Source organism: Mesobacillus subterraneus, from assembly GCF_023715485.1.
GTDB lineage: Bacteria > Bacillota > Bacilli > Bacillales > Cytobacillaceae > Mesobacillus > Mesobacillus subterraneus_B.
In genome coordinates, this window is the sequence record NZ_JAMBOF010000022.1 from 1 (window position 1) to 57,671 (window position 57,671).

Consider the following 57,671-nt stretch of genomic DNA (forward strand, 5'->3'; position numbering starts at 1 on the left):
GGTCCGTAGAAGAGAACAAGTAATTAGGATCTTTCCTAACACACAATCAGCTTTCAGATTGATCGGAGCTGTCCTGATGGATTACGCAGAGGAAGTTGGAAAACGAATCATCAAAGAAAAGGAAGAAAACTAAAGGTAAGAAGAAGTAGGTTCCGCGAAGCGAAATTTTTGATGTACTGGAAGGGGGGTACCCCCCTTCCAGTACATCAAAAATATATCAGCTGTATAACTTGATTTTCCTAAGGAATGATTTTACACATAATAGTGGGCTTGACTAAAAAGCGAGAGGACGGTCACACATATGGTGAATATGGGCCCGTCAAGCGAGGGAAATCAAGTAGACGGTCACAAAGCAAGGCTAAATTCTGCGCCAAATGCACAAGAAAAGACCTGACGGACAATGTCAGGCCTTTTTTCCGTACATAAAAGAGTCATACCATTCATCCCAATCAAATCCGAGCGAGTAGGAAACGGACTTTGACTCGAGCTTTGAACAATCATGAACGCAGCTGCCGCCAACAATGAATTTAAGAGATGGATTCGTTTCGAGACATGACTGAATCCAGCTTTCCACCTTTTTAACAGGGGCAGGATTAGTCATGGAAATCGCGACAACAGAAATGTTTTTCATTTTAATTAAGTCCGATAATCCTTCAAGAGGAGTATTCGGGCCTAGATAGATGACTTCGTTTCCTTTTTTCTTTAAAAATAAGCTGAAAATCATCAACCCGATTTGGTGATGCTCTCCTTCGGGACAGAATGCCATTACTTTCGGGAGTGCTGGGTTCACGGAGAGAATCCTCAAGAACTGGGTGCAGCGGTTAATGATGAATTGGGAAGAAAAATGTTCCTGGGCCACGCTGATAGAGCCATTCTCCCATTCATCCCCGACCTTATACAAAACCTTAACCAATATGTTGTGAAACACCTCTTCATAATCATACAAGGAAAAAGCGAGGTCAGCGATCCGGTTCGCTTCATAGGTATCAAGGTTAATTAGTGCAAGATAAAGCTGTTCCGTCAACTCTTCGTATTTATTAGTCTCAGGGGGAGGTGCGGCAGGAGCAGGAGCAACTTCCTGTAAAAGTCGGACTGCGTCACTGATTTTCATATTCTTTTCATGGACTTGTGTCTTGATCCACTTAAGAGTCTCTACATCTTTCTCGCTATATAAACGATGTCCGCCCTCGGTTCGGGTAGGGGTTACGACGTTGTATCGATTTTCCCAGGCCCTGATTGTAACCGCAGGGATATCCAATAGTTCAGAAACTTGCTTGATGCTATACAAAATGATCACCTCCACTCCTCATTATAGATAAGTTATACAAAAATTACACACGTAAAATCCTGTGAAATAGGGATTTTAATTTAATTATAAAAAGATTTGCTTATTTTGTATAGGTTTTGTATAATAAAACTCGAAAGGTTATACAAAAATTATACAATGGGTGGTGTCATAATGAAAACTTTGAATCTGGTATCATTAGTATTGCTTATTGTCGGCGGTTTAAATTGGCTTTTGGTCGGCTTGTTTGAGTGGGATCTAGTCGGTGGACTCTTCGGAGGCATGGACAGCCCGATCGCAAAAGTGGTCTATATCCTTGTAGGTCTTGCAGCGATCTACAGCATTACACTTTTATCGAAGGTAAATAAATAACCAAGAGAAAAGGCGTACAGATTTTTGAATCTGTGCGCCTTTTTATTATGAAAATGATCTGTTGAATTCATACCACAATATGTCTATTCTAAAGGAAGAAATCCTTTAAAGAGGAGCGGAAGAATATGAATAAGAATGAGATTGAATACAAGATCATGGAATTAAAGGACGAATACCTGCAGCTCCAGCATAACCTTGAAAAATTGGAGTCTGTGAAAGGCAACCTGCATCCGCTGGAAAAACGCCTGGCTGCGATCGAAGAGGAATTAAGTTCACTTAACCAGGTGCTGCGTGACTTGTAAGTTCAAAAGCCTATTCTTTTAAGAATATGGCTTTTTATTTTTGTCTCACCTGGAAGGTTTAACGCTCTTTATGTTTCTTGTCGACTAAACTCCTCTTTTCACAAGTTCAAACTTAATGCACCTGTTTTTGGGGCATTTGTTTGAATATTTTTGGGATTTGTATAGGCTGGCAGAACAGATAGGGTTTTCCCTCCTGTGGGAAAGGGTTCTTTATTTTAAAATGGAATTGTACTATTATTGGATAAAGATAGGTGATCGAGTTCACCTTTACCTGCCAAAAGGCTAATGACTCCTGTCAGTAATTTTAGCTGGCAGGAGTTTCTTTATTTCAGGTTTTAATCGGAGGCATAATCATGGCTTACCTTTGGATTGGTTTTGCAGGTTTTTTGGGGGCAATTTTAAGATACAGTATTAGCTTGTTTTTATTTCATGAAAGTGCAGTCTTCCCGTTTGCTACGCTAAGCGTCAATCTCATAGGCAGTTTTCTGCTAGCGTGGTTCATTACAGCTATTGTAAAAAGATTTTCGATTCCTGATCACTTAAAGGCTGCAATCGGAACAGGGTTTATTGGTTCCTTTACCACGTTTTCAACGTTAAGTGTAGAAACGGTCACACTGATTCAGAATCAGGATCTATTTTTAGCGTTTGTGTATGTATTCATTAGTATTGTCGGCGGCCTTATGATGAGCAGGCTGGGATACCGATTAGTAGAGGAGAAGCAAACCGATGAGCATGCTTAATGTATTATTAGTTGGGATTGGCGGATTTTTCGGGGCAATCTCCCGTTTTTCTGTCAGCCAATTCATTAATAGGCGTTTTTCTTACCGAATTCCAGTCGCGACACTTTTCATTAATTTACTCGGGTCTTTCCTTTTGGGCTTGTTGATTGGAATCGGAATTGGGGGTTCTGCTTTATTATTATTGGGTACTGGCTATATGGGGGCATTTACAACATTTTCAACCTTCAAACTGGAGGGAATTCAACTCCACATCGAAAAAAGAAAAAAGGATTTTTTCATTTACAACGCAGCCAGTTACGGTGGCGGAATCGCATTAGCATATATAGGGATTGAACTGGGGCACTTGTTTTTTTAGGCAAATTTGATTGGAGACTATGGCGCGAATCGCTAAATGATGAAAACTATTACATAGGTGACGAGCAAGGCTTTATCAGTATCGGTAATGAATGGCTGGTTATTTGGTTTGATGAGAAAGATAGAGTAACAGATTATGAGATAAAAGTGGATTAAGATTGGATTCAAGAACAATAGGGGGTTGCTTGTACTACAGGATATTATTGAAAGCGGGTGGCAGTTTGAAATCGTCTAAAATTGTTGAAGGAACAACCCAAGAAGGGATGAGTATAAGAAAACTTTTAAATATCATCGGCCTATTCATCTTCGGCGGGTCCGCTTTAACAAGTGTAACCACTCCAATCCCTTCGGATAAAATAAAAGGTTTTATTCTGTTTACGGTTGGAAGTGCTTCTAGCTATTACTTGTTAGTGAATATCTATTTCACTGGACGTAGAGGCAGGTTGATTTTTTTTACAATACTTATCCTTTTAGGTGCTTTTAGTTTATTGATGGCATATTATCTTGCAACCCATTCAGTAGCGCACTAGGTCGTATTCTGAAGCGGTGGAGGATATAATGAAGAAAAATTCGCCAATCTGCAGGTCACATATAATCTTTGTCATTCCTGCCGTCATGCCTTGAGAATTGCAAAACGTGGCCGGTTAACTCAATGTGAATAATTATAATTTGCTTTATACCATACTGTTTTAGGAAGTGATTGGAATCCTTTATGCAATTGTTTTGTTTATATTTGCAGGATTAGCTGAAATTGGTGGAGGTTATTTGATTTGGCTATGGCTTAGAGAAGGTAAGCCATATTATTGGGGAATAGCTGGAGGTGTAGCCTTAGCTCTGTACGGTGTTATTGCGACATTCCAAACTTTCCCATCATTCGGAAGAGTTTATGCGGCTTACGGAGGAGTGTTCATAGTCCTATCTGTTTTATGGGGCTGGGGAATTGATAAAAAAACACCTGATTTTTACGATTGGGTAGGTGCAGGAATATGTTTAATAGGTGTTTCGGTGATGTTATTTGCACCACGTCAATGAAAAGAGGATCCTAAATGGTGTCTCCAGGAGCAAACAAACACGCTAAATACTATGACGCTGAACCTTACTGTAAAAAAGTAAAGGGTACGTCCCTCTGCATCCTAACGGGCAAGTTAGTTAAGGAAATCATGAATAATATAAGCAAAGATAAAATATATAAAGAATAAAAGTATAAGGATAACTTTTGTTATTTTCTAATATGGAACTATAAGGTGCTGATCTTTTGTATAGAAATAAAAATTTGAATTTAATCATTTTTTTGCTTTTCTGTTTGCTTATAGTTCTTATTGTTCATGTTATTCTTCATATAAAGATTTATTTAGTATACAGTGCAAGCCTTGGTTCTGTATTCATGATAGGACTAATCATTTTTCTAATTGTATTACTCTATTTAAAAGGATAAAAACTAAGTTCCGAAACAATTGTCTGTTCAGTTAAGTGTGAAGTCTTAGTCGTCAGGAAACATGCAGAAAAATAATATAATTCAATGTCCAACTAAATGAAAAACCCCTGAATTCAGGGGTTTTTGCTATGTATTAGTTATTCCTCAGCACCGTAATGAACCCATCAAGAATCTGGTGGCTGACTTTAAAGCCTTTCCTCTGGTAAAAATTCAACGCGGCATCGTTCCCGTTGGATACATAGATGAACCGGTCATCAATGTCCTTAAAAGAGTCCAGCCATTCCATTGATTTTTCATAAAGTACAGAGCCAATGCCGAGGTTGCGGTATCCATCCTTTATGTAAAACTGTGATAAGCAGCCAACGTCATCGCCTTTTACCGAATTGAGGTCGAAAAAAGTAGCGAATTCATTGGAATAGACTTCTTTCGGTGAGACATTGCTGTACACATAGCCAACAATTTCATCGCCATCCATAGCAGCCACGATAAAATTCGCCCTAGCATTTTTAACAGAAGGAATCATCCTTGTTTCAAAACTCATACTGTCGAAACGCTCAGGGGCAATAGTGGCTAAGGACTTTTGATAAGCCATCAGTTCGTTACAAAGATCTTTCACCATGCTGATATTTTCCTCTGATACGATTTCATAATGGATTTTCGTCATTGAAAGCCTCCTTTCTAAAAGGGAAATATAGTTGATTATACCGCAAAAATAAAAAACTGAATATTGACAATATAATTACTTCGGTAAATTTTGAAAACGCCTTCATTCCTTTCAGATTGGTCACGACGCGGATTTTGCCAACTCGTTATATCATGTAACATCCTTGAAACAATGTGGAATGTTTGTTAGGTTAAGTAACCGTAAGCCCCATGAGGGCAGGAAAAACTTGGACGGCATAATTAACATATGAATTTCTGCGTGGTTCGGCCGAATTTTAGTCGCCTGTGTACAAAGACCACTATGTTAATTATTTCGTTTAGGGAAAACGAAAAGGAGAGATTTGGTGACTTTTGAAGTATTTATTTCTTTAGGTATTTATTTTATCGCGATGATCCTGATTGGATTGTATGCATACCGTAAAACATCTGATCTATCAGATTATATGCTTGGCGGACGTGGTCTTGGTCCATCGGTAACAGCCCTGTCTGCAGGTGCATCTGACATGAGTGGCTGGATGCTGATGGGATTGCCGGGTGCGATGTACACAACTGGACTTTCGAGTGCTTGGCTGGCAATTGGATTATCGATTGGTGCTTATTTGAACTACCTCATTATAGCGCCAAGACTTCGGACGTATACGGAGCTGGCGAATGATTCAATCACAATCCCCGATTTTCTTGAAAATCGCTTTTCAGATGGAACAAAAATTCTTCGTTCCGTTTCAGCAATCGTTATTATTGTGTTCTTTACGCTATACACATCAGCGGGTCTAGTTTCTGGCGGAACGTTATTTGAATCAGCATTTGGGCTCGATTATCGCTGGGGCTTGTTCCTTACAGCCGGTGTAGTCATTGTCTATACATTATTCGGCGGGTTCCTTGCCGTAAGTTTGACTGACTTTGTCCAGGGTGTAATCATGTTCATTGCCCTTGTTTTAGTTCCGGTCGTTGCTTTTACGAATCTTGGCGGACCAGCAAACGTAATGGACACGGTAAGTGCAATCGATCCGACGATGATGGATCTGTTTAAAGGAACGACGTTCATCGGCATCATGTCCTTATTGGCATGGGGACTTGGCTATTTCGGGCAGCCGCACATCATCGTCCGCTTTATGGCGATTAAATCCGTCGAAGAGCTTAAGCCTGCACGTCGAATCGCGATGGGCTGGATGATCGTTTCGATTATTGGCGCTCTGGCAGTCGGACTTGTCGGTATTGCCTTTGTTTCAGTGAACAATGTAACACTTGAAAATCCAGAAACAGTGTTCATCATGTTCGCGAATATTCTCTTTAATCCTTATATTACTGGATTCTTGCTCGCTGCCATTTTAGCTGCGATCATGAGTACAATTTCTTCACAATTGCTCGTCACATCCAGTGCGTTGACGGAGGATTTTTACAAAGCATTCTTCCGCCGCGAAGCATCGGATAAAGAGTTAGTATTCGTTGGCCGCGCAGCCGTATTGCTTGTTGCGCTAGTCGGAATCGCGCTTTCGTACACACCAAATGATACAATTCTTTCATTGGTAGGTAACGCATGGGCAGGATTCGGTGCCGCATTCGGACCAGTCATGATTCTGAGCCTGTACTGGAAGCAGATGAACCGCTGGGGTGCACTTGCCGGTATCATCGTCGGTGCGCTCACTGTCATCATTTGGATCAGCATCCCAGGATTATCAAAATTCATGTACGAGATGATCCCAGGATTCTTCTTGAGCCTGATTGCAGTCCTTGTTGTAAGTAAAATCACAACCGGACCAGGTAAAGCAGTAAAAGAAGAATTTAAGGAAATGGAAGACATCATGGCTGAATAAATAGAATGCAAACAGGCTGCTGGATTACCAAGCAGCCTGTTTTTTTACCAGGAAGTATGTGGACGGTTCTCATGCTTCTAAACCATCAAATATTCAATTGTATCGAAAAAATTACCATTGTTTACCAAATAAAAGATAGCTATATTGCTTAAAATACTAGTAAAATGGAAGTAATGCAGGAAAGAAGGGGTGATCACTTGAAAAATAAAATGAACGAGTTATTTGAACTTGAAAGAAGTGTTCATGTTCTATATTCCTATGAAGGAATGCAGAATTACATTGAACAGGCGGTCAGTTTTATCCATGATGGTATTCTCGCTGGGGATTACGTTATTTTTATTGAAAATGATCGTATATATATGAGCATTCACGCTGAACTGAGCAAACGGTTAACAGAAAGCCAAATGAAATTTGTTCACAGAGTAAACAACTTCGATTTTTATTACTCAAGTGGCAGTTATCATCCACCTGCCATCACTGAATACTTTGAGAAAACGGTGCAGCCATACGTGGGAAATAAAAGGTCTTTCAGATCATGGGCACATGTGGAGTGGGCCTCTATGAAAGATCCGCTGCATATCATTAAAGATTTTGAGAAGGTAGTAGACAAAGCTGTCAATCAATTATCGTTTCCGTTAATTTGTGCATACGAAGGAGCCAAAATGCCAGATCACCTCAAAACGATTTTGATGGAAACACATCCTTATGTTCTTACGCAAGATGGTTTCATCGTCTCTGAACAATATCAGGAAGCATAAGGACGGTTCTATACTATAAAAAAGGAAGGCCTTCTGTGTATTTATACAGAACAGCCTTCCTTTTCTCATACAGCTTTGATTTTACAGCTTTGATACATAGTTGCTTTTCGTATTCGATTCCTTCTCCAGTTCTTCCAATTGCATCTGCGGAAAACAATTGGTGATCTGATATTCTGAATCAGGCTGGGTAAGACCTTTCACTGCCGGATCGACATCCGCATCGACACTTTCCATCTGGTCAGTTTTCTTGCTGTTCCTCATATCCGTATCCTCAAGAAACTTAACAGCTGCTTTCTGGCTCTTCCGATAAACAGCGGTGAGCAAAGCGGCACCTCCTGAAAGCAATGAGACATAGAGCAATTTCTTTTGAGACTTTTTCATCGTTTTCCTCCTTTCCAAATTTAACTTCTCTTACCTCTGTAATTCCCGTTTATTAGGGTTTTAAAAGTCACAGTTATTTTCTGTGCGTTTTTTATGAGAACCAACAAACAACCAATATACCTATATAGGTATTAAATTACATAAAAGGGAAACCTTTGCCATAATTCGTTCATATCATTTCGACGGATTTGTGAATTGATCTTGAGAATCCACTATTTTCACGGTGGATTTGATATTTTATAAGTGTAGTAATAATAATTCATTTTTGGAGAGTGAAGATGATGATGGCGAAATGGTTAAGGGAAAACAATATTGCTGCTGGCCTGTTGACTGTGATTAGGGTTTGGCTTGGATACAACTGGATGACTGCTGGATGGGGCAAGCTGACTGGTGAAGGATTCGACGCCTCTGGGTATTTGAAAAATGCCGTTGCGAATCCGGTTAAGGGTCCAGACGGAAACATGGTGTATGGGTGGTACGTGAGCTTCCTTGAAAACTTTGCAATCCCGAACGTCGATCTCTTCAACTTCATTGTTCCGCTTGGTGAATTCCTGGTAGGTCTTGGTTTGATCCTAGGCACACTGACAACTGCTGCAATGTTCTTCGGCCTAGTGATGAACTTCAGTTTCTTCTTAGCTGGAACTGTATCTCATAACCCAACTGACATCTTCTTCGGCTTCATCATCCTGTTCGCTGGCTACAACGCAGGCAAATATGGCTTGGACCGCTGGATCGTACCATTCCTTCGCAAAAATGTTTTCAAGCGCGGAGAAGAATCTGCACATAAAGCTGCTTAACCTTAGTTAAATCCCCCTTTAATATAAATTGGCTGCCGAGTTTTCTCGGCAGCCATTTTTTCGATGATTGAGGTACGATACTGTCCTCGTGCTTCAACGATTTTCGATCATCTTCTGGTCAAGATAATTCAGAATCATTTCCCATGCCGAGTCATGCCGGCTTTTGGATTCTTCATCGGGAAATCCTTTGTGCGTGAGGCTTAAAAGGGTTCCATTCTGTTTGGGTTCAAGCTCGATTGTCACGACTGTTTCAGCGCCTTTTGTTCCGGAAGCTCCGGTTAACCATGTGAATTCAATCAAGCGTTCTGGCATTAACCGAAGGAACCTTCCGTAATGAGGGTGACGCTGCTCCACGCTGTCTTCAGCGGCTTTGAAGACGGTCTCAAAGAAAAAGACTGAATTGACCTCTGCCTTCATCATCAGTGTTCCGGGTGCCGCAAACCACTCGTCGAATTTCTCGGTCCATGCTTTATAAAGGACATCCGGTGCTGACTCCATTAAACGTTCAACCGTGAAGCCAAGCGGTCTTGTTGAAAGGTCAGGTATTGTTATAGGTTCCATCGCAGGTTCTCCTATTCTACTTGTTAGGATAAAGTTCCTGTAAAAATTTCACGGATTGGTTGATTAATGCTTTTAGGACATCAACATCTATATCCGCCACTTTATTTATGTACACACAGGCTTTTCCCGATGTATGTTTGCCAAACTCCTGTAACAATGTTTCTCTTTCCGTGTCCCCAGTAGCAAAATACAAACTGATCTTCGCTTTCCGAGGGGAGAAGCCAACGAGTGGCGCATCGCCTTCGTGACCGGTGTCATACTTATAATGATAGGAACCAAATCCGATAATGCTCGGTCCCCACATCTTCGCTGGATAACCAGTTGTTTCTGTAAAAATATCCAATAACCGGTACGCATCCTCGCGCTTTTTCGGGCTGTCGACAGCTTCGATGAACTCAATGACACTATTATCATTTTCTTTTGTTTTCAGTTCGTACATATCTAGGATTCTCCATTCGTTTTTTTATCTATGTTGGTCAAATAGGATCTGATTGCCGTCGGGGTCTTCAATCGTAAAATGGGCTGGTCCTTCACCTGATTCATCTGCTTCAGTCAGGAACTTTATTCCGTCAGCTTTAAGCTGTTTTTGAAGTTCCCGAACATCCGTGAAGCTTTCCAGATTTTCGGCATTTTGGTTCCATCCTGGATTGAAGGTGAGTATATTCTTTTCAAACATCCCCTGGAACAGTCCGATAATGCAATTTTCATTCTTCATGATCAGCCAATTTTGAGTAATGTCTCCACCCAGGGCTTGAAATCCCAGATTTTCGTAAAAAGATTTTGAAGCTGCAATGTCTTTAACCGTTAGGCTTACTGAAAATGCACCAAGTTTCATATTTTCTACCACCTTTTATAGATTGAAGATTCTGATATTTACTTTATACCTAGTATAGACAAGCGTTTTGAAATTTACAATGGACGCAGTGTTTTAGTAAAAGAACCCCTTGCCATAATTCGTTCAAAACATTTCAACAGAATTGTGAATTCATTCACAAAAAACCCTATTATCAAGATATATTTGTTATCTTATAAGTGTACTAATACTAATTAACTTAATGGAGTGAGGAAAATGTTTGCAAAGTGGTTAAGAGAAAACAATATTGCTGCTGGCCTGTTGACTGTCATTAGGGTTTGGCTAGGATATAATTGGATGACTGCTGGATGGGGTAAATTGACTGGCCCTGGCTTTGACGCTTCTGGCTATTTGAAAAATGCCGTTGCCAATCCGGTTAAGGGTCCGGACGGAAACATGGTGTACGGATGGTACGTGAGCTTCCTTGAAAACATCGCGATTCCGAACGTCGACCTTTTCAACTTTATCGTTCCACTTGGTGAGTTCTTGATCGGTCTTGGTTTGATCCTTGGTGCACTGACAACTGCTGCGATGTTCTTCGGCTTAGTGATGAACTTCAGTTTCTTCCTTGCCGGAACTGTATCTCATAACCCTACTGACATCTTCTTCGGCTTTATTATCCTGTTCGCTGGCTACAACGCAGGTAAATACGGATTAGACCGCTGGGTAGTGCCATTCCTTCGCAAAAATGTTTTGAAACGCGGAGAAGAAGCCGCACGCAACGCTGCATAACCTTAGTTAAATCCCCCTTTAATATAAAATGGCTGCCGGGAAATCCCGACAGCCTTTTTTCTGTTTTAATTATTAAGATCGAAGAGACCGGGAGCATGCTCATTAGGCATATCAGGCATTTCCGGAACCGGATAACCTTTAGGCGGCTCAATGACAGATAAGTCGCCGCCATTCCTGCTTGGAGTGGTCCCCTGAAAGACCTCACCGATTCTAGTATCATCCAGCCGGAAATTAAATTGGGCATTATGGAAGCCCATTTCTACATATTTGCGGCACTCTGGGTATTTGTTCAAATCATAATTGGGAATAGGGAATATTTTTCCCCAATCAACACCTAATGTTTCTAAAGCCTTAGCAAATGCATTTTGGTGGGCATTATCACGAACGATCAGGAAAGCGATTGTTTCCCTTAACGTTTTATTGGAACTCATCTCGTAAATCCTTGACTTCTGAAGAACACCGGTGGACTCCAGTACCACGTTATTGAGCAGGTTAGCAACCAGGTTTCCATGGTCGTAGACCCAGGATCCATTCCATGGGTTGCCGCCTGCATCGACCGGAAGGGATGCCTTTGCTCCGATAATATAATGGTGAGGATTTGCACCAGATGCAATGACGTCATCCAATGGAGCGCCATCAGAAGCCTGATTGCCAGGCATGTCTCCACCTGAATCATTTAAAAGCTGGTTAATTGTCGATTGTACGAGTTCCACATGGCTCAGTTCTTCCAAAAATATGCCTCTGATCAGGTCGCGATATTGTTTCGCCTTTCCTCTGAAATTGGCACTTTGAAACGAGAATTGCATCAGGGTCCTCATTTCTCCAAATTGGCCGCCAAGCGCTTCCTGGAGGACTTTTGCAGCATGGGGGTCTGGTTTATCAGGGACAATCATATTGATTAAGTCTTCTTTATAAAAATACATTTCATCATCCGCCTTTTTAAAAATTCTTATATATGTTGCCAATCAAAAAGAGCAATTATTCAATGGGATATAGATGAATCAAAGAGTCAGATTCCTTTTTAAAAAAATAGGGAAGACAAAGTACATATAACAAAAAGAAATCGTATGCCATAATTCGTTCAAAACATTTCAACAGAATTGTGAATTCATTCACAAAAAACCCTATTATCAAGATATATTTGTTATCTTATAAGTGTACTAATACTAATTAACTTATTGGAGTGAGGAAAATGTTTGCAAAGTGGTTAAGAGAAAACAATATTGCTGCTGGCCTATTGACTGTCATTAGGGTATGGCTTGGATACAACTGGATGACTGCTGGATGGGGTAAATTGACTGGCCCTGGCTTTGACGCTTCTGGCTATCTGAAAAATGCCGTTGCCAATCCGGTTAAGGGTCCGGACGGAAACATGGTGTACGGATGGTACGTGAGTTTCCTTGAAAACATCGCGATTCCGAACGTCGACCTTTTCAACTTTATCGTTCCACTTGGTGAATTCTTGATCGGTCTTGGTTTGATCCTTGGTGCACTGACAACTGCTGCGATGTTCTTCGGCCTAGTGATGAACTTCAGTTTCTTCCTTGCCGGAACTGTATCTCATAACCCAACTGACATCTTCTTCGGCTTCATCATCCTGTTCGCTGGCTACAACGCAGGTAAATACGGCTTAGACCGCTGGGTCGTGCCATTCCTTCGTAAAAATATCTTGAAACGCGGAGAAGAAACCGCACGCAACGCTGCTTAACCTTAGTTAAATCCCCCTTTAATATATATTGGCTGCTGAGTAATCCTCAGCAGCTTATTTTTTTCGGGGAACATCCATTTCAGAAAATTAAACTAACAAATATAAGCAATGGAATTACCGATTATCCCACTGTCAAACCGGGTAACTATTAACATAACCAATAAGGAGGTGGCATCCATGAAGATTGAAGTAAAGTGCAATGTAGAAAACTGCAAGTACTGGGCGGAAGGCGATGAATGTGTTGCTGACTCCATATTTGTCATTGGTGAACACGGCAGAACGGCTGATAATGAAAAAGAAACAGCATGTAAAACATTTGAAAAACGAGAATAGAAAAAATAAGGGCGGCGTGAAGCCGTTCTCATACATAAGCCTAAAGTCTTTTCCTCGGGGAAAGGCTTTTTATTTTGGCAAAATCTATATTTCACTAGTTCTCTAGCTTCTTAATCAAACGTTTGATTAAGAAACTTGTGATCGGTTCACTTTGGATAACTGAAAAAATCTATCCATTTATTTTCTATTCATCATGGATTCTATCGAATATAATCGAACTAATAAGATTTTTCAAAAATGGAGGTGGATTCAATGAAAACCATACAGAATCCATGGATTAAGCTTAAAGAATATATTGTTGCCGAGGACTATGATTTAATCAATCAACTCCAGGAGCGATGTATCGAAGTTGATGGGACTGCGCTAAAACTGGAGCTTGATTATAAAATCGGTGTCAGACCGGAAAAGAATGCCGGTGTTCAAAACATCAATGAATTTATGTATTTTGACGGGGAGCAGCTGATTGGCTATGTAGGGATTTGCAGTTTTGGCGGACCGTGGGAAGTGAATGGCATTGTCGATCCAGATTACAGGCGCCAAGGTGTGTTCACAAAATTATTTGAACAAGTCCTTGCAGAATGGAAACGCAGAGATTCAGGCAGTATGCTGCTGCTTAGTGACCGCAAATCGGAATCTGGTCAGAAATTCATAGCTGGAACAGGGGCGCAGTACAAGCATTCAGAGTATGAAATGTATTTGAAAGCAGATGCGCCAATCGCAACTCAGGACCAATTTTCAGGCATCACTTACAGAAAAGCAACGAATGCAGACGCAAAGGAAATCTCTCGGCAAAATGCAATTTATTTTGACGACGAATACAATGAAAATGACTTTGAAGAAACCGAGCAAGATAACCAAGAAGTTATCGATCACACGGAGGAAATGATTCTTCCTGAAGAAGAAGAAAAGCGCGGGATGACGAGTTACCTCGTTGAAAAAGACGGGCAAATCATCGGAAAAGTTAACCTCCAGCTAACCTCCAAGCTAGGTGCGATCTTTGGACTTGGCGTATTGCCCGAGCACCGCCGCAAAGGGTATGGAAGAGCGCTTCTCCTGATGGCAATCGAAAAGCTGAAAGAAGCGAATGCACAGGAAATCATGCTGCAAGTAGCGGCTGAAAACTCTAACGCACTCAACCTTTATAAGTCATGCGGCTTTGTGGAGACATCCACGATGGATTACTTTGAATTGAAATAGGAGAATGGCAGATCCACCTCGACTTACTGAGGTGGATTTTTCTATTGCTCTGGATTAGAACCATACGTTAATTTGCCATCTCAATCCCTACCAGATATTTTGATTTTGGGAGATAATGGATCTTATATTCTTCACCGATCACTAGTTCGACCTCAAAAATGGTCTGGGTGGTAAAGGTTTCTCCTTCGTCCGATGTATAGAGATACTCGGTTGGCGCGCTGTACCTCCCTATATCCCTATCAACCTCATAACTCTCCAGCACAATGACTTCTTCTTCTGCACCTTGGCCAACATAGGTAATCGCGTCCGATACATAGTTCACCCAATAGGGTCCACCTAAAAAACCATAGGCCAGGCTAAGGGAGAGAACGGTGAGGAGAGTAACAGGGAGAATCGCTCCTTTAGGGTCAAATGCTTTTTTAGATAAAATCATGTAGGTACTGCCAATCGCAACAAATAAGCCAAAAAGCAAACAAACAATACCCCAAATGCCTATAAGAAAGACTTCTCTAAAGAAAATGAGGATGAACGGACCGTTCCCCTGATCCCAATAAGAAAAAAAATCTAACTTCATGACAATAGGAGAGATCATAAAAGCCAACAGGATGATCATCGATACCCAAAAAGCAGGAGGTAATCCGCTTCTTTTCTTCTTGGCTGTTTCTTTCGGTTTTACACGATTCTTTTTTCCCATAGTTCGCTCCTTAAATGTGTTAGCTTTTATACGGGGAACGAACCCCTAAAGTTTCATCGTCATAAATACACTATTTGGGTCTTCCACATAATCATCAAATGGCGGGCAGTAATGGAAGCCGTATTTTTCATATAGCTTCCTCGCGGGGAGGAACCCATCCATGGAACCTGTTTCCAGGCTTAGTCTTTTATAGCCACGAAGCTGTGCTTCTTTAATGATATGTTCAAGCATGGCTTGAGCGACCCCTTTTCGAAGGTGCGCAGACGCAGTTCTCATCGATTTGAGTTCGCCGTGCTGGGAATCAAGCTCCTTCAGTGCACCGCAGCCCATCAACTGATCGCCATCCCAGGCCGTCCAGAAGGTAATCTCCGGTTTTTTCAACGCCTCCAGACCGAGCGCATGAATGCTCTCCGGCGGGGAGTGAAGCGTCATTCCCTGCAAATGTTCCCCAATTAACGAAATCACTTCTGAACCTGTTAAATCATCCACTTTAATATCCATAAAAAACCTCCAACGTATTTTCAAAAATACTCAAAAAGTAGAAATTGGTAAATTACGAATATCATAACCTGCCGATAAAAAGAAAGACAACTAGTTTCTTGAAGTATGGGGACGGTTCTTTCTATAAGTGATGAAAAATGGTAAGACAGCTTTTATTGTATGTTTTTGTAAATTTATTTAAATAATTATTGATAATGTATTGACACTTATATTGATTTCGTGATAAATTTATCTCGAATTAAAAATAACTTGTTTCGAGATAAATTATTGTATTATATTTTTTTATTGTTTTATCTCGGATTCGAGATAAAAAACATTAACCAATTGGGGGAATTTAAAATGGCTAAATTTACAGTAGACCAGGCGCACTCAGCAGTAGGATTCGAAGTGAAACACATGATGGTATCAAAGGTGAAAGGTCAATTTGATGCTTATACAGCAGACGTTGAAGCGACAGATTTAACAGATCTGACAACAGCTTCTATCGCATTCAAAATTGATGTAGCAAGCATTAATACACGTAATGAAGACCGCGATAATCACTTGAAATCAGCTGACTTCTTTGATGCAGAAAATAATTCATCCATTGATTTTAAATCAACGAGCATTACAAGAGACGGCGATGACTATAAAGTAACTGGTGATTTAACGATCAAGGGAGTAACAAAGCCAGTAACATTCGATGTTGAATTCGGCGGCAAAGGCACGAACCCATGGGGTGTAGAAGTGTACGGTTTCGAAGCAGAAGCAAAAATCAACCGCGAAGAATTTGGCCTGACATGGAATGCAGCACTTGAAACTGGCGGCGTTCTAGTAGGAAAAGACATCAAAATCAAAGTTGAATTAGAAGTGAATCCAGCAGCATAAATAATTTTTGGGAAACCGCTCAGAGGTTTTAATACTCTGAGCGGTTTTTTTGCGGCTTACATTAAGTTCATTCAACTGTGCTTTCTTCTTATCATTAAGATGGTTCTTCTGTTAAAAATGCAATTTAAAAACGTTCCTTTGTTTGTGGATTCTTGTCTATACCGAATTTTCAATGGTGAATAGAATATGGTAAGTGTCTTCAAGTAAGGAGGTTAGATAAAATGAAACAAGAAAAAACGAACCAAACCTATTCAAACCGGGTGGTAAGAGCTGAGTTTGATGATTACTGGAAGACCACCATTACCAAATCAGGCTATGTAAAATATACGGCACTGAGAAATAAAGCAAGAGTAGATCTTATCCTTTCGGATGGTTCAACTAGAATTGTGTTGTTTCCCAAAAACGGTTACGTGCTGGTAGGCAGCGGGGGAACAAGCCACTTCAGCAAGCCGCATTTGACGATTACTCCTTAAGATTTTGAAACTAGAGTCCTGTTTTAGTGGGATAGAAGCATAGGGTACGTCCCTGTGCTTACTGTCATCAAGTAACGTACCCAGCCAGCTGGTCATAGAATGAACATGGGGTAATTGTGGCTGCTTGGAGGGGGAAGGAACGGTATGTATCGTAATGGAATGTATTCACAGGGAACGCAAAGTGGACCAATGAACGTTATTGTAGGTGAGCCTTATGTATATTCAGCTCTTTATAACCTAATGGGAAAAAGAGTGGTGATTGATACAACACGTGGTTCGGTTAGCGGAATCGTTAAGGATGCAAAGCCTGACCATGTGGTGGTACAGGAGTATGATTCTACATTCTTTGTTCGGATCCGCGAAATTGTCTGGTTCATGCCAGAGTCTTAAATGGACAAAGAGACGATTCCAGTGTCACATGAAAATATGAAGTATAGCGGGACGGGAGAACCATCCCTCTGTCTCTTGGGGATGAACGGTTCGATTTGAGAATAATCGAACCGTGCATCCTTCTTCCTTTTTTCGGAAATTTTTATGTATAATATTCATATTGTTTCCTATCATTCTATTAAATGAATGAACACTTCCCAAAAGGAGTTGTATTCGTGCTAAAAAAAATTGTCATTCTCTTTGTTTTTTTATTATCACTTGCCCCGCCTGCATTTGCACGATCCTATTCCATTGATAAGATTCAAATAAGGGCTTGGATTCAGCCTGATGGTGATTTGCTTGTTAATGAGATCTTCACCTATAACTTCGATGGCGAATATGATCGCGTCAGCAGGACTATACATAAAAAAAATCATAAGGGAATAAAGCTTTTCGAAGCTTATGAATTGGTGAACCCAAAGGCGGAGCTTGGCTATGTGAAAATGGAAGACATACGTCCCCTTAAGGTTTCACAGGAGGACAACACCTATCATGCGGTACTCCCCGCAAGCGATGAAAAGAAATCCGTTTTCTTTATATATGAATTAAAAGAAGCTGTGAAGACATATGATTCCTACAGTGATCTTACAGTCCCTTTCTTTGGAACAGACACTAACCATGATGAAGATTTGCAAAAGGTGACGATTGACTTTGTTTTTCCTGAGGAACTCAAGCCGAATAGCTATTTTGCCTATTTTCATGATCGGCAGGGCAAGGTGACGGAAAAAGGACCCTGGGTGGTGCGTTTTACCACACCAGTGTCAGAAATGTACTCCATGACAGAAACCCGCTTGCTGTTCCCTTCTTCCTTGATGTCGGAACAAACCAAGTCCAAGGCACCGATGTCCTTAAAGCAAGCTATTGCAGAGGAAGAACAATTGGCTGAAAAAAATGCCGCCATGAAGAAACAGCTAAACATTCTGGAAAAAGTACTGGGTGGCCTTGCTGCTCTCCTGGCATTCGCATTGATGTCCGTGCTTTTCACACGTTTCCTTAAGAAACTGCGGACTACTGATCGTCCTGATGAACTACTGCGTACAGATCCTCTTATTCTGTATATGATCCACCGGCGAGGTAAAATGGACCATTACGCCTTTCTAGCCGGGCTGTTTTCACTTGTTGAAAAAGGAAAAGCCACGGTCAGGACGGAACAGAATGCGGTAAGATTCCTGCAAGATGATGCATCCGCTAACCAAACGCTATATTTTACTTTAACAGCACCGGAAACGAGCTTATCGAAATGTGAGCATAAATTGGTATCCTGGTTGTTCAAGAGGAGATCCAAAGCCGGAAGTCCGGTTTTCTTCATGAGTGACATTGCAGGAGCATCCAGTCAGCTGAGAAATAATCCACAGCACCTGCATAATTTCCATTCAAAATATAAACTGTTCAAGGACAACGAGAAGCAGTGGTTTACATGTGTTTTAGATGATTTGAAGGAAGCAGGCATGATGAGCAATAGAATGCTTTTGATCGTTGGAAGGGGCCTTATGCTGATTACCTTTTTGGCCGTCGTCTTTGCCTATTATCTGGACTTCCATTCAACAACATCTATCCTAATCTATTCAATTGTTGCCGGGTTTCTATTCATCAGAGGATGGATCAACCCCGCCAGAAGATTGTTCATTCTGCTCTTTTATCTCGTTTCACTAATCGCATCTCTCATGCTTTATGATGCAGAAGCACTCTTCTTGCTGCTCATCACGATTGTCCTTTCAGGCTTCCTGTACATACTGACGCCCTTGATGACCCTGTCAGGAGAAGCGATCGCTGTGCAGCCAGAAATACAGGCTTTTATCAAACAGCTTAAATTAGAGAGATTCCCAGATAAGTTGAATAGCCAATCTGATCAATGGACTATTCGCTCTCTCCTTTTAAGGCCAAAACGCCAATCCAAGGCACCAAACCAAGAACTCTTTAGCAATGAAGCAGCCGCAGCCCCCTTGACCTATTTGGTGGGATCCGGACAGGACCCTGTTGTATTCCTTTCAAATACTTGGAAGTGGAGCATCCCTCCAGGGAGCAGCTCCTCGTCATCTTCTTCGGGCGACAGCGGCTATTCAGGAGGAGGAGATAGTGGAGGAGGCGGCGACGGAGGAGGAGCTGGTGCGGATTAATAGCCTAAATCTTTCACGAATATATAGAAAACACCACCCGAAAAAATGGGTGGTGTTTTCCTTTGCCTGGAAGCTGATGCTACAAGGGGACGGTTGCAGTGCAGCATAAGCAGTGAAAAAAGGTAATTTCGTGGGACGGGAGAAGCGTCCCTTCGTCTCAAGAACGCCTCCATGGCTTATTTCCCCGGAGGCATCTTTCTTTTTGCAATAAGCGGCCTGTCTTGTAAATATAGCTCCAGGTCCGGGCTTTTTCCGTTTACAATATCCTCGGCAATGATCTTCGCCAGCATCTGGCTGTATACCGTTCCGTTGTCGCCGAATGCCAGAAGGAAATAGCTGTTTGGATATTCTTCATATATTCCGATAATCGGAAGTCCGTCCGCTGTCCCTCCGTAAAAAGCGGCTAAAGAATACTCCGGTTCAATCTTGATCGAAGGGAACACCTTGTGAAACTCATCGACCAGCTTGTCTCTCTTATGAATCAATTTACTGTCGCGGTCTTCGGGATAATTGGTATTGTCATCAAGTCCGCCAATGATGATCCGGTTATCTGCTGTTGTCCGCATAAACAAATAGGGTCTGGCTGTTTCCCATAAAAGCGTGCGGTTGTACCAGGAGGACAGGTCATTCACTGGCTTGGATGTGACCGTATACGTGCTGACGAAAGAGACAAGCTTTTCCTTTCTCACGTCAATTCCCTCATAGCCCGCGGCAAAAATTACACGTGCTGCGGAGATGGAGTGTCCCGCTTTAGTAGAAATGACCATCCGGTTCGTATTGGGATCATAGTGATGCCCATTCATCTCGGTGTTTTCGAATACTTGGATTCCCTTGCCGGCAGCATAGTCGATCAACGCATGAGTGAACTTGAAAGGGTTCAGCTCGCCATCATTATAGGAATAGATGGCCGCCTCCCTGCTGAAAGGATATTTCGCTTCAATCTCTTCCTTCAAAAGGAAATCCACTTTCAAACCTTGCTGCTTTAAAAAGTCATATTCCTTTTTCAGCTTTTCGACATCCTCACTGCAGCTCGCAGAATAAAGGGAATCTCTGCGGTAGAATTCACAGTCAATGTCCACCGCCCTGGATGCGGCTTCAATTTCATTGATGGCATCCTGCAGCAGCTCTAAGTGTCTGGTGATATACTCTTTCCCAAAGGAATTCACCAGGTTCGTGAACATTTTTTCACCGGAATACTGAATGAGTGCCGTATTCGAACTAGTGCTGCCGCTTCCAATCTTCCCTTTCTCAATGACAGCCACCTTCAAGCCAGAATCCGCAAGATAATACGCACATTGCGCAGCCGAACTGCCTCCTCCAACGATCAAAACATCACATTCCAGATCGCGCTCTAACTGGGGATAGGAGGGAGGAGAAGGAAAAGTCGCAGGCCAATAATATGTACCAGACATGATATTCATGTGTTTCCCCCTAATTATCCAAAAGATATTGATATTATTTCCTATCTTCAGAATGGCATTCAGCAGCTTTGTGAACCAAATTTACATAAATATTAAACAGTTGAGGATAAAAATGTTATTTGTACGAATACTACCATTTGTAAAAACAAGGTTGTAACACTTACAGAGTGATACGCCTTTAAAAAAGGAGAGATCGTAAATGGCAAAGAAAAGATTTACAGCGGTTCTTCTCATGGTCTTGATGGTCATGTCAATCGCTACTACTGGGTTTGCAGCGGACAACCAGGGAACAAAAAAGGACATTGTCGATACGGCGGTCGAGGCTGGCAATTTCAAAATTTTAGCGGCAGCTCTGCAAAAGGCCGGCTTAGTAGAAACTCTTAAAGGCGAAGGACCATTCACAGTTTTCGCCCCTACAGATGAGGCATTCAACAAGCTTCTAAAGGATTTGGGCATCACAGCTGACGAATTGTTAGCAAGAAATGACCTTAAGGATATCCTGCTCTATCACGTACTTCCAGGCAAGGTGATGTCAACGGACCTGAAAGAAGGCATGCAGGCAGAAACATTAGCGAAGAAAAATGTCACCATTTCACTCGATCCAGTTCAAGTGAATGATGCGACAGTAGTAACACCTGACATAGCCGCATCAAACGGCGTCATCCATGTCATTGATAAAGTATTGCTGCCGAAATAAGAAGCAAAGGAAGCGAGGGGGAAGCGAGGGGACGTACCCTTTGCTTCCTTTTTTGTTGCTAAGAATACGTTCAACAGCTTGTCATTATTAGATGTCATGGTTCATAGACTCTATCAAATGAGGGTGTAGAGTTGAATCACGTTTCTAACAGAATAGAATATTACCTCAAAGACAAATGTCTCTTAAGTGTCCATGTAAAATATTGGGAGAATTATATTGCAGCTTTGAGGGCCAGTAATACTGTAACGATCTACAAGAAAGAATATATCGTAGACAAAATCAATATGGTTCATGATTCTGCAACCATAGTATTAAAAGGTAATATTGAACCACTTAGAATATATGATTAAGTATCCTTCGGGGTACTTTTTATTTTGCTGACTAACTATTTCGTCTGCCGAATGGGACAGAACCGTCCCTCTGCCTCAGGCTTGCCTATTCAATAGAATATGTGTTAGTATGACGGACATGTTGGTTGAAAGGGGAGTTTATTTATGATGAAGCGTATATTTACAGGGATTCTTTTATTGAGCATAGCTGTGCTTGTCCTTGGTGCATGCAGCAAAGATAGTTCGAAAGGGAATACTGAGAAAGAAAATAAAGAAGATTTGGTTGCAACAGTAGATGGAAAAGGCATTTCAAAACAAGAATATAACAAAGAGCTGGAGTCCATGAAAGCTTCTTACGAACAGCAGGGCATGCCGGCGGATCAGATGGATAGCAAGATGAAGGAACAACTCGAAAAGTCCGTTCTTGATCAAATGATCAATGCAGAGCTGCTTCTCCAGACAGCTGAGAAAGACGGCATCTCCATTGAGCAAAAAGAAGTGGATGCAGAGCTGGAGAAGATCAAAACCAACTTCGGAGATGAAAAACAGTTTGAAGATGCGTTGAAAAAGAACAAATTGACCGAGAAAGAGCTCAAGGGCCAGCTGAAAAAGCAAATGACGGTCACAAAATATTTGGACAGCAAGATTGGCAAGGTAGAAGCAAGCGAACAAGAAATCCAGGCCATGTATGATCAATACAAACAGCAATTAGAAACCCAAAAGCAAAAACCGGAAGAACTCGAAAAGATAAAACCACAGCTTGAGCAGCAAGTTCTCTCACAAAAGAAAGATGAGAAAATCAGCAAGCTTGTGGAAGATCTCCGTAAAAAGAATGAAGATAAGATTAAAATCCATAAGGCTTAGCAAGGTTCTCGCGGTGGATTTTTAAATGGGGGATAGACATTTGTCTATCCTCTTTTTTATGCTCTCTAAAGTCGGCAAGGCGGACTGAAATCAATAATATCGTTCAGCCGGATGAATATGAAAATAGAGCAGCCAGGAGCATCATCCCGGCTGCTTTTCTGCGTGACCGAAGTTCAGAATATTACTGGAGACTTCTGCCCAGTTTCTATGTCCCCTTCTTCCATTTTGTGGTATCGTTGAAATGACGAATAGTAGTGTTTCATGATAAAGGGATGGTCGTCTTGAAGAAGAAATTAACGATAAGTTTTTTTGTAATGATAACTTTGGCAGCTTGCAATACGAAGGAAGCCTCTATTTACTGGACAGACAGAACAGATAACCAAATACAGCGTCTGGATGATGCGAACGTAAAGTATGAGATCCGAGAAGGAGAGATTTGGGTCAGGGAGAATTAAAGAAAGTTATGGCGTGCTGTTCTTAGGGGAAAGTTCTTTTAAAATTAATTGATTATTCAAAAACCAACTTCGGGATATATTGGGACCTCAGAACCGTCTCTATGTCCCAACGGGGGGATACATATTGATGATCCTGGAAAAAATGGAACCGATTACGACAGCGGCGATTCAAGAGAAGGGGATTGAGTCTGTTGTTGACTGGTTTGAGCGGTATGAGGAATATTTCTATACACTTGGCAGGTGCTATCTTCAAAACCAGCAGCAAATTGAGGAGCTTTTTTACCGTACGATTCTAAAAGTGCATAAAGAGGTGCCTCGGTATAAAGGGAATCCATCATACAAGATGTGGGTCACTTCCATGTTCATTGAAAACGCCCGTGTGCTTTCTCGAGATTCAAGTTTACAAGTTTCAGAGGAAACAGAACCGCGCCAGGATGTATTTCAGGCAATGAATCTACTGATGAATGAGGAAAAGGAAGCACTGATTCTTACATATGTTTTGGGATTTTCACTGGAGGAGTCCGCAGAATTCCTTGGCATTTCAGCTGTTAAAATGAAAGACCTTTTGTTCTCCGGGATTCAGTCTGCCAGAAAACAATTGTATGGTTCCGACTATCATGGCTGTAAAGAGTACCAGAAGAATTATATTGATTACCTGGAAAAATCGATGGAACGGCCGGCGAAAATTGAGTTTGAGATGCATCTCTATAACTGTCCGGAATGCCAGGCAGATCTGGCAAGCTTCCAGGAAGTCGGGATGACCAGCCTGAATTTTGCTGAGGGAGTGAATGACCTGAGTGTGCCGCCTCTATTAATGGAAAACGTTCGGAAGAGGCTGGCCGATAAGAAGGAGCATCGACAACAGAAGAGGAAAAAGCATAAAAAATGGGCTCTTGTTTTCGCAAGTGCTTTTGCATTCGTGATGGCGATTGGTTTCATGACCGGTGCGTTTCCTAAGGTCTACTATGCATGGGCGGAAGATGATGTGCATTTGCGTGGCTTCCTTCAGGAGGGCTTTGGCCAAAGGTTGAGTCTGGAAGCGGCAAATGACGGTGTGAAGGTAAAGATCAAGGGCGTAGTTGCAGATGAGGTCCAGACGCTTGTTTTCTATGAAATTCATAATATGAAGGAAGACAAGAAATATTTCATGAGTTTGGAGGATGGACTTTCCGTAGTGAACGAATTTGACATTATGAAACGAGAAACATATCCACGTTTTTCGATTCCTGATGTAGAGGCGGAAATGAACAAAAAAGAGAAAAATGTGTTTTACGGAAAGGTTGCACTAAGGCCGCTTGAAAAAGATCAAGGGGTCATCAAATTGAAGATCACAAAGCTTCAGGAGTTGACTGATGATCCTTCACTGTCATTTGGTTTTAGTTCCGGTCAACATAAAACAGGTGAATGGAATTTCGAGTTCCCGGCAACCAAACAGCCTTCCACAGAATACGCAATCAATGAACAAAAAGAACTCGAGGGTGTGCCGATCCGATTTGATAAATTGATCGTTGCTCCAACCGCAACGGTTTTACAATTTGGCATCAATACAGAAAAGCCGGAGAAGCGGATCGACTTTCTTAATTTTAAATCTCTTGAAGTAAACAACAAAAAAGTGAAGGCTGAACAATATGGCAGCCATTTTATGGACTATCAGCTGGACAGTGCCTGGACTGCTTTTCAAGCCTATTTCGACCCGCTTTATGGTAAGAAACCAAAAGAAGTCAGAGCTCAATTAGAATCCATCTATCTATCGATTATAGATCATAAAAGCATCGAATTAAGCGGAAATCAAAAATTCCCGCAGACGATTGAATATGCAGGCAGTACCATCAGCATCGATAAGGTCGAAGCCGGTCAGGCTGCCGAAATTATTATAAAAAGTGATGAACTGAAGAATCGCGAATATGAATCACTTCAGATCGACTTTGTGGACGAGATTGACCAACAGCCCAATATAACGCATATGGATTCCAAATCAGTCCTCGTTGACAAAGACGGCGTCGTATACGATCCGCATAAAGGCCCTGTCGATTATGAAAAATTGGAGCAGCCCCGCTATTTCGTCACAGAACAGACCATGCGGGTAGAAGGCATTGGCGAGACCTCCATGAAACTTCGGATTACCGGGTATAACACCATGAAGTACCTGGATGAAGTTTGGGACTTGGGGGCGGTTGTGGTGTCCCCGGAATAGTTGGAAAATGTAATTTTAGGGACGTAAGAACCGTCCCTGTGTCGCAATTGGATACTTTAACGGGAAGCATTGATCCAGTGAAGGATTGGTGCTTTTTTTATTATGCTAACAGGGAAGGTTCAATTGAGAAGGGATTTTTATGAAAATGTTTACCGACATAATCTTTATACAACTAAAGCCTGTTATTCCCTGAAGGTGGGAATTACTTATTAGCCGGGATTAGTTGAACTGTGAATACATATTAATAGTTGAATAGAATAACCTCTTTCAATGATGAATAAATATTAAAAAAGAAATATAGATTCAGAAAATGGGGGTTGGGGGAATGAAAGAAAGGAAAGAAAAAAGATATAATGTTCCAACTGGTTCTAAAAGTGCCATTACTTTTGGTTCTGCTTTAGCCATAACAATATCCTGGAGTATTCATAAATCAGTTCTTTGGGCAATCATTCATGGGTTCTTTAGCTGGTTCTATGTTATATATTATGTTTTGACTAGGTAAGGCTCTTAGTCTATTGATCAGGATGATATTTTTTCTTTTTTTACCTATAGGCTGATAGCTTTAAGAGGATATCGCCTAGTTGAAGTTGATTACCATTAATGAAATTAGGTGAATCTTATGCGGGTGCTATGATCCAAGAGGATTAGGCACCTTTTTTATTTTATTCCGAACAAGGACTTTTCATTGTTTATCAAGAAACTGTTATTAACAAAATTTGGGGGAATGTATGATGCACACCACACCAAGACATATCATTGCAGTTTCTGCTTATGTTACTAATGAAAATGGAGAGGCTCTATTAGTCAAGACCCACTGGCGGTCTGATACTTGGGAAGCACCAGGAGGACAGGTGGAAGAAGGAAAACCTCTTGATAAAGCTGTATGTAGAGAAATATTAGAGGAAACAAGAATAGTTATCTCACCTATTGGAATAACAGGGGTATATTATAATGCCACAAAACATTTATTATCAGTGGTGTTTAAGGCGAAATTTGTAAGCGGAGAAATAAAAATTCAACCAGAAGAAATCAAAGAAGCTAAATTCATTAAACTTACCGAAGAAAATATAGATCATTACAAAACTCGCCCGCTTATGAAATCTCGTACCCTTGATTCTATAAAAGCAATCAACTTTATCCCTTATGAAACTTGGGAAGTAAACCCTTATAACTTAATTGGTGGGCTAATCTAATAATTCGAAAGGAGCAGTTGAATTCAACATAATTTTATATAAGATTGAAAATTTATCAATAAAAATTGTTCTTAAATAATGAGCAGTTTAAAATGGAAGCATTATCTAAGCATTTACGTAATGGTTAGATGATGTAACACAAGAAATATCAAAAAATAAAAACGAATCCCTCTTATTATTTAATGGAGGAGTGAGACAAATGAATGAACAGATACAGCTTATGATTGATTGGATTGAAGCTAATTTGAAAAACAAATTTTCTTTAAATGAACTATCTAATTATATGGGATATTCCCCTTATTATTGTTCATTTAAGTTTCACCAAGTTACAGGAATAAGTATCAGGCGCTACATTCTTCTTAGAAGATTGTATTTATCTACGGAAGACTTGGCGAACAATAAGAAAATTATTGATGTTGCCTTTGATTATGATTATTCTTCACAAGAAGCGTATAGCAGGGCATTTAAAAATATTTTTGGCATCAATCCTAAAGAATATCAAGTTAACAAATTTCCTGTTCAGTCAGTTGTTAAACTCACGATTAATAAAAATGGGGAATGGTATAAAATGAATATTTCTAGAAAAATTGAGGTTGAAAAGTTGCAACAGAATAGAAGTGAGTTGTTTGACAAAGACGTGCTGCATATCTTGAATGGTCAAGTTATGTATGAGGAGTTTAAAAATAACAGATTAATGGGAGATTCTGATTATGCTCCATTTAATGAAGCGATGTGTGTCAATGCGACTACTGAACAACTATTTGATGAAGAATTTATAAATATCCGAGCTGCTGGTCATCGTGAATCAGCAGAGGGATATATTAAAAAGGTGATCGCTCCTTTGGCCAATCTTTTTACTAAAAAGTATGAATGTATCGTACTATGGTTTGGTGAAGACATGTTTTGTCAAATGAACCTGCTTTCCATTCTTGCCTATCTTGAACAGTCCGGATATGAGGGAAAAGTGTTCTTAAATAGTTTCAGAGAGGATGAATTTAAAGTTAATCAAACTGAACTTAAATTAGGTCATTATTATTCAGTATATAAAGAGGTGTTGGTCAATCATACCAAGCCATCTAATGAACTTATACCGGTTATGTATCAAGCAATAAACATATATTTAGATATGCTGAACGAAGATAATGCAGTGGTAAAATATATTCATAAAAATAAAGATTTACCGACAAAAGATTTAATCAAAAGGTTGTTTGAACTGTTCCCATCCATTGGTTACGGAGATTTACAATATATAGAGCTAATTAATAAAATTAGATAAGGATGAGTAGTGACAATAAGACTCTATAGCAGCAATTTCTTTGTTGGAAATAAATCAGCCATTCGTAGAAACTCTAATTGTTTACTTACTTTCTTTTCAATGTAGCAAAAGCTATAAAAAACTTATTTCACGAACATCAAAGTTGGACAGTTAGTGAAGCTTTGGAGCAATTGCGACAAGGGTGCGACAAGGGGACGGTTCCGACGTCTCGCGAATTGTAAGGATCTAAAGGTGCACATCACCGTCCCTTTGTCTATAACCGATATTTAGGAGTGATTATTTTGGAATTGAATGATGTTATCCACGGGCACCGATCGATTCGAGAATATGAAAATATGGAAATCAGCCAAGATCTGCTAGACCGAATTTTAGAGGCGGGTATTCGTGCCTCTTCAAGCGGCAATATGCAGACGTATTCGATCATCGTCACGAAAGACAAAGAACTTAAGAAAAAATTATACAATGCTCATATGGAGCAATCGATGGTTGTGGATGCGCCGATCCTTCTAACATTCTGTGCTGATTTTAATAGAATGAGAAAATGGCTTGCACTCAATGATGCACCTGTCCATTTTGATAATTACATGAGCTTTATGATCGGGGCCATTGATGCAGCTTTGGCATCACAAAACTGTGCTCTAGCAGCTGAAAATGAGGGACTTGGCGTATGCTATATGGGCTCAACGCTTGCGAATTGTGATCAAATTGGTGAACTGCTGAACTTACCGCCAAATGTCGTACCCGTTGTTGGTTTTTCATTAGGTTATCCAGCAGAAAATCCTGCCTCGCGTGATCGGCTGCCAATGCATGGACTTGTTCATTACGATCAGTATCATGATTATTCGGATGAAGATATCCTGGAAATCTACAAAGATCGAAATGAAAAGGGATGGAACCGCTACATGGCCGTCCCAAGACTTAAAGAAATGACTGAAGAGTTAGGGTTGAAAAATCTTGCTCAAATTTATACCATAGCCAAGTATACGAAGGAATCGCATCAGGAATTTTCACAAACGGTGCTGAAGTACTTGGAGAGACAAAACTTTATGAATAATGAATGAGGGAATTATGGTGCTCAGGACTAATAAGGAAAAGTCATTTTTGGGGACAGCAAAACCATTGCTGGTTTGCTGAAATGTTTAGCGACCTAATCTTTCCATACGAGGGGTAGTGAAAATGCATATCTTAATAAAGAACTTACCTGAAACGGAAATAGCGTATATCAGACGTACGGGGAGTTACTTTGAGCCCCAAGAGCACTGGGGAAAGCTGATCAATTGGGCGATTAGCAATGGACTATACCCGCCCCAACAGTCATTTATCGGTATATCATTAGATAATCCGGAGCAAGTGGAAAGCAAGGATTGCCGTCACGATGCCTGCGTTACATTACCTGAGGGATTTGAAAAAGAAAATCATAAAGAGATGAAATTCAGGAAGTTGGAAGGCGGGCATTACGCCTTGTATTCCTTTTATGAAAAACCTGAAAAGCTAAATTTTGCTTATCAATACATATTTGGCGAATGGCTGCCAAATAGCGACTATGCAGCCGATTACCAAAGATATAACCTGGAATTCAATATGAATAACCCTTCCGAAGATCCTGAAGGGAAATGCAAAGTTGATTTATTTATACCCGTTAAAAAGAGAAGATCTTAGGGCTAAGTGTCACCCATCAACGGTGACATTTTTGCATTGTACGAAGTTGAGAGAAGGGGTAATTATTTCTTTTAGCGAATTTTAATTTTGAAAATATCTTTAATGTTAAAAGTAAGGCGGCATTATATTTAGAAGCCAAAGGGTGAAAACAAAATGATGATAAAGTTCTCAATTGATAAAAATAGAAGCTTTCATTTAAGATCTGCTGCCATTATTCAACATAATGGTAGGGTCCTATTTCAAAGGCCGGTTCAAAGTGAAAATTGGTTTCTACCAGGAGGAAGAGTTGAGCATTTTGAATCGACGGAGGAGACATTAAAAAGAGAGTTAATGGAAGAGTTTAGCTTACAAGTAGACCATATGAAACTTTGCTGGGTAGTGGAGTATTTTTTAGAGGCAGAGGATAAAAAAATTCAGGAATTAGGTATGCATTACCTTGTGGAAATTCCTGAACATCATAAATTAGTTGACCATAAACATGAGTTCAAAGGATTGGAAGACGGTTATATTCACAAATGGATTGAGATCAATGAACTTGATAAATACAAAATAGTACCCGAATTCGTTGTTCCTCAGTTACAAAAGCTGGGGGATAGCAGCAATGTTGAGCATACAGTTTTAACTGTAGTAAGATAGTTCCATTATAATCATATTGGTCGGTGTTCTACTTCCTGGTGCTTAAGTTGGGAAGGATTTATGAGTTTAGAAATAGAATTTGTTTAAAAAATTTTCAGGGGTGTAAATGTGAATTCTGCGGCAGAAACAATACAAGAATTAACGGATAAAGAACAATGGTTAGAAGCCTTTCCGATTATGAATCAGTTACGAACTGAGCTGACTCAAAAGACATACCTGGAGTTACTAGAAGAAATGAGGAAAGATGGATATTCTTTGTATGCTTTATATAAAGATAATCGGATCGTATCCTTAGCTGGTTTAAGCTGGAGAGTTAACTTCTATAATAAACGTCATGTTTTTATCTATGATCTGGTAACGGATACTGCTTACCGATCATCTGGGTTTGGAGAGAAATTATTAAGTTATATACATAACTGGGCAAAAGAAAATGGAGCAGAATATGTGGCATTAGAATCAGGAATTCAGCGAGACAAAGCTCACCGTTTTTATGAAGAGAAATTAGATTATGATAAATGGTGCTATTCATTTAGAAAAACGTTATAAAATAAGATTAATGCTTCGACTAGATAGAATTAAATATCATTAGATAGTCCGGATCAGGTGAAAGAAGGGGGTGTCGTCAGGGTGCCTGCGTTACATTACCAGACGGATTTAATAAAGAAATGAGTGAGGAATTTAGATGAAAACAGAACAACAGTATTTTGAAGAGGGAAGACCCATTCAAACTTATATGAATGAAATGGGCATGTTAAAAGAGGAAAGTTTTGCTGTTTATGAACAATTTCATCTCCCTGCAGATGGATTCGCTGAAGAGTTAAAACAAGATAAACTTCATTTCCTGACGATTACGGAAGATTGGTGTGGAGATGCGATGATGATTAATCCCGTTATTCGCAAATTGGCTGAAGCTGCAGATATTGAAATGCGCGTCGCATTGCGAGATGCAGATACAGATTTGATTGATCGCCACTTAACAAACGGTGGACGTGCGATTCCAATGATTTTAATCTTTAATAACCAAGGAGATTTACTTGGAAAGTGGGGGCCTCGTGCTCCCAAAGCTCAGCAAATCGTTGATGAAGTTCGTGCGGCATTGCCACCAAAAGAGGATCCCTCCTTTGCGGAGAAACAAAAAATGGCCTTTGGTTCTTTAAGAAAAAGGTATACAGAGGAACCGGCTCTTTGGTCAGATGTTTATGATGATTTTAAGAAGACGATATTAGCCATTTTGAAGTGAAGAAGCATGGACATGTCCAGGTCGCCATGTTCTTAATTTCTGGAAAAAAGTATACCTCTCAGGATTCTGGTTCTCCCGATTCAATCTGACGCATTTCCTTTATAGTACTCACTCCAAACAAGCCAATTAGAGAAAAGATGACTGGAATGATGAAGCCATAAGAATATCCTTCAGTCATACTGCCTGAAACAGACTGAAAATGATCCAATACTTTTCCGAAAATTCCTGGCAGTAAAACAGCACTTAGAAACCCACCGGTATTCGCAAAACCAGATACAAGGCCAGATTCCCTAACAGGAAAGGATTGGCGAACGACAGCAAAAGTTAAGGCACTTGCTCCAAATCCAAAGCCAATGATAAAGAAAAGCATAACGAGCATGAAAAATGGCGGATTCCCTTTGAATAAAAGGAAAGCAGACCAGCTTGTTAAAATAATAAAATGAACAATTACATAAGGACGCTTGATTGTTCCAAGCCGACTTGCAATCCAACTGGTTAGCGGGGCCCCTATAAGTGCCCCTATAAGCCCAACCATTATAAGTTGACTGGCATCTGATCGAGTCAGATCATACATTTTCATCCCATAGGGCACTGCCCATGAACTAATAAAGCCCACATAGCCGCCAACCACTCCAAAATGACAGAAGAATAAAGCCCATGCCTGCCGATTCAAAACGATTCTTTTCAGTAACATCGAAATGTTTTGACGTAGAATTTCATCTTTTACAGCTACCGATTCATTATGAAAAAGTTGTCTTGGTTTCTTTACCAGTACAATATATAGAAGAATTCCGGATAAAAATAAAGCGATCCCCGCAGAAAAAAATGCTGCTCTCCATCCAAGTAAGTCAATCCATGCGGAGAAAGGAACTGTCGCTAGAAGGAATCCTAGACTTCCCGTCATTCCCGCGAAACCAATCAATCTAACAAATTCCTTTCCTTTAAACCACTGGCTTAAAATCAAGACCAAATTGACCCAAATAGTCGCATCGCCAACTCCCGTAAGGATTCTGGCAAAAAACAAGACAACCTCATGTGTCCCAAGACTATAAATGATCGTTCCTAACCCAGTAACGATTGCACCTATAATCAGAAAAAAATTCGGCCCATACCGATCAGCCAATATCCCCATTGGAATTTGCAGACTCGTATAAACAAAGAATTGCATACTCGTGAGTAACCCAATCGTTGTTGCTGTGACATGAAAATCCTTCATCACCTGCTCTGTAATCAATCCCGGAGCTGTTCGCTGGCTCGACATTAATAAGTATGTTAACAATACGGAAACAAATACAACCCACCTAAACCTGCTATTTTGTTGGTCCAATGATTTCTACTCCCGTTAGCTTTTACACTATATATATGGATATCCAGCACTGGTAATGATAACTACTGAAGCACCGAGCTTCTTCACGTTCTCTTTTTATCGGCAATGGCGACTTTATTTAAGCTTTGCTTCCGTACAGGATTGCCACACATTGGTTTCCAAACCGGTTGTTTTTCGATCTCAACTTTAAAGGGAGAACATCGCCGTCCATGTGTCAAATGTCTCGGGGATTTGTAATGAAAAAATCGCCTGGAAGTCATTCCAGACGATTCTATTTAGTATTATCGTTTTAAATATTGTTCCACAAAATCGAGGACGGCCTGGTAGCCTTTTATCCTGTTTTCTTTTTTCAGAAACCCGTGGCCCTCATCAGGGAAGACGATATATTCCACCGGTACATGGTTCTTTTCTAATGCAGCCACGATTTCGTCGGACTCGACCTTCAGGACACGCGGGTCATTTGCTCCCTGCAAAACAATCATCGGCTTGTTGATTTTGTCAGCATGGAACAATGGAGAGATGCTTCGGATGTATTCAGTCTGCGTATACGGGTTTCCGATTTTTTTATAAAGGGCATCTCGGAAGCTCTCCCACCAGGCCGGAATGCTTTGCAGCGTGCGTTCCCAGTTTGAGACTCCAAAGATATCCACCCCGACATTGAACTCATCAGGTCTGAAAGCCAGCGCGGCAAGAACCATATAGCCGCCGTAGCTTCCGCCAATGATGCCAATCTTTTCTCCATCAATATCAGCCTGCTCCCGCAAAAACTTCTTGGCCTGGATGCAATCTTCAAGGTCAATTTCTCCGTGCTTCAGGTCGGCCGCGCTAAAGAAGGTTTTGCCGTACCCCGAACTGCCGCGGTTATTTACTGCCAGAACAGCATAGCCGTTATTGGCCAGGTATTGCAAAAGCGGATTGTAATCAGTTCTTGACTGCCCGCCGGGACCTCCGTGGACAAAGACAAGTGCCGGAGCCTTTTCGTCTGCCTTCACATTTGGATGGTAATAAATTGCCGGAATCTCCAATCCATCAAAGGAAGGGTAGCGAATCACTTCCGCGTCCGCCAAGTCTGCCTGGCTGATCTCCGGGTTTAGGGTATCGGTGAGCGTTTTTAATTGAGATGTTTCAAGTTCGTAGCTATATAAATTAGTGGGCGAATTTGGGCCATTAAACAAGAAGGTCATCAGACTCTCATCCGCCGAGAATTTTAAGTCCAAAATTTGCCCTTCCGGAAGTTGTGGCAGGTCCAGATACTCTCCAGTGGCCAGATGAAGAATCTTCACGACAGTACTGGCATCCTGATTAACTCCATAAACCATATAGGTATTCTGTTTGGAGAAGCGCGTGAACATGATATCCCAATTTTCCTTCACAACATCTTCTGTTACACCTGTAGGGATATGATACTTCTTCAGATATAGAAATTCTTCATTTTCATCAGCAAGGAAATAAAGGTTCTCGGAGTTCCTGCAGAATGCTTGTGGGATGTTCCGGATATCTCCTTCATGCGGTGCGGCATGCATAAGCTTCTCCGTTTGCCGGTCAAAAATGTAAACATTGGAATCATTGGCATTGTTCATTTTTCCTAAGGAAATAAACCGCTTATTCAGGGAGATGGACCCAAATTCATATGCTTCATCATTCGTAAAAATACAAGTAGATTCAAAAGTGGCAATATCCATTTCATAGACGTCCATGTAACTAGGATTCCGTTTATTGGACCCGTAGAAAAAGCTTTTTCCGTCCTGACTCCAGCTGTAAAATTCCGCACGCTCGTTCTCTCCTGGGGTGAGGTCAATCTCTTCTCCATTCTCATTTTTTACATAAATATGTAGGATTTCATTCCCGCCCTTATCGCTTAAAAATAAAAAGCGGTCATCATCGGGAAAGTAGCTAGCGACAAGAACTGCATTATCCTCAGAATGCGTCAGTTGTGTCCTCACACCGTCTTCAACCGAAACACAATATGCGTTGTAAATCCCAGTCTTGTCTCCTGAAAACAAAACTTTCCTTCCATCCGATGAAATCGAATTACCCGTAATCGATTCTGATCCATAGAACTGCTGTATTGTGTAGCGCTTCACTTCCGTAGCCTTACTATCTTTAACCATAACTTTTTCCATCTCCTTTCCATTATATTTTAGAATTCGCTAAATACTTGAAAAAACCTTTTTAATGATTGGTGCGAAGGGGGGAGCTAATGCATTATGCGACAAGGGGACGGTTCCGGCGTCTCGAGAATTGTAAGGATATTTTGATGCGTTTGGTTGGGGGCATCATTTTTTACGAGAAACAAGAAGAATCATTCCTTTTATATTATTCTGCCTCTAATAACCGTCCTGATGTCCGAAAGAAGGAACGAAACCTGTGATATAGAATATGTAAGAAAAGGAAAAGCTAGAGGGTTTCCTGTACAAACAAAAAAGAAGAAATTTAAAGGGGATTAGAAAATGAATGTTCTCATCGTATTCGCCCATCCGGACGGACAATCATTGAACGGGGCACTGAAAGACATAACGGTTGGAATCCTGGAACAGAATGGCCATAAGGTAGAAGTATCGGACCTATATAAAAAGAAATTTAAAGCAATTGCAGATAAAGACGATTTCCTTGTACTTAAAAATCCAAACCGTTTCAATTATATATCTGAACAATACCATGCGCTGAAAAATAATACCTTTGCAGCTGACATTGTCGAAGAGCAAAGATTAGTAACCTGGGCAGATTTAATCATTTTTCAATATCCAATGTGGTGGACGGATGCCCCTGCAATATTGAAAGGATGGTTTGATCGAGTTTTCTCGTACAGCTTTGCCTACGGTCCAGGCCGTTATGAAGAAGGGAACTTGAAAGGGAAAATGGCCATCGTATCTTTGACTCATGGAGCAGAGGATCTGGCGGAGTATGGAGAAACCGGAATAAAAGGCAAAGTCGAAGAGCGTTTGTTCAATATTCAGCACGAGAAGCTTTACTATTGTGGGATGACCGTCTTAGAACCTTTCCTGTTCCCGGCAGGTGCAGATGAGGAGACGAGACTGCAGCATATCGAAGATTGGAAGGAACGACTGGTGGGCTTAAAGTGAGACAGGGGGACGGTTCCGGCGTCTCGTGAATTGAAAAAATATAACCATGTAATCTCTAGCACAGTCTCGTACGGCATGAACTCAAACAAGAATACTCAAGGCTCTTCTATAATTATTTCGGTTCACGAATGAGACATCACCGTCCCTGTGTCTCGTAATTCAAATATATTAAATGGAGCAAAGGGTACGTCCCTCTGCTTCTACTTCTAAAGAATCTTGCTCAGATTTATACGAAAGCCAAGTATACGAAGGAATCGCATCAGGAATTTTCACAAACAGTGCTGAATTACCTGGAGAGACAAAACTTTATTAATAATGAATAAGGGGTAGGTTACAATGCCGATGATTGATAGGGAAAAGTAGTTATGGGGACAAGAGGACCGTTACTTGTGTCCTTACAAACCCAGTGAAAGGATCTAAAAGAAATATGAGATTATTATACATTTTCGGCAGTATCATCATGGTTCCTTTCTTGCCATTTTTATATTTTCAAGGAAAAAGGGTCAGAGCAAGTACGCCTCGGTTACCAGAAGCGAAGGGGAATACAGGCATGGTGAATCATAAAGGTGATCAAGAGTTTCGGGTTATTTTTCTGGGGGAGAGTTCGATTGCCGGTGTGGGGGTTAATCATCATGAGGAAGGGTTCGCGGGTGTGTTCGCAAAAGAATTAGCAGAAAAAACGAATGCGACGGTCCATTGGGAAGTGTATGCAAAAAGCGGCTATACGCTAAAAAAGATCAGAGAAAAGATTGTTCCGGTGATTCCAAACAATAAAGTGGATTTGGTAGTGATCGGCCTTGGAGCCAATGATGCCTTTACACTAAATAACCCGTGGTCCTGGCAAAAGCAATCAGAGTACCTAGTTACAGATTTGAGATCGAAGTTTGAGGATGTGCCCATCGTGTTTGCCAATATGCCGCCGATCAAAGACTTTCCGGCATTTCCATTCTTAATCAGAGTTTTCATCGGGAATTTGGTCGATATATTGGGGAATGAATTGTTGACTACGGTCTCAAAGTTCAATGGAGTTCATTACAATGAAAAGAAAATCCGGCTAAGAGATTGGCGAACCAGAATGAACCTGAAAGCAGAGGATTTTTTCAGTGACGGGGTACATCCATCAAAGCTTACATACGGTTTATGGGCTAGTGAACTATCTACATTTGCATGGGAGAAAGTAGCCCTGAGGGAAAAGCTGGGGGATAGAGGAACCGTTCCGGTCACCCAGGAGAAATAAATGTCATTTAGGTTAAGGACCTGGGGGCTGTTCCATTGCATCCTGAAATGATAAATCATTTCACATCAAGGTTTTGAGGTTCCGTGAATATGCAATTTAATTCAAGGGCCGAACAGTTGAGATAAGCTATCAGCTTATCTCTTTTTTTATCTCCACGGAACAAGTAAATTCTTGTGACATGAGAACAGTCACCGCGTCCCATCCACAAGTCCTATTCTCTATAGTGTCTTAGTAGTATTTTAATGACCTATAGTATGTATTTTGCCCTTGCAGCGGAGGTAAAAGGAATGAGGCTAACGTATTCTTTCCTTGAAACAAGATTTTCCAAGGAGGGTTTAGCGTAGATGAAAAAACGAAAGCTCATGACGGCTGTATGTTCGACGCTGCTTGCTGGCCAGGTTTTGTTAACAAGCGGAATTCATGCTGATCAGGTAACAGGGCCTGTGACCGCAGAGGGAATCCATGAGGATCATGAGTCTCATCTGTATGATGTCCGAAATGTTGTAAACAGTGTTCTGCCGACCCAGAAACAGCTTGCTGCCGCTAACACACTCGTACAATCAGTGGGAGCAGGAACGAAGATTAAGTGGAACACCCTGTTTGGTACCCCATCGACCATTATCAAGGAACAGGGATATTTATCCGCTCCTTCTAATGAAAGCGCCGAGACAATTGCACGCAACTGGTTAAAGCAAAATGCGGCGCTATTTGGGCTTCAATCCTCAGACATCGACTCATTTGTCGTAAGTAAAAATTTCGAAATGCCGGGAACAGGGCTGCGTCCAGTCACCCTGCAGCAAACATTTGATGGCATTGAGTCGGCTTACGGAGGACGAGTGATCATCGCGGTAAACAAAGATGGCCAAATCCTGTCCGCAGCAGGAAATCTAAGCCGTGCAACAGGTTTAATCGCAGATTTTCAGCTTTCAGAAGCAGATGCTTTATACAAAGCTGTTGAGTTAAAATTGCCAGACGTAAGCTTTGTTCCAAAGCTGTTAAGTACTGAAAAAGGCTGGTCAGTTTTTGCCGGAGGAGATGTGCTGCCGGCTGAGCAGCGTGTAAAGAAAGCAACTTTTATCAACGAGGATGGTGTCCGGCCAGCTTACCGAGTACTTTTCATCAAGGAGCTGAATGAAGGCTTTGAGATGGTGATCGATGCAGCGAATGGCAAGCTTTTATACCAACGTTCCCTCGTTGAAACTCTATTAGAAACTGAAGGGCTCATTTTTGAGAACTACCCTGGTGCACCGGCCGGCGGAACTCAGGTTGTGAAGTCGTTTAAAGGAGATCCAAAGGCGTCACCAAAAGGCTGGCTTATTCCGGGAACAAGCTTGGGATTGACGACATTTGGAAACAACGCCAACTCGTATGCGAACTGGAGCAACTTTTTAGTCCCGGCCGATCAGGCTGTTCGTCCTCTTGCGTTAGACGGCGATTTTAGCTACTTATTTAAAAACGCGTGGCAAAAAACAAACGGGCAAACGACACCGCCATCCTATGCAGAGGATTTAAACAGTGCTGCGACGAACTTGTTCTATCATCATAATCTATTCCACGACTATTTCTACAACCTTGGATGGACAGAAGCAGCCGGGAACCTTCAGCTTTCAAACTACGGAAAAGGCGGAATGGACGGGGATGCAATCTTAGGTCTTGTCCAGGCAGGAGCGCTGTCAGGCGGTGCGCCAACGTATACAGGACGCGATAACGCCTACATGCTGACGCTTCCTGACGGGATTCCGGCGTGGAGCGGAATGTTCCTTTGGGAGCCAATCCCAGGGGCATTTGAAGGACAATATGCAGATGGTGATTTTGATGCTGGGATTATTTATCATGAATATGCCCATGCATTGACGAATCGTTTCGTAGCAGGCGGAGAAGCACTCGGCAGCCACCAGTCAGGTTCAATGGGCGAAGGCTGGGGAGACTTCTTTGGAATGCACTACTTGGCGAAAAAAGGCCTTCAGGAAAAGCCAGTTGTGGGAGCCTATGTGACTGGGAATGCTGAACGAGGCATCCGCAGTTATTCACTTGATGAGGCTCCTTACAACTATGGAGATATTGGATATGATGTTGGAGGGCCTGAGGTTCACTCTGACGGCGACATTTGGGCAGCTATTTTATGGCATGTAAGAGACACATTGATTGATAGCATTGGGAAAGCGGAAGCAGAATCTGTCATCGAGCATCTTGTTATGGATGCCATGCCAATCTCTGTTCCGAATCCATCGATGGAAGACATGAGAACGGCGATACTTGCCGCTGATTTTGAACGATACGATGGAAAGCACTATGATGCTTTATGGACTGCATTCGCACAGCGCGGGTTAGGAGCAAATGCATTATCTAAAGGCGGAGACGATACAGACCCAGTTCCAGGATTCAACCATCCAGATGGACAGCGCAATGGCCAGTTGATTGGAAAGGTGGTTAACGCTGCTACAAATAAACCGATCCAGGATGCACGAATCATCATTGGTGAGTTCGAAGCAAGAACAAGTCCACTTGCGGTATCGGGCCAAAAGGGAGACTTCGGGGCATATATTGTAGAAGGAATCTATGACATTACGATTCAGGCAAAAGGTTTTGGATCGAGGACCATTCGTGATGTAGCCATCAAGGCAGGGGAGAAGAACCGATTGACGTTTACAATTGGACCAAACGTCGCCTCATCCTTTAACGGAGCTTCGATTTCCAGTGTATCCGGATCATCAGACAGCAACCCCATTAAGTTTGCGATTGACGACACAGAAGCAAGTGTATTTGCCTCAAATACGCAAGAAAATGGGTTCCTTGGCGCGAACTTCATCGTTGACCTTGCAGGAGATAAACCAGTGGAAATTTCCCATGTTCAAGTGAGTGCCATGAAGGACATTTCTGGATCACGATTTGCCACACTGAAAAACTTCAGTCTGCAGACGTCAATTGACGGGGAAAACTTCACAACCGTCTGGAAAGGGAAGTTTGAAGCTGGAAAGCCAAGGCCAACGGTAGCTGACCTTCATTACCAGGGGATTGATCTTCCACAACCAGTAGAGGCAAAATATCTTAAATTTATCGCGCATGATGCGCAGGACAATACCAAAGGCTTTGTTCAAGTAGCTGAGGTGCAAGCCTTCTCTGAGCAAAAATCAAAGATTGAACCGCTTAAACTAGAACCAGAAGCACCGTTTGTTTCGGATGGCACCGTGCAGGCAGGCAACGCAGGAACAGGAATTGGAAGTCTGGCAGGTGTACCAGCGACACTAGCCGTCACAGAGAATGAGTTCGTGACTACGCAAAACCCAGAGCCAGCATCCCAAGGTGTAGATGGATATGTTGTTACCCTTCCAGAGCAATATGGCGATGGGATCCATAACTTCACACTAAAAGGAAGCAATGATGGATCATATGACTATGATGTCTACTTCTACAACAAAAACTTTGAGCTGATTGGAAGTGTCGCCACATCCGGGGCTAACGAAGCAGGAGTCATTCCAGGCGGCACACGCTATGTGTATGTAGGATTATATTCAGGAGCAAATGTACCGTTTACGTTTACAGCTACGAGTCCTTATTAGAGAATCTCGGAAAAGAGCCTTAGGGCTCTTTTTTCTGTTAATAGAAAGTATTTCTGAGAATGCCAGTTTAAAGATGGAAGAAGTTCTTTTGGATTGTGGAAAGTATTTTAAATAACAGTTTGTGGGATTGAGGAAGAACGCCACTGCATGTTTCGCCGCCTAAATGGGACATGAGAACCGTCCCTACAACCAATCGATGTAGCTGAGACAATTTTATATTTAGCGAGTGATAAAGCTTCCTTCTTAACAGGAGTGGTATTACCTGTAGACGGCGGAGTGACAGCTAGGCTGAGATAATTTGCGTTATCGCACCATCTCCATTATTCTATTGATACAACTAAGCTGTTTTGCTTAAAATACAGCTGCTTATGTTTTTTAGTCTAAGCCCTTATCCAAACAGATAGGGGCTTAGATTTACTTTATCTATTAAACTGTTGTTTCTATAATTGAGTTTATAAATCTTTTGATGGAGAGTTGATGTATGACAAAAACAACGACACCATGCGACTAATTTTGGAGGCAGGTCAGCATCTTATATAAGAACGCGGTTAATTGAGAAGTGAGTGGCACAAAAAGGAAGACGTCTGTCATAAGTGCTTTTATACATCTTACCCACAATCAGAAGGAGGAAAGAATGTGAGCAATCCTGTAGTCATTGTTGGTGCTGGTTTAAGTGGCCTTCGGGCTGCGTCTCTACTTAGTGAACAGGGGGTCCAATGTCTGGTTCTAGAAGCCAGAGATAGAATTGGCGGCAGGGTCTTGAGCACTTCTGCGCCAGACAGACCTGAACTGGGCAAATTTGATCTTGGGCCGACATGGTTCTGGCCCCAATACGAGAGCACTATTACCAATCTTGTTAAAGAACTGAATTTAGAAACTTTCGTTCAGTACAACAAAGGGGTAATGCTTGCAGAGCGTTCCCCAAACCAAGCACCCGAGCGTTATGTGATGCCAGAAAATTCGGGTGACAAGTCGATGCGTATCATAGGAGGCGTGCAATCTCTTATTGATGCAGTAGCAGATACTATTCCTTCGGGGGTAATCGAGCTAAATACGAGAGTTACAGCAATTCGACTTGATGAAGCCGGTGCGATCATGGTTGAAGCAGACCTAGCCGATGGTAAGAGAAAAAAAGTACTGGCAAGTGCTGTAATCCTAGCATTACCGCCTCGCATTGTGGCACGTCATATTGAATTCTCTCCTTCTCTCCCTCCCAATATAATTAATGATCTTGTAAGTAAACCGACATGGATGGCAGGACAGGCCAAGGCAGTTGCAATCTATGATCGTCCCTTTTGGAGGGAATCAGGCCTCTCTGGATTCGCAACAAGCTGGGTTGGACCCTTACAAGAAATCCATGATGCTTCTCCTGAAACAGGATCTGGTGCCTTATTTGGTTTCTTCGGAATGCCAGCAAAAAAGCGCCGAGAACTGGGAGAAGATATGGTTCTGAAATTGGTCATTGATCAATTGGTTAAACTCTTTGGAAACTCCGCCCAAAACGTAAAGGCTATCCTATACAAGGATTGGTCAAGTGACTTCAATACGGCTGTTGAGGAAGATTTAGATCCGCTTAGAGATTTTCCAAGATATGGTCAACCACCCAAAGCAGGGATATGGGGAAAGAATATTATTTTTGCTGGTACAGAGACTGACTCACAATATGGCGGACATCTTGAAGGTGCACTCCTATCAGCAGAACGGGCAGTTTTTAAAATCACGAATATAAATAACAAGCCATTATGACAAGATATCTTTAATGAATATCGAATGTAAAAGAATTTTAAAGTAACGAGTGCTGTGATCATGGAAGTATTAACGGTTTTTCTAGAACTTGTTATAAAACAAACGGGGCAGCCTTCCTGTAATTAACTAAAGTTGAAGAGGATTATGTTGAATAAGCTTGTTTATATCTTAGATGCGAAAATAACATATATTAAAAAGTGGCGTGTCAAAACTGGTGTCAGTTTACACGCCATTTTCATTGTCTTTTATAAGAAATGCAGCATAAATCGGAACGGTTTTCTTACTCTTTTTACATTGGACACATAACTGTCCCTGTGTTACTTACCTAGAAGAAACAACTAAGAATCGAATAGTCTGGTCAGTATGGTTATACCAGTAATGTGTTTCACTTGCTGAAAAGAACCAGGATTCTCCTTGTTGGAGTTCGATTATTTTTGTGCCTATTTGGAGTGTTAAGGTTCCTTCTATTACATATACAAATTCATGTCCGCTATGGGCAAAGGGTTGTCCGTCACTTTGGTTTGCTGGAAGAGTGATGAGTATTGGGTGAAAGCCGCCTTGTTCAGTGTCACAATAGTATCGGTATTATAGATAAGAGCTGGCAGAAGCAATTCCCATATATATGCACGATGAGCAGTTAACACCGCTCATCGTGCTTTTTTGCGCTGAATTTCTAATTGTCCGCTTTAAGACCCGTTCCATCGTCTATTAACTAAATATTAAATATTTTAAAAATATTCTAAAAGTTATTGCATGTTTTATTGGTATCCTTTATTATTTAAGAAAGTTAGTAAAGTCAGTGGAGAAAGTAAGTGTGAATAATCATTAATAATGGATATTAAATCCAAAAAGGTGCTTAATATGCGTGTACTTATTATGTCGATTGGAAAAAGAGATTTAAAGCTTAGTAGGTAGAGGAGTCATTAAATGAGAAAAACTGGAGATTTAAAATTAATTCAGGAACTCAACCAAAGTATTATCTTGGATATTATTAGAAAGTCCGGCCCAATATCAAGAAGCGATATTGCCAAGAAGACAAAGCTTAGTCCAACAACTGTAGCTTCTGCTGTTAATGATTTAATTAATGATGGTATGGTCATGGACGGTGAGGCTGGACAGTCGAGCGGGGGCAGAAGGCCAATCCTGGTGAATTTTGTACCGGATAGTAAGTATATCATCGGTGTATCGATCACAAACACGAATATAATGATTGCAAATTTGAACCTTGATGCTGAGGTTAAGGAGAAAAAACAATTTCCCATTGAATTATATGGCCAGAATGATTTGGTCGACTTTACCGCTGCAACCATTGAGTCATATATACAGGGATTATCTGATATAGAGAATTGTATTGGAATTTCTATAATTGTCCCTGGTATTGTCGATGCCGTTAGAGGCTTGATAAGGTTTAATTCTAAATTGCAGCTGCATGATGTAAAACTGAGGGATATCATTCAGGAAAAGACAGGTATCAAAACATGGCTGGATAATGATGCAAATGCTATTGCCCTGGCAGAAAAGCAATTTGGGGATTATCGCGACCGTGATAACATCATTTATATACAGCTTGGAGAGGGTGTTGGATCAGGAATTGTACTGAACAATAATCTGTTCCGAGGTCGGAATGGGGGGGCCGGAGAATTTGGCCACATTAGTATTAATAGAAGTGGAACTAAGTGCGACTGTGGGAATTTAGGTTGTTTGGAAAACTATGTAAGTTGGCCAGCTATATACTCTAAGGTGTTAACTGCAATCACCAGAGGAAAGCGAACGATGATTATGGAACTGGCCAACCATGATGTTAGAAAAATTGACCAGCGAATCTTTTTCTCGGCTCTGCAGGAGAACGATCCCCTAGCAAAGTCAATAGCGGATGAAACCGCCTCCTATTTTGCTACTGGCCTGGTCACATTAGTACACTTATTTAATCCCGAAATCATATTGATTGGCTGGGATACTCTATACGGTAACACTGAATTCGTTTCATTTATCAGGGAGGAAGTAAAAAAATATACATTTGATTTATTTACAGATGACCTGGAGATCGAGCTTACCACTCTTGGTGAGGACTATCAGTTAATGGGGGCAGCTGCCATAGCGCTTCAGGACATATTTGACTTTTCCATTTAAGGTTAAATGAAAGCGGTATCAATTAATTGAAATAGATACAATTTTTATAAAATAAGGGGGTATACATGTGAAATACTGGTTAACGATGTTGATGGTTTCTATGCTTTTCGTATTATCGGCTTGTAGTGGGGAAGAAAAAGTTGCAAAAGAAGGAGAAGAAACAGGGGGCAATTCAAAAGAACAGACTATTACTTTTCTTCAACCAGGCTTGGATCAACCAAACCAGAAGGAGCCGGTTGAAAAGATGATAAAGAGATTTGAAGAAGAAAACCCCGGCATCAAAGTTGAGCTTCAATCAGTTGGATGGGGTGAAGCATATCAAAAGCTTGTAACTGGATTCAGCAGCGGAGAATCCCCGGATGTGTTCTATGCAGGTACCCGATGGATGCCAGCATTTGCGCAAATGGGAGGAATCATGCCCCTCGATGAATATGCAGAAGATAAAATGAAGGAGTACCATGATGGGCTTCAGGAGAATGTTAAATTTCAAGATAAGATTTATGCTATTCCACGTGCTTTTTCAGCAAGATCACTTATTTACCGTTCCGATTTAATAGAAGAACCTCCTACTACTTGGGATGAACTGGTGGAAACGGCTAAAAAGGTTCAAAGCGAAAATAAAGGCATGTATGGTTTAGGAATCGCCGGAGCCAAGCATGTATCAACGACCGATCAATACTTCAACTATTTATTCCAAAATAACGGGGAAGTTTTCAATGCTAAGGGAGAAGTTGTCCTGGATTCTCCAGAGGCAATTGAAGCACTTACTTTTTATCGTGATCTTTATACTAAGCATAAAGTTGTCCCTAATCCTATTGAGTACAATCGCGAACAATTGCCAATTCTGTTTAAAGAAGGAAAAATAGCTATGTTTGTTATTGGTCCATGGGCGAAATCCATGATGGGATTGGAGCCTGATAATGATAGTACTCCTTTTAAGACTGCCTTATTGCCGAAAGGAGAGAAGATGGCTAACGTCCTTGTCTCCGATTCGTTAATGGTATCTGCTAAGACAGAGAATCCTGAGGCTGCCTGGAAGCTCATTGAGTTCATGACTTCTGCAGAAGAACAGTTAGCCTATGATAAGGAGCATGGACTAGTACCGATTCAGAAGGCCGAGGCTGAAGATCCTTTCTTCAATGAGGATCCGTACTTTTCGACTTTTGTAGAGATGGTTCAATACGGAGAACCGCAGCCTAAGCCGACTGCTTGGGAGCCTTTCCAGGATATTATTTCTGAAGCTGTACAGAAAGCAATGAATAATGAAGATCCAAAAAAAGCATTAAAAGAGGCAGTTAAGGAAATTAAAGATCAAAAACTTGAACCAAAATAACAGTTGAGGAAGAAAAGGCAGTTTAACTGCCTTTTCTCATCATCTTTTCCTAAGGAGGAATTAAAGGTTGGAACTTCAAGTTGCCAAACAAAAACAACCTAGCTTAAGGAAGAAACCAAGATTAACTCTCTCGCCAGAAAAATCACCTTTCCTCTATTTACTTCCCCTTGCGATATTTATGGGGATTATGGTTGTATACCCTGTCGGGAGAGTTATCTATCTATCATTCACTCAGAATTTATTGACACGACCTGACCTTGGGATTCAGTTTATTGGCGTTGAAAACTATATCACCCTATTTACCAGCACTGAGTTCTGGAGTACTGTCTTGCGAACAACGGTATGGACCTTATTATCGGTTGGGGGGAAAATCTTTATTGGTTTTAGTATCGCCTGGCTGCTTTCGAAGAATATAGGCTTCAAAAAGCTTTATATGCTCTTGTTGATGATCCCATGGGTAACGCCGATGGTCGTGGCAGCAGTCGCCTGGCGCTGGCTTTATGATGGTCAATTTGGGATGATCAACTACATTTTGACACAAGTCAACATTATTCAAGAACCTATAATATGGCTTGGAAATAAACAGTCAGCCTTTATTGCCACTGCAGTGACAGATATATGGATTGGGGTTCCATTCATGGCTATGATGTTCCTTGCTGGGCTCCAGTCAATTCCTGTTGAGTTACAGGAATCGGCTAACATGGATGGTGCTAATGAATTACAGCAACTGTTTTTAATTGTTTTACCGGTCATTAAGCCTATTGTTCTGGTTGCTACGACTCTATCAGCCATTTGGACGTTTAACTCTTTCGGGGTTATTTGGCCTTTGACGAGAGGAGGCCCAGTAGATGCTACCCAAACCTTAATCGTCGAAGCATATAAGAGATCCTTTGGTTCTTTTGATATGGGGATGGGAGCGGCAATTGCTGTAGTCATTTTTTTGATCCTGCTCTTTTTCACGGTACTGTATAAGCGGTTATTAATGAAGCAAGAAGAAATGTAATCTGTATGAAAGGATGAAAAGTTTATGAGTAAAACCTTCAGGAATTTTCCCATACACTTGACGCTTATTCTAATCTTTTCGTTCATGTTATTTCCTATTTTCGTCATGTTGTCTACTTCTTTACAAACATATGAGAATATTTTCAACTGGCCGCCGGAGTGGTTCCCGGCTGAACCTCAATGGGGAAATTACATTAACGTCTGGTTCGGGGAGTACCAGTTTAAAACACCCTTCTTTAATAGTTTAATAGTGGCCACACTGACAGCCATTATTACTATTATTATAGCCTTTCCAGCTTCATATGCATTAAGCAGGTTCCACTTTGCCGGCAGGAATAGCATGTTGTTCTTTGTATTGGTTACTCAGATGTTCTCACCAGTTGTATTAATTGTAGGGTTATACCAATTGGCCCAGTCGTATAGCCTGCTCAATACCTTGGCGGGACTGGTCATTACAAATTGTGCCTTTACTTTGCCAATGGCTGTCTGGCTGCTTCATGGCTATTTGAAGAATATCCCGGTTACTTTGGAACAGGCAGCATTTGTTGATGGCTGTTCAAGGATAAAAGGGGTTTTCAAGATCGTAATGCCCCTCGCAGCACCGGGTATCGCCATGTCAGCCATTTATGCGTTCATTATGGCTTGGAATGATTTATTGATCCCTTTAATATTTATTTCGAAATCTTCTCTGAGACCCGTCAGCCTTGCATTAACCGATTTTGCCGGGCAAAACGTAATTTATTGGCATGAAATGATGGCAGCCAGCATTTTAACTACCCTTCCGATCGCGGTAATGTTTAGCTTTGTCCAGAAGTATTTCATAAAAGGATTTATGGCTGGTTCTATCAAGGAATAAAATTTAAGGAGTTGTTACTCTATGAACTATGTACTTATCGTAGGTGCGGGGACAATGGGGACTGTCCATGCACATTCCTATTTAAATATGGACGGCGTGCAACTAGCAGGAATTGTGGATATACGGGCTGATGCTGCTAAACAGCTAGGACAGCAAACTGGCACAAGAGTGTTTCCTACAATGGAAGAGGCGATGGAAGCTTTGCCGGAAATAGATGTAATTGATATTTGCCTGCCCACTTATCTTCACCTCGAATTTGTAAAGAAGGCAGCCCAATTTGTGAAAAATGTGATTTGTGAGAAACCCTTGGCGAGGAGTATAGACGAGGCTAAGGAGATGATTGAATTTTGTAAGGAAAAAGGTATTAAATTATTCGTTGGGCACGTTGTACGCTTTTTCCCGGAATATGTAAAGGCAAAGCAAATAATTGAAGACGGAGGTATTGGAAGACCGGGTGTGATAAGAACTTCAAGAGGAGGAGGATTCCCGGCCGGTTGGGAAAATTGGTACGAAAGCCGTGAAAAGAGCGGCGGGCTTGTCCTGGATTTATTAATTCATGATTTTGACTATCTACGCTGGTGCTTTGGTGAAGTGGAGCGAGTTTATGCACGGGGCATAAAAGGCAGGGAGAAATTGGACTACACTCTTGTCACTCTTAAGTTTAAGAATGGTGTTATTGCCCACCTGGAGGGAACCTGGGCTCATCAAGGGTTTTCTTCGAGTTTCGAATTTGCTGGTGAAAAGGGAATTGTTGATTATGACAGTAAGAAGGCAGTGCCAGTTCATTTGGTCCGACACGTTGATTCATCTATTCAAACAGCGGGTGTTACTGTTCCGGAGAGCCCATTAAAAGAGAATCCGTATTTTCAGGAACTACAACATTTTATTCACTGTATGAATTCGGGACAAGATCCGATTGTTACTTGCGATGATGGGCTTAAAGCTCTGGAAATTGCCTTGGCGGCCCAGGAAGCTATGGATACAAATAAGCCAGTCTTTTTGAAGTCTGTAAAGGAGGAACTGACAAAATGAAATTAGCGATTATCAGTTTTGCTCACATGCATGCTTTCAGCTATGCAAAAGCTATCCAAAGCTATCCAGGCGCAAAATTAGCAGGAATTTATGATGATGATCCAAACCGGGGAGAGAGAGCGGCAGAGGATTTCAACACTCAATATTACGAAAGTTTAGATGTATTGCTGAGTACGGATATTGATGCAGTCATTATAACCTCTGAAAATAGTATGCATAAGGTACATACTGTAGCAGCTGCCAGAGCGGGGAAGCATGTATTATGTGAAAAACCTCTAGCGACGAATATTGAAGATTCACTTGAAATGATTAGGACTTGTAAAGAGAACAATATCATTCTCCAGACAGCTTTCCCCGTACGGTTCTCGTCGCCTGTTTTAAGAGCAAAGACAATCATAGATTCAGGGGAGCTGGGCGAAGTTTTAGCGATCAAGGGAACAAATCGGGGAACCAATCCTGGTGGATGGTTCATCCAGCCAGAGTTTTCTGGGGGCGGTGCGGTTATTGACCACACTGTTCATGTGGTGGATATCATGCGATGGTTTTTAAAGTCAGAGGTAAAAGAAGTCTATGCGGAAGTAGATAATCGATTTGTAAGTGAAAAAATTGATGACTGTGGTATTTTGTCAATGGAATTTGATAATGGAACAATTGCTACTCTTGATTGCAGCTGGTCCAGAAATCCATCGTTCCCAACATGGGGGGATGTAACTTTAGAAATAGTTGGAACAAAAGGGACGTTATCAGTAGATGCTTTTGCTCAAAAAATAGATGTCTTTAACGAGCGAGGCCATAAATACCATTATTGGGGTGATGAAATGGACGCAGGATTGATGGGAGATTTTATTGAGTCTATAAAAGAAGAAAGAATTCCATCCATTAGCGGACTGGATGGATTAAAAGCTTTGGAGGTTGCATTGGCAGCATACAAATCATCTCGGCAAAAAGAACCTATTCAACTAAGCCAAGTTTAAGGAGTTGAAAAGATTGCTGACGATCGGGCTGTTAGGAGCAGGAAATATTGCTGAGCGCCACGCAAAGGCATTTAGCAAACTTTCTGATGTTCGTGTGAAGACGGTGGTGGATATTGATGCAGTTAAAGCAAGAAATATAGCCAATATCCTGCAAGCAGAGGTTGCGACTGAATTGGATAAGGTACTGGAGGATCAGGAAATCGATGCTATTGATATCTGTTTTCCAACTTTCCTGCATAAAGAAACCGTTATAAAAGCAGCAAAGGGTAAAAAACATATTCTCTGCGAAAAACCAATCGCTTTATCTATTGATGATGCAATTGAAATGTACAGGGTTTGCAAAGAACATAAAGTGAAGTTAATGATCGCGCAAGTTTGTCGCTTCATGCCTCCCTATATAAGGATGAAGAATCTGATATCAGATGGGACTATAGGGGAGATTCACTCAATTCGGATGACGAGAGCAGTGGACTACCCTGTTCATAATGGATATTCATGGTACCAAGATATTAATAAAAGTGGTGGCCCATTTCTGGATTTCATTATTCATGATTTTGATTTTCTTGCTTGGTCTTTTGGAAAACCAACTGTAGTTTCCAGTCATCAAATTCATTCGAACAGCATGCAGGGGATTTTTGTTCATTTAAAGTATGAGTATGGACCATTTGTCAGGCTGGAGGGAATATGGTCTAGTAAAGGAAATAAACACCTCCATCAAAGAATTGAAGTGGATGGACAGCATGGCAGTGCCGTTTTTGATAGTAAAGGAAAGTATCCTTTTTCTGTTAGTTCTTTAAATGACTATACAGAACTACTGAAGGAGGAGCCTGAAGTGGATCCGTTTTATGAAGAGCTGAAACATTTTGTGGATTCTATCCTAAATAATACAGAAGTATTGATTAAAGAGTCAGAGGTGCTCACAGCCTTAGAAACTGCGCTGGCTGCGCGAGAACGAGCAGGTCTAAATATTGAAACGAGGTCTGGATATGCGAAAAGGAATTAACGCATGGTGTTTTCCGAATGAAATGGACTTGATTGAGATTTTAGGGCAAGCAAAAATGCTTCATTTTGAAGGGGTAGAAATTAATCTTTCGACAGCACCAAATGCTGGTTTAAGACTGGATCAGCTTGATGAAGACCTTCCTGTAATAAAAAAGGCCGCAGAGGAATTCCAGATAGCAATCCCTTCGATTTCAACAGACTTATTGTGGAAATATCCGCTTACAGATCCAGATCCCACAATTCGAAAGAAAGGGATTGACATCGTAAAGCAAATGCTAAAGGCGGCGAAATACCTTGATTCGAAAACCATTCTCGTCGTTCCGGGTGTTGTGACAGGGGAAGCTTCCTATGAGACGGTATACTACAGAGCGATTGAAGCTGTTAAGCTGCTAGCAGAAGATGCGGAAAGATTACAAGTGAATATAGGAATAGAGAATGTTTGGAATAAGTTTCTACTGAGTCCACTCGAAATGGCTGCCTTCATAGACGAAGTTTCCAATCCATGGGTGGGATCTTATTTCGATGTTGGCAATGTTATTAATTTTGGCTATCCAGAACAGTGGATCCGCATACTTTCCCATAGGATCATTTCTATCCACGTTAAAGATTTTAAAAAAACAGTAGGGAATCTGGAAGGGTTTGTTCCCCTCCTTTCTGGTGATGTGGATTGGAACAAAATCAACACAGCGTTGCGTGACATAAACTATAAGGGATACATCATTCCAGAAATTTCGCCGCATCAAGTCCATCCCGATTTGTTACTAAAACAGATATCTGAAACGGTGGATTCATTATTCGATTTTTCAGTTGTAAATAGGTAGAAGGGAGGGGATGAGTATCCAAAAAGATTTATCGATAGGAGTCGACTTAGGAGGTACAAAAATCCTTACAGTCCTTATTAATCAGAATGGGGATATTATAGGCCGTGCAGAAATGGAAACAAAGCCTATGGAAGGTGAAACAGCGGTCTTTCGGCGAATTCTTCACTCGATAAATAAAGTTCTAATTGAAACTTCCATCCAAAAGGCTCGACTTAGAGGGATTGGAGTTGCATCGGCTGGTATAATCGATTCAAATGAAAAAACAGTGCTGGAGGCAGGGAATCTAGGTTGGAAAAACGTCCCTATCGGGAAACTTCTTGAGGACCACTTGAGTATTCCTGTTGCACTATCTAATGATGCAAATGCAGCTGCTGTAGGTGAATGGTTATGGGGAAGTGGAAAGGGTCACAATCATTTAATTTATATTACAGTAAGTACTGGGGTTGGGTCAGGGATCATAAGTAATGGGAAACTGGTCAATGGTGTAGACGATAGTGCAGGTGAGTTTGGGCATATTTCCATCGATTATAATGGTCAACGCTGTTCTTGCGGAAACCGGGGCTGCCTTGAAAACCTTATTTCTGGAACGGCTATCGCAAATGCAGCAAAATATAGGTTATCACAGGGAGAGGAAAGCCATTATTTGAGGGGAATTAATCAAACGAAGATTACAGCCAAAGTAGTAGGAGAAGCTGCGCTCGCAGGTGATTCTTTTTCAAGGGAAATATTAAAGGAAGCTGGTTTTTTTCTGGGTGTAGGTGTCACTAATCTTATTCACCTGTTCAATCCTGATGTGATTGTTTTTGGGGGCAGCGTTATGAATGTATCAGAGTTTATCCTTCCTCAGGTAATGCAAACAGTTAGGGAGCGAGGAATAAAATCCCTAACAAAAACAATAAAAATGGAAAAGTCCAATCTGGGAGGCAACGCTGGAGTAATGGGAGCGGCAGGCCTTTTATTACTGCAAGACCCGAGAGTGAAAATTTCAGTTTAGTTGGTGGAAGCCTGAAGTCCTTGCTGTCGGTTATAGATCAATCGTTTGATTAAATTGTTTTTTACTTTATCGATGGTTTAAGTCATATGCCGAGTGTCAGGTCCGAATCGATGAAAGACAAAAGACCCTACAGTATTCTTGCTTGAGTGCTGAAGGGTCTTTTTTTGCTGCTGTATCATTTGGTTAATGGCACCGTCCAAAAGTATAAGAGCCGGATTAAATTGAAAGTAATAATATTGAGGAGATGACCCTCCCTCTGTCTCAATAAGAGAGTATTGGTATCTGATATTATTTCTGTTTAGAGAAGTGTTCCATGTTTAACTTCTAAATTACAGAGGCAATACGGAATGTAAAATGATGAGAGCAACTTGGCTTTTCGTTGCTCAACCTTCCGACGGGAAAACGGGAAGGTTCTAATACGTGTGAAAAGTTAGAATGTGGTAATTCGTGGGAAAAATAACAGTCCCTCTGTTTCTAATTTTTTCTGTAGATGCAATTCAAATCTTCCTTGTTTGCTAATCTTACTCTGTTGTTTCTGCATCGTCGGATCCAATTAATCATTGATAGAAGCAGCGTAATGCTAGATTCACTCCACCTTCTTCTATTTCGACTCCGGATGGGACAAGAACCATCTCTGTGTTTCCTGTCTTACTTCTTACCTTGACGACACAACTAAAAACCGAATCGTCTGATCTGTATGGTTATACCAGTAATGCGTTTCGCTGGCTGAAAAGAACCAGGATTCTCCTTGTTGGAGTTCGATCATCTTTACACCTATTTGTAGTGTCAATGTTCCTTCTATTACATAGACAAATTCATGTCCGCTGTGTGCAAAGGGTTGTCCATCGCTTTGGTTTGCTGGAAGAGTGACTAATATAGGATGAAAATCTGGATTCGGGACTTGCTGTGTCAGGTCTTTATAATGAAATGAAGGTTCACTTATAGGCTCATTGTTATTTGAGAAGAAAATACTTGGATTGACGCCTAGAACTTCAGAAATTTTTCGTAGTGATTCTAGTGTGACGCTGGACTTTCCGCGTTCGACTTGTGATAGAAAGCTGATGGATACACCGGCTCCTTCTGAAAGTTCTTTCAAGGTCATTTTTTTCTCTTTACGAATTTCTTTAAGTCGTACACCAATCATAAAACTACCACCTTCCTATTTACCATTTTTATCTTGGAAGAAGATTGTGTCAAATTGAGCAAAGTTGACAGAATATTAACCATTATCTTAATATTTAATTGAAGTGACACTTCAATTTTAAAAGGGGAGGAAGAGAAAATGCAACAGTTGGATAAAAAAACGACTAGGCGTGTATTGATTGCCAGCCTTGTTGGTAGTTCTATTGAATGGTTTGACTATTTCTTGTATGGAACAATGGCCGCACTTGTATTTAACCAATTATTCTTTGTCAACGAGGATCCAACAGTAGGCTTGCTTTTAGCGTATGCATCGTTTGCACTTTCGTTTTTTATTCGGCCATTTGGAGGAATTATTTTTAGTCATATCGGGGATCGAATCGGCCGGAAAAAAACACTTGTTTTAACATTGAGCTTGATGGGTGCTGCGACATTCGCGATGGGGATTCTGCCTACATATCAAGCGATTGGTGTGGCTGCACCGATCATTTTAATTACGCTTCGTCTCATCCAGGGGCTTGGAATCGGAGGGGAATGGGGAGGAGCTCTGTTGCTTGCAACTGAGTATGCTCCGCCAGAACGCAGAGGATTCTTTGGTTCTATTCCGCAAATGGGTGTGACGATCGGAATGGTGATGGGTACACTCGCTCTTTGGCTCATGAGCTTATTGCCAGAGCAGCAATTCATGACTTGGGGATGGCGCGTACCATTCATCTTTAGTGCATTACTTGTAGTCTTTGGTTTATGGATCCGTAAAGGAATCGACGAGACACCTGAATTCAAGAAAGTTAAGGAAAGTGGTGAGATTCCAAAGCTGCCAATCGCCGATACACTTCGTTATTACTGGAAAGAAGTGCTGATCACAATCGGTGCGAAAGTGGTGGAGACAGCTCCATTCTATATTTTCAGCACGTTCATTGTTTCGTATGCGACAAGCACTCTAGGATTTAGCCGCTCCGCTGTGTTAGGCGCTGTCATGATTTCAACCGTCATTACGACCATCCTTATTCCAATCATGGGAAGTTTATCTGACCGAGTGGGCCGTAAGAAAATGTATATAGCCGGCACATTAGCAATGATGGCTTTCGCTTTCCCATATTTCTGGATGATTCATCAAGGCAGTGTGCTAATGTTGGTTTTGGCGACGATTATCGGTTTGGGAATTATTTGGGCCCCGATTACGGCTGTACTTGGAACCATGTTCTCCGAAATCTTTGATGCCAAGGTTCGTTATACTGGTGTCTCACTAGGTTATCAAATCGGTGCCGCAGTCGCTGGTGGTACAGCGCCTCTTGTTGCCACAGCGTTACTCGCATCATTCGATAATTCCTACGTCCCAGTTGCACTCTACATCATGTTTACTGCTGCGGTGTCACTGATTGCCATCTGGGCAGTGAAAAGCCGCGTTGAACACAAACAAACTACGATTGCAAGTTAACCATTACTCGGCCAGATGTTTTTGGCCGAGTTTTTACATAGGAAGGGGAAATTCTATATGCTTATTCTAAACGAACAACTCATTCAATCGATTTATAAAATCGAAGATGCCATTCGAGATGTTGAAGCCATGTTAGTGGCCATTCATCAAGGGCGTGTTGAAAATCCTCATCGGACGGTATTGAATGTCCCTGAACGCAACGGATCTGTTCTCTATATGCCAAGTTCAGATGGAACGTCGATGGCAGCGACCAAAATTGTCTCGATTTTTCCTGATAACAGCTCAGCGAATCTTCCGACCACACAAGGAGCTATTTTACTCACAGAACTACAAACAGGAAAACATATAAGCCTACTGTCCGCTTCTTATCTGACACGATTGAGAACCGGCGCATTAAGTGCCATATCAGCCCGCAACCTCGCCAGGCCAGACAGCCAAGTGCTGACCGTCATTGGTACAGGCGGAATGGCGTTTGAGCAAGTACTAGGAATCGTGAACGTGCTGCCGATTCAAGACATCTATTTAATCAATCGTACCATCGATAAGACATACACATTCAGCGAAAAGCTAAAAGAAGCGGGTATTACCGCTAAGATACATACCGGTGTCGACCGGAACGAAGCCATCGCCCAGTCTGACGTTATTTGCTGTGCGACCCGATCAACCGAAGAAGTGTTTGATGCCGAGTATGTAAAAGCAGGGACCCATATTATCGGTGTGGGTAGTTATTTACCCGAAATGCGGGAAATACCGTTAGGAGCGATTGAAAGAGCAACATTGATATATGCAGATGATTATGAAGGGATGAAAGCGGAAGCCGGAGAATTCACCGATGCAGTGCAACGAGGGAGATGGTCGTTTGATCGGCTTTCTGGGACATTGGTGGAACTTCATGTGAATCGGGTCGAACGTGGAGTTGAGGATATTACTATTTTTAAATCGGTTGGGGCGGCTCATTTTGATTTGGCTGTGGCGAAGGGGGTTTTTGAGAAGGCAAAGGAGATGAATGAAGGGGGGGCGATTTTTTTGTAGGGGTGGTGGTACTGGGGGTGAACCCAATGTACCAATAATTTTTACATACTTTTAACTTACCTGATAATCAACCACACTAATTCTTTAAAAAATAAAACTACAAAGCCACACTAAATTTCTTATATTTTATGGGCCATGAGAACTCCGTCCCCATGTCTCTCGAGCTTGCAAGGAAAGATTATACCTTGCGTATGAGTGTGGCAAGAAAAAGTTATGTGGGAATGGCTAATGGAGGATAAGCATCTATTGTGGTTGATATTTGCGGATTTAGATTATGGTTTATATTTACTGAACTGCACAAAGCTAATTTACTCTATCGCCTCTCCAAAGGATTATAATGAAGAGCTCAAAAAATCCGTGAAAGGTTAGGGGCAGACAGTCTGTCTACCTTTGAAACATCTCCTGCAAGGCCGAAGGGGATGCATTACAAGACATATCTTTACGCACTGGCGTAATTTTACGCGCTTAACTGAAGCTTCATTCGGGATGATGGTTAATAGTTTTTAGTAGGGATTTTCTCTACTTGAGTGTACGTGTTGATAAACTGTTTATGACGAGTAGCAATACTCGTTTTTAAATTTTCTAAAAGGAAAATAAGTATTTTTATAGAAATACATTATTGAAAGGGGATGCATTTTCTTGAAATATGTAATCATAGATACATCAATTTGGATTTACTTAGCGGAGGATCTTTATTCAGGTGCGTTAGAGCAATTAGAAGACTTGGTTAAGAAGGGTAAGGCTCAAATCCTTGTTCCTGAACAGGTGAAAAATGAATGGGTTAATGGAAAAGCTGATATAGTAAGAGCTCATATGAAAGAGAGACTTAAAGGGACACTGACAAACGCTAAACATCTAAAGGAATATTTGACTGCCAGTGAAAAAGCTTTATTATCAGCTTTGATAAAAAGCGTATCAGATAAAAAGGATCAATATGGAGAAGAGAGGGCAAACAAAAATATTGGAGTGGTGGAAAGGTTAATCGAATCTGCCACAATCTGTCCGACTACTGACCAAAATAAGGTGGATGCTGCTGAGATGGCATTGGCTAAGAAAGCGCCATTCCAGAATAAAAATCAAATTGGCGATGCTTTAATCGTATTAAGTGGTGTTCAGTATTTAAAAGATAACAATATTGTTGGAGAGGCTTATTTTATAACAGGCAACTTTCATGATTATGGAGAAAAGGGCAATCAGAAGCACGTTCATCCCGATTTGAAACATTTATTTGATTCAGTTAGGCTTGAATACTCGATAAACGTAAAAGAGGTATTTAAGCATATCGATTCCATGATGGTTTCGAGGGAAGAGCTTGAAGAAGCGGATGAGGTTACAAATGAAATCATTCATCGCGATTCCTCTCCCTATTATCGTTCGTTAGAAACTCCCAATTGCAGTGTGTGTGGTCAATCTATGAATGGAATCTATGCTCCATCTCCTTATGGTGGTTGGACCTGGCAATGGATTTGCCGTTACGGTCACGGCAGGATAGATACAGGCGAATACTGGGATTATTAAGCATCCGTTTGAACTGCACCCCAATTGTTAGACACAACCTTTTTGATAGCGATGGACAACAACAATGGAATTTATGTGATAAAGAATTAGCTTGATATAGATAAAATGATTGAAGG

General features: G+C 41.2%; 62 protein-coding genes and 1 riboswitch. Of the genes, 48 read left to right on the forward strand and 14 right to left on the reverse strand.

The genetic code is table 11. From position 1 onward, the window contains the following. Positions 1-133: transposase (locus M3204_RS21210; protein ID WP_251487653.1), on the forward strand; the 133-nt coding region annotated here is incomplete at its 5' end. A gap of 270 nt (positions 134-403) precedes the next feature. Here the strand turns inward: M3204_RS21210 and M3204_RS21215 are convergent. Further along, positions 404-1,288, reverse strand: a complete 885-nt coding sequence (locus M3204_RS21215; protein WP_251487469.1) for a MerR family transcriptional regulator — start codon at positions 1,286-1,288, stop codon at positions 404-406. A 171-nt stretch (positions 1,289-1,459) separates the two neighbouring features. Between M3204_RS21215 and M3204_RS21220 the strand changes: the two genes are divergently transcribed. From M3204_RS21220 to M3204_RS21245, 6 genes are all read left to right on the forward strand, one after another. Further along, positions 1,460-1,657 carry a DUF378 domain-containing protein gene (locus tag M3204_RS21220; RefSeq protein ID WP_023626156.1) on the forward strand — a complete coding sequence of 66 codons (198 nt, stop codon included), beginning with the start codon at positions 1,460-1,462 and terminating at the stop codon, positions 1,655-1,657. Positions 1,658-1,782: 125 nt separating this feature from the next. Further along, a complete protein-coding gene (locus M3204_RS21225) occupies positions 1,783-1,959 on the forward strand; it encodes an SE1832 family protein (protein ID WP_251487470.1) in 177 nt (58 codons plus the stop codon). Between the two features lie 241 nt (positions 1,960-2,200). Next, positions 2,201-2,261: riboswitch (Fluoride riboswitch) on the forward strand. Between the two features lie 51 nt (positions 2,262-2,312). After that, positions 2,313-2,699, forward strand: coding sequence for a fluoride efflux transporter CrcB (gene crcB, locus M3204_RS21230; RefSeq protein WP_251487471.1), 387 nt, complete (start codon positions 2,313-2,315; stop codon positions 2,697-2,699). Beyond that, a complete protein-coding gene (crcB, locus tag M3204_RS21235; RefSeq protein WP_251487656.1) occupies positions 2,692-3,054 on the forward strand; it encodes a fluoride efflux transporter CrcB in 363 nt (120 codons plus the stop codon). Before crcB (M3204_RS21230) ends, crcB (M3204_RS21235) begins: the two co-directional genes overlap by 8 nt. Before the next feature lie 220 nt (positions 3,055-3,274). Continuing rightward, positions 3,275-3,583, forward strand: coding sequence for a hypothetical protein (locus M3204_RS21240; protein ID WP_251487472.1), 309 nt, complete (start codon positions 3,275-3,277; stop codon positions 3,581-3,583). Between the two features lie 175 nt (positions 3,584-3,758). Continuing rightward, on the forward strand, positions 3,759-4,085 hold the full coding sequence (locus M3204_RS21245; protein ID WP_251487659.1) for a YnfA family protein: 327 nt from the start codon (positions 3,759-3,761) through the stop codon (positions 4,083-4,085). Positions 4,086-4,621: 536 nt separating this feature from the next. On the opposite strand, the gene M3204_RS21250 is transcribed toward M3204_RS21245, so the two are convergent. Next, a complete protein-coding gene (locus tag M3204_RS21250; RefSeq protein WP_251487474.1) occupies positions 4,622-5,152 on the reverse strand; it encodes a GNAT family N-acetyltransferase in 531 nt (176 codons plus the stop codon). Positions 5,153-5,495: 343 nt separating this feature from the next. On the opposite strand from M3204_RS21250, the gene putP reads away from it, so the two are divergent. Then, positions 5,496-6,965, forward strand: coding sequence for a sodium/proline symporter PutP (gene putP / locus M3204_RS21255; RefSeq protein WP_251487477.1), 1,470 nt, complete (start codon positions 5,496-5,498; stop codon positions 6,963-6,965). 197 nt (positions 6,966-7,162) lie between these two features. Then, positions 7,163-7,723 carry an MEDS domain-containing protein gene (locus M3204_RS21260; RefSeq protein WP_251487485.1) on the forward strand — a complete coding sequence of 187 codons (561 nt, stop codon included), beginning with the start codon at positions 7,163-7,165 and terminating at the stop codon, positions 7,721-7,723. Positions 7,724-7,804: 81 nt separating this feature from the next. On the opposite strand, the gene M3204_RS21265 is transcribed toward M3204_RS21260, so the two are convergent. Next, positions 7,805-8,104 (reverse strand): hypothetical protein, encoded by a 300-nt coding sequence (locus M3204_RS21265; protein ID WP_251487486.1) that lies wholly within the window; start codon positions 8,102-8,104, stop codon positions 7,805-7,807. A gap of 281 nt (positions 8,105-8,385) precedes the next feature. Between M3204_RS21265 and M3204_RS21270 the strand changes: the two genes are divergently transcribed. Further along, entirely contained in the window at positions 8,386-8,901 is a 516-nt protein-coding gene (locus M3204_RS21270) for a DoxX family protein (RefSeq protein ID WP_251487662.1), read from the forward strand. A 93-nt stretch (positions 8,902-8,994) separates the two neighbouring features. Here M3204_RS21270 and M3204_RS21275 read toward each other — a convergent pair whose 3' ends face one another. Genes M3204_RS21275 through M3204_RS21285 form a run of 3 tightly spaced genes read right to left on the reverse strand, consistent with a single transcriptional unit; the run spans position 8,995 to position 10,297 of the window. Then, complete coding sequence (locus M3204_RS21275; RefSeq protein ID WP_251487489.1) at positions 8,995-9,462, reverse strand: SRPBCC family protein; 468 nt, start codon at positions 9,460-9,462, stop codon at positions 8,995-8,997. Positions 9,463-9,478: 16 nt separating this feature from the next. Beyond that, positions 9,479-9,901 (reverse strand): DUF1801 domain-containing protein, encoded by a 423-nt coding sequence (locus M3204_RS21280; protein WP_251487491.1) that lies wholly within the window; start codon positions 9,899-9,901, stop codon positions 9,479-9,481. A gap of 24 nt (positions 9,902-9,925) precedes the next feature. Then, a complete protein-coding gene (locus tag M3204_RS21285) occupies positions 9,926-10,297 on the reverse strand; it encodes a VOC family protein (RefSeq protein ID WP_251487493.1) in 372 nt (123 codons plus the stop codon). A gap of 234 nt (positions 10,298-10,531) precedes the next feature. Between M3204_RS21285 and M3204_RS21290 the strand changes: the two genes are divergently transcribed. Further along, complete coding sequence (locus M3204_RS21290) at positions 10,532-11,047, forward strand: DoxX family protein (protein WP_251487495.1); 516 nt, start codon at positions 10,532-10,534, stop codon at positions 11,045-11,047. A 65-nt stretch (positions 11,048-11,112) separates the two neighbouring features. Here M3204_RS21290 and M3204_RS21295 read toward each other — a convergent pair whose 3' ends face one another. Beyond that, on the reverse strand, positions 11,113-11,970 hold the full coding sequence (locus M3204_RS21295) for a manganese catalase family protein (RefSeq protein WP_251487497.1): 858 nt from the start codon (positions 11,968-11,970) through the stop codon (positions 11,113-11,115). A 269-nt stretch (positions 11,971-12,239) separates the two neighbouring features. On the opposite strand from M3204_RS21295, the gene M3204_RS21300 reads away from it, so the two are divergent. The 3 genes from M3204_RS21300 (at position 12,240) to M3204_RS21310 (ending at position 14,285) form a co-directional block, all read left to right on the forward strand. Continuing rightward, positions 12,240-12,755 (forward strand): DoxX family protein, encoded by a 516-nt coding sequence (locus tag M3204_RS21300; RefSeq protein ID WP_251487499.1) that lies wholly within the window; start codon positions 12,240-12,242, stop codon positions 12,753-12,755. Positions 12,756-12,932: 177 nt separating this feature from the next. Then, the gene (locus M3204_RS21305; RefSeq protein ID WP_251487501.1) at positions 12,933-13,088 is read left to right on the forward strand and encodes a DUF1540 domain-containing protein; all 156 of its coding nucleotides are present in this window, start codon (positions 12,933-12,935) and stop codon (positions 13,086-13,088) included. Between the two features lie 252 nt (positions 13,089-13,340). Further along, entirely contained in the window at positions 13,341-14,285 is a 945-nt protein-coding gene (locus tag M3204_RS21310) for a GNAT family N-acetyltransferase (protein WP_251487504.1), read from the forward strand. Positions 14,286-14,352: 67 nt separating this feature from the next. On the opposite strand, the gene M3204_RS21315 is transcribed toward M3204_RS21310, so the two are convergent. Together M3204_RS21315 and M3204_RS21320 are read right to left on the reverse strand one after the other, a co-directional pair. Further along, on the reverse strand, positions 14,353-14,979 hold the full coding sequence (locus M3204_RS21315) for a hypothetical protein (RefSeq protein ID WP_251487507.1): 627 nt from the start codon (positions 14,977-14,979) through the stop codon (positions 14,353-14,355). 45 nt (positions 14,980-15,024) lie between these two features. Then, positions 15,025-15,480, reverse strand: a complete 456-nt coding sequence (locus M3204_RS21320) for a GNAT family N-acetyltransferase (RefSeq protein ID WP_251487510.1) — start codon at positions 15,478-15,480, stop codon at positions 15,025-15,027. A gap of 339 nt (positions 15,481-15,819) precedes the next feature. On the opposite strand from M3204_RS21320, the gene M3204_RS21325 reads away from it, so the two are divergent. From M3204_RS21325 to M3204_RS21340, 4 genes are all read left to right on the forward strand, one after another. Continuing rightward, on the forward strand, positions 15,820-16,347 hold the full coding sequence (locus M3204_RS21325) for a YceI family protein (protein ID WP_251487513.1): 528 nt from the start codon (positions 15,820-15,822) through the stop codon (positions 16,345-16,347). A gap of 221 nt (positions 16,348-16,568) precedes the next feature. Further along, positions 16,569-16,820 carry a hypothetical protein gene (locus M3204_RS21330; RefSeq protein ID WP_251487516.1) on the forward strand — a complete coding sequence of 84 codons (252 nt, stop codon included), beginning with the start codon at positions 16,569-16,571 and terminating at the stop codon, positions 16,818-16,820. A 144-nt stretch (positions 16,821-16,964) separates the two neighbouring features. Next, positions 16,965-17,210 carry a YuzF family protein gene (locus M3204_RS21335; RefSeq protein ID WP_251487519.1) on the forward strand — a complete coding sequence of 82 codons (246 nt, stop codon included), beginning with the start codon at positions 16,965-16,967 and terminating at the stop codon, positions 17,208-17,210. A 215-nt stretch (positions 17,211-17,425) separates the two neighbouring features. After that, the gene (locus tag M3204_RS21340) at positions 17,426-19,366 is read left to right on the forward strand and encodes a DUF2207 domain-containing protein (protein ID WP_251487522.1); all 1,941 of its coding nucleotides are present in this window, start codon (positions 17,426-17,428) and stop codon (positions 19,364-19,366) included. A gap of 176 nt (positions 19,367-19,542) precedes the next feature. Here the strand turns inward: M3204_RS21340 and M3204_RS21345 are convergent, their stop codons facing one another. Then, positions 19,543-20,787 carry an NAD(P)/FAD-dependent oxidoreductase gene (locus tag M3204_RS21345; protein ID WP_251487525.1) on the reverse strand — a complete coding sequence of 415 codons (1,245 nt, stop codon included), beginning with the start codon at positions 20,785-20,787 and terminating at the stop codon, positions 19,543-19,545. A gap of 199 nt (positions 20,788-20,986) precedes the next feature. Here M3204_RS21345 and M3204_RS21350 point away from each other — a divergent pair, with 199 nt between their 5' ends. The 12 genes from M3204_RS21350 (at position 20,987) to M3204_RS21405 (ending at position 31,330) form a co-directional block, all read left to right on the forward strand. Next, positions 20,987-21,484 (forward strand): fasciclin domain-containing protein, encoded by a 498-nt coding sequence (locus M3204_RS21350; protein WP_251487530.1) that lies wholly within the window; start codon positions 20,987-20,989, stop codon positions 21,482-21,484. A 494-nt stretch (positions 21,485-21,978) separates the two neighbouring features. Beyond that, positions 21,979-22,677, forward strand: a complete 699-nt coding sequence (locus tag M3204_RS21355; protein ID WP_251487532.1) for a SurA N-terminal domain-containing protein — start codon at positions 21,979-21,981, stop codon at positions 22,675-22,677. Between the two features lie 281 nt (positions 22,678-22,958). Continuing rightward, the gene (locus tag M3204_RS21360; RefSeq protein WP_251487536.1) at positions 22,959-23,132 is read left to right on the forward strand and encodes a hypothetical protein; all 174 of its coding nucleotides are present in this window, start codon (positions 22,959-22,961) and stop codon (positions 23,130-23,132) included. Positions 23,133-23,259: 127 nt separating this feature from the next. Continuing rightward, positions 23,260-25,326 (forward strand): DUF4179 domain-containing protein, encoded by a 2,067-nt coding sequence (locus M3204_RS21365; RefSeq protein ID WP_251487665.1) that lies wholly within the window; start codon positions 23,260-23,262, stop codon positions 25,324-25,326. Between the two features lie 325 nt (positions 25,327-25,651). After that, entirely contained in the window at positions 25,652-25,828 is a 177-nt protein-coding gene (locus M3204_RS21370; RefSeq protein ID WP_251487540.1) for a hypothetical protein, read from the forward strand. Between the two features lie 226 nt (positions 25,829-26,054). Beyond that, entirely contained in the window at positions 26,055-26,519 is a 465-nt protein-coding gene (locus tag M3204_RS21375; protein WP_251487543.1) for an NUDIX hydrolase, read from the forward strand. A gap of 199 nt (positions 26,520-26,718) precedes the next feature. Next, positions 26,719-27,795 carry a helix-turn-helix transcriptional regulator gene (locus tag M3204_RS21380; RefSeq protein WP_251487546.1) on the forward strand — a complete coding sequence of 359 codons (1,077 nt, stop codon included), beginning with the start codon at positions 26,719-26,721 and terminating at the stop codon, positions 27,793-27,795. Between the two features lie 272 nt (positions 27,796-28,067). Then, the gene (locus M3204_RS21385; RefSeq protein ID WP_251487548.1) at positions 28,068-28,856 is read left to right on the forward strand and encodes a nitroreductase family protein; all 789 of its coding nucleotides are present in this window, start codon (positions 28,068-28,070) and stop codon (positions 28,854-28,856) included. Between the two features lie 115 nt (positions 28,857-28,971). Then, positions 28,972-29,454 (forward strand): AraC family transcriptional regulator, encoded by a 483-nt coding sequence (locus M3204_RS21390; RefSeq protein WP_251487551.1) that lies wholly within the window; start codon positions 28,972-28,974, stop codon positions 29,452-29,454. Positions 29,455-29,607: 153 nt separating this feature from the next. Further along, positions 29,608-30,090, forward strand: a complete 483-nt coding sequence (locus M3204_RS21395; protein ID WP_251487554.1) for an NUDIX hydrolase — start codon at positions 29,608-29,610, stop codon at positions 30,088-30,090. A 108-nt stretch (positions 30,091-30,198) separates the two neighbouring features. Further along, positions 30,199-30,636 carry a GNAT family N-acetyltransferase gene (locus M3204_RS21400; RefSeq protein ID WP_251487557.1) on the forward strand — a complete coding sequence of 146 codons (438 nt, stop codon included), beginning with the start codon at positions 30,199-30,201 and terminating at the stop codon, positions 30,634-30,636. 136 nt (positions 30,637-30,772) lie between these two features. After that, a complete protein-coding gene (locus M3204_RS21405) occupies positions 30,773-31,330 on the forward strand; it encodes a thioredoxin family protein (RefSeq protein ID WP_251487562.1) in 558 nt (185 codons plus the stop codon). Positions 31,331-31,388: 58 nt separating this feature from the next. Here M3204_RS21405 and M3204_RS21410 read toward each other — a convergent pair whose 3' ends face one another. Both M3204_RS21410 and M3204_RS21415 read right to left on the reverse strand, forming a co-directional pair. Continuing rightward, on the reverse strand, positions 31,389-32,657 hold the full coding sequence (locus M3204_RS21410; RefSeq protein ID WP_251487578.1) for an MFS transporter: 1,269 nt from the start codon (positions 32,655-32,657) through the stop codon (positions 31,389-31,391). A gap of 281 nt (positions 32,658-32,938) precedes the next feature. Next, positions 32,939-34,768, reverse strand: a complete 1,830-nt coding sequence (locus tag M3204_RS21415; RefSeq protein ID WP_251487581.1) for a S9 family peptidase — start codon at positions 34,766-34,768, stop codon at positions 32,939-32,941. Positions 34,769-34,857: 89 nt separating this feature from the next. Here M3204_RS21415 and M3204_RS21420 point away from each other — a divergent pair, with 89 nt between their 5' ends. From M3204_RS21420 to M3204_RS21445, 6 genes are all read left to right on the forward strand, one after another. Beyond that, positions 34,858-35,028, forward strand: a complete 171-nt coding sequence (locus M3204_RS21420; protein ID WP_251487584.1) for a hypothetical protein — start codon at positions 34,858-34,860, stop codon at positions 35,026-35,028. A gap of 79 nt (positions 35,029-35,107) precedes the next feature. Then, positions 35,108-35,740, forward strand: a complete 633-nt coding sequence (locus M3204_RS21425; protein ID WP_251487587.1) for an NAD(P)H-dependent oxidoreductase — start codon at positions 35,108-35,110, stop codon at positions 35,738-35,740. A 550-nt stretch (positions 35,741-36,290) separates the two neighbouring features. Next, on the forward strand, positions 36,291-36,977 hold the full coding sequence (locus M3204_RS21430; RefSeq protein WP_251487590.1) for an SGNH/GDSL hydrolase family protein: 687 nt from the start codon (positions 36,291-36,293) through the stop codon (positions 36,975-36,977). A gap of 344 nt (positions 36,978-37,321) precedes the next feature. Then, positions 37,322-40,537 (forward strand): M36 family metallopeptidase, encoded by a 3,216-nt coding sequence (locus M3204_RS21435; RefSeq protein WP_251487592.1) that lies wholly within the window; start codon positions 37,322-37,324, stop codon positions 40,535-40,537. Between the two features lie 192 nt (positions 40,538-40,729). Continuing rightward, complete coding sequence (locus M3204_RS21440; RefSeq protein ID WP_353056059.1) at positions 40,730-40,834, forward strand: SDR family oxidoreductase; 105 nt, start codon at positions 40,730-40,732, stop codon at positions 40,832-40,834. A gap of 339 nt (positions 40,835-41,173) precedes the next feature. Beyond that, positions 41,174-42,283: a flavin monoamine oxidase family protein gene (locus M3204_RS21445; protein ID WP_251487608.1), complete on the forward strand. Its 1,110-nt coding sequence runs from the start codon at positions 41,174-41,176 to the stop codon at positions 42,281-42,283. A 321-nt stretch (positions 42,284-42,604) separates the two neighbouring features. On the opposite strand, the gene M3204_RS23925 is transcribed toward M3204_RS21445, so the two are convergent. Further along, positions 42,605-42,826 (reverse strand): cupin domain-containing protein, encoded by a 222-nt coding sequence (locus M3204_RS23925; RefSeq protein ID WP_353056060.1) that lies wholly within the window; start codon positions 42,824-42,826, stop codon positions 42,605-42,607. Between the two features lie 384 nt (positions 42,827-43,210). Here M3204_RS23925 and M3204_RS21450 point away from each other — a divergent pair, with 384 nt between their 5' ends. From M3204_RS21450 to M3204_RS21490, 9 genes are all read left to right on the forward strand, one after another. Further along, a complete protein-coding gene (locus M3204_RS21450; RefSeq protein ID WP_251487611.1) occupies positions 43,211-44,413 on the forward strand; it encodes an ROK family transcriptional regulator in 1,203 nt (400 codons plus the stop codon). Positions 44,414-44,480: 67 nt separating this feature from the next. Next, a complete protein-coding gene (locus M3204_RS21455) occupies positions 44,481-45,746 on the forward strand; it encodes an ABC transporter substrate-binding protein (protein WP_251487614.1) in 1,266 nt (421 codons plus the stop codon). Positions 45,747-45,813: 67 nt separating this feature from the next. Beyond that, positions 45,814-46,749 carry a carbohydrate ABC transporter permease gene (locus M3204_RS21460; protein ID WP_251487616.1) on the forward strand — a complete coding sequence of 312 codons (936 nt, stop codon included), beginning with the start codon at positions 45,814-45,816 and terminating at the stop codon, positions 46,747-46,749. A 24-nt stretch (positions 46,750-46,773) separates the two neighbouring features. Continuing rightward, positions 46,774-47,604, forward strand: coding sequence for a carbohydrate ABC transporter permease (locus tag M3204_RS21465; protein WP_251487618.1), 831 nt, complete (start codon positions 46,774-46,776; stop codon positions 47,602-47,604). Positions 47,605-47,625: 21 nt separating this feature from the next. Beyond that, a complete protein-coding gene (locus M3204_RS21470; protein WP_251487620.1) occupies positions 47,626-48,636 on the forward strand; it encodes a Gfo/Idh/MocA family protein in 1,011 nt (336 codons plus the stop codon). Next, positions 48,633-49,610: a Gfo/Idh/MocA family protein gene (locus M3204_RS21475; protein WP_251487623.1), complete on the forward strand. Its 978-nt coding sequence runs from the start codon at positions 48,633-48,635 to the stop codon at positions 49,608-49,610. Before M3204_RS21470 ends, M3204_RS21475 begins: the two co-directional genes overlap by 4 nt. Positions 49,611-49,614: 4 nt before the next feature. After that, positions 49,615-50,613 (forward strand): Gfo/Idh/MocA family protein, encoded by a 999-nt coding sequence (locus M3204_RS21480; RefSeq protein WP_251487626.1) that lies wholly within the window; start codon positions 49,615-49,617, stop codon positions 50,611-50,613. Beyond that, positions 50,597-51,433 (forward strand): sugar phosphate isomerase/epimerase family protein, encoded by an 837-nt coding sequence (locus tag M3204_RS21485; RefSeq protein WP_251487629.1) that lies wholly within the window; start codon positions 50,597-50,599, stop codon positions 51,431-51,433. Before M3204_RS21480 ends, M3204_RS21485 begins: the two co-directional genes overlap by 17 nt. Before the next feature lie 10 nt (positions 51,434-51,443). Next, complete coding sequence (locus M3204_RS21490; RefSeq protein WP_251487632.1) at positions 51,444-52,427, forward strand: ROK family protein; 984 nt, start codon at positions 51,444-51,446, stop codon at positions 52,425-52,427. A 655-nt stretch (positions 52,428-53,082) separates the two neighbouring features. Here the strand turns inward: M3204_RS21490 and M3204_RS21495 are convergent. Then, on the reverse strand, positions 53,083-53,571 hold the full coding sequence (locus M3204_RS21495) for a helix-turn-helix domain-containing protein (RefSeq protein WP_251487635.1): 489 nt from the start codon (positions 53,569-53,571) through the stop codon (positions 53,083-53,085). A gap of 147 nt (positions 53,572-53,718) precedes the next feature. Between M3204_RS21495 and M3204_RS21500 the strand changes: the two genes are divergently transcribed. From M3204_RS21500 to M3204_RS21510, 3 genes are all read left to right on the forward strand, one after another. Beyond that, positions 53,719-55,005, forward strand: a complete 1,287-nt coding sequence (locus tag M3204_RS21500) for an MFS transporter (RefSeq protein WP_251487668.1) — start codon at positions 53,719-53,721, stop codon at positions 55,003-55,005. Positions 55,006-55,062: 57 nt separating this feature from the next. Then, entirely contained in the window at positions 55,063-56,037 is a 975-nt protein-coding gene (locus M3204_RS21505) for an ornithine cyclodeaminase family protein (protein WP_251487638.1), read from the forward strand. Positions 56,038-56,676: 639 nt separating this feature from the next. Next, positions 56,677-57,555, forward strand: coding sequence for a PIN domain-containing protein (locus M3204_RS21510; RefSeq protein ID WP_251487642.1), 879 nt, complete (start codon positions 56,677-56,679; stop codon positions 57,553-57,555). The last annotated feature ends 116 nt before the right edge of the window (positions 57,556-57,671 follow it).

Coding starts and splice junctions, on each gene's coding strand:
- M3204_RS21325 (WP_251487513.1), top strand. CDS start 15,820: ATGGCTAAATTTACAGTAGACCAGGCGCACTCAGCAGTAGGATTCGAA.
- M3204_RS21435 (WP_251487592.1), top strand. CDS start 37,322: ATGAAAAAACGAAAGCTCATGACGGCTGTATGTTCGACGCTGCTTGCT.
- M3204_RS21425 (WP_251487587.1), top strand. CDS start 35,108: ATGAATGTTCTCATCGTATTCGCCCATCCGGACGGACAATCATTGAAC.
- M3204_RS21405 (WP_251487562.1), top strand. CDS start 30,773: ATGAAAACAGAACAACAGTATTTTGAAGAGGGAAGACCCATTCAAACT.
- M3204_RS21270 (WP_251487662.1), top strand. CDS start 8,386: ATGATGGCGAAATGGTTAAGGGAAAACAATATTGCTGCTGGCCTGTTG.
- M3204_RS21350 (WP_251487530.1), top strand. CDS start 20,987: ATGGCAAAGAAAAGATTTACAGCGGTTCTTCTCATGGTCTTGATGGTC.
- M3204_RS21225 (WP_251487470.1), top strand. CDS start 1,783: ATGAATAAGAATGAGATTGAATACAAGATCATGGAATTAAAGGACGAA.
- M3204_RS21495 (WP_251487635.1), bottom strand. CDS start 53,571: ATGATTGGTGTACGACTTAAAGAAATTCGTAAAGAGAAAAAAATGACC.
- M3204_RS21505 (WP_251487638.1), top strand. CDS start 55,063: ATGCTTATTCTAAACGAACAACTCATTCAATCGATTTATAAAATCGAA.
- crcB (WP_251487656.1), top strand. CDS start 2,692: ATGCTTAATGTATTATTAGTTGGGATTGGCGGATTTTTCGGGGCAATC.
- M3204_RS21345 (WP_251487525.1), bottom strand. CDS start 20,787: ATGAATATCATGTCTGGTACATATTATTGGCCTGCGACTTTTCCTTCT.
- M3204_RS21305 (WP_251487501.1), top strand. CDS start 12,933: ATGAAGATTGAAGTAAAGTGCAATGTAGAAAACTGCAAGTACTGGGCG.
- M3204_RS21280 (WP_251487491.1), bottom strand. CDS start 9,901: ATGTACGAACTGAAAACAAAAGAAAATGATAATAGTGTCATTGAGTTC.
- M3204_RS21265 (WP_251487486.1), bottom strand. CDS start 8,104: ATGAAAAAGTCTCAAAAGAAATTGCTCTATGTCTCATTGCTTTCAGGA.
- M3204_RS21335 (WP_251487519.1), top strand. CDS start 16,965: ATGTATCGTAATGGAATGTATTCACAGGGAACGCAAAGTGGACCAATG.
- M3204_RS21390 (WP_251487551.1), top strand. CDS start 28,972: ATGCATATCTTAATAAAGAACTTACCTGAAACGGAAATAGCGTATATC.
- M3204_RS21420 (WP_251487584.1), top strand. CDS start 34,858: ATGCATTATGCGACAAGGGGACGGTTCCGGCGTCTCGAGAATTGTAAG.
- M3204_RS21490 (WP_251487632.1), top strand. CDS start 51,444: ATGAGTATCCAAAAAGATTTATCGATAGGAGTCGACTTAGGAGGTACA.
- M3204_RS21300 (WP_251487499.1), top strand. CDS start 12,240: ATGTTTGCAAAGTGGTTAAGAGAAAACAATATTGCTGCTGGCCTATTG.
- M3204_RS21375 (WP_251487543.1), top strand. CDS start 26,055: ATGATGCACACCACACCAAGACATATCATTGCAGTTTCTGCTTATGTT.
- crcB (WP_251487471.1), top strand. CDS start 2,313: ATGGCTTACCTTTGGATTGGTTTTGCAGGTTTTTTGGGGGCAATTTTA.
- M3204_RS21380 (WP_251487546.1), top strand. CDS start 26,719: ATGAATGAACAGATACAGCTTATGATTGATTGGATTGAAGCTAATTTG.
- M3204_RS21310 (WP_251487504.1), top strand. CDS start 13,341: ATGAAAACCATACAGAATCCATGGATTAAGCTTAAAGAATATATTGTT.
- M3204_RS21365 (WP_251487665.1), top strand. CDS start 23,260: ATGATCCTGGAAAAAATGGAACCGATTACGACAGCGGCGATTCAAGAG.
- M3204_RS21370 (WP_251487540.1), top strand. CDS start 25,652: ATGAAAGAAAGGAAAGAAAAAAGATATAATGTTCCAACTGGTTCTAAA.
- M3204_RS21430 (WP_251487590.1), top strand. CDS start 36,291: ATGGTGAATCATAAAGGTGATCAAGAGTTTCGGGTTATTTTTCTGGGG.
- M3204_RS21320 (WP_251487510.1), bottom strand. CDS start 15,480: ATGGATATTAAAGTGGATGATTTAACAGGTTCAGAAGTGATTTCGTTA.
- M3204_RS21465 (WP_251487618.1), top strand. CDS start 46,774: ATGAGTAAAACCTTCAGGAATTTTCCCATACACTTGACGCTTATTCTA.
- M3204_RS21285 (WP_251487493.1), bottom strand. CDS start 10,297: ATGAAACTTGGTGCATTTTCAGTAAGCCTAACGGTTAAAGACATTGCA.
- M3204_RS21395 (WP_251487554.1), top strand. CDS start 29,608: ATGATGATAAAGTTCTCAATTGATAAAAATAGAAGCTTTCATTTAAGA.
- M3204_RS21220 (WP_023626156.1), top strand. CDS start 1,460: ATGAAAACTTTGAATCTGGTATCATTAGTATTGCTTATTGTCGGCGGT.
- M3204_RS21485 (WP_251487629.1), top strand. CDS start 50,597: ATGCGAAAAGGAATTAACGCATGGTGTTTTCCGAATGAAATGGACTTG.
- M3204_RS21450 (WP_251487611.1), top strand. CDS start 43,211: ATGAGAAAAACTGGAGATTTAAAATTAATTCAGGAACTCAACCAAAGT.
- M3204_RS21295 (WP_251487497.1), bottom strand. CDS start 11,970: ATGTATTTTTATAAAGAAGACTTAATCAATATGATTGTCCCTGATAAA.
- M3204_RS21470 (WP_251487620.1), top strand. CDS start 47,626: ATGAACTATGTACTTATCGTAGGTGCGGGGACAATGGGGACTGTCCAT.
- M3204_RS21415 (WP_251487581.1), bottom strand. CDS start 34,768: ATGGTTAAAGATAGTAAGGCTACGGAAGTGAAGCGCTACACAATACAG.
- M3204_RS21475 (WP_251487623.1), top strand. CDS start 48,633: ATGAAATTAGCGATTATCAGTTTTGCTCACATGCATGCTTTCAGCTAT.
- M3204_RS21315 (WP_251487507.1), bottom strand. CDS start 14,979: ATGGGAAAAAAGAATCGTGTAAAACCGAAAGAAACAGCCAAGAAGAAA.
- M3204_RS21330 (WP_251487516.1), top strand. CDS start 16,569: ATGAAACAAGAAAAAACGAACCAAACCTATTCAAACCGGGTGGTAAGA.
- M3204_RS21250 (WP_251487474.1), bottom strand. CDS start 5,152: ATGACGAAAATCCATTATGAAATCGTATCAGAGGAAAATATCAGCATG.
- M3204_RS21275 (WP_251487489.1), bottom strand. CDS start 9,462: ATGGAACCTATAACAATACCTGACCTTTCAACAAGACCGCTTGGCTTC.
- M3204_RS21355 (WP_251487532.1), top strand. CDS start 21,979: ATGATGAAGCGTATATTTACAGGGATTCTTTTATTGAGCATAGCTGTG.
- M3204_RS21290 (WP_251487495.1), top strand. CDS start 10,532: ATGTTTGCAAAGTGGTTAAGAGAAAACAATATTGCTGCTGGCCTGTTG.